The organism is Microbacterium sulfonylureivorans, from assembly GCF_003999995.1.
Taxonomy (GTDB): Bacteria; Actinomycetota; Actinomycetes; order Actinomycetales; family Microbacteriaceae; genus Microbacterium; species Microbacterium sulfonylureivorans.
The window spans coordinates 170,583-227,659 of sequence record NZ_RJAD01000001.1 but is presented as its reverse complement, the minus strand read 5'-3'; the positions used below and the strand labels follow the sequence as shown (position 1 = coordinate 227,659).

General features: G+C 70.2%; 51 protein-coding genes, 1 tRNA gene, 1 pseudogene and 1 riboswitch (2 of these 54 cut by a window edge). Of the genes and pseudogenes, 39 read left to right on the top strand and 14 right to left on the bottom strand.

What is annotated here, in order from left to right; all coding sequences use genetic code 11:
• The 3 genes from EER34_RS01065 to EER34_RS17810 form a co-directional block, all read right to left on the bottom strand.
• Positions 1–605 carry the 5' portion of an arginase family protein gene (locus tag EER34_RS01065; protein ID WP_127472736.1) on the bottom strand. 217 nt of this gene lie to the left of the window's left edge, so 605 of the gene's 822 nt are visible here — the first part of the coding sequence; it begins with the start codon at positions 603–605; its stop codon lies off the left edge, out of view.
• A gap of 112 nt (positions 606–717) precedes the next feature.
• Positions 718–1,479, bottom strand: a complete 762-nt coding sequence (locus EER34_RS01060; RefSeq protein ID WP_127472735.1) for a PspA/IM30 family protein — start codon at positions 1,477–1,479, stop codon at positions 718–720.
• A 77-nt stretch (positions 1,480–1,556) separates the two neighbouring features.
• Positions 1,557–3,560, bottom strand: a complete 2,004-nt coding sequence (locus EER34_RS17810) for a TPM domain-containing protein (RefSeq protein ID WP_127472734.1) — start codon at positions 3,558–3,560, stop codon at positions 1,557–1,559.
• Between the two features lie 166 nt (positions 3,561–3,726).
• Here EER34_RS17810 and EER34_RS01050 point away from each other — a divergent pair, with 166 nt between their 5' ends.
• The 6 genes and pseudogenes from EER34_RS01050 (at position 3,727) to EER34_RS01025 (ending at position 9,755) form a co-directional block, all read left to right on the top strand.
• Complete coding sequence (locus EER34_RS01050) at positions 3,727–4,566, top strand: DUF3097 family protein (RefSeq protein WP_127472733.1); 840 nt, start codon at positions 3,727–3,729, stop codon at positions 4,564–4,566.
• 177 nt (positions 4,567–4,743) lie between these two features.
• Positions 4,744–5,409: a tRNA (guanosine(46)-N7)-methyltransferase TrmB gene (gene trmB / locus EER34_RS01045; protein ID WP_240642218.1), complete on the top strand. Its 666-nt coding sequence runs from the start codon at positions 4,744–4,746 to the stop codon at positions 5,407–5,409.
• Positions 5,410–5,460: 51 nt separating this feature from the next.
• Positions 5,461–6,722: pseudogene (locus EER34_RS01040) on the top strand (MFS transporter); the annotation flags it as partial.
• The gene (locus EER34_RS01035) at positions 6,722–7,612 is read left to right on the top strand and encodes a CPBP family intramembrane glutamic endopeptidase (protein ID WP_127472730.1); all 891 of its coding nucleotides are present in this window, start codon (positions 6,722–6,724) and stop codon (positions 7,610–7,612) included. The pseudogene EER34_RS01040 and the gene EER34_RS01035, both read left to right, overlap by 1 nt.
• Positions 7,613–7,662: 50 nt before the next feature.
• A riboswitch (guanidine-III (ykkC-III) riboswitch) is annotated at positions 7,663–7,727 on the top strand.
• Positions 7,728–7,736: 9 nt separating this feature from the next.
• The gene (locus tag EER34_RS01030; RefSeq protein ID WP_127472729.1) at positions 7,737–8,057 is read left to right on the top strand and encodes a DMT family transporter; all 321 of its coding nucleotides are present in this window, start codon (positions 7,737–7,739) and stop codon (positions 8,055–8,057) included.
• 120 nt (positions 8,058–8,177) lie between these two features.
• Positions 8,178–9,755 (top strand): M20/M25/M40 family metallo-hydrolase, encoded by a 1,578-nt coding sequence (locus EER34_RS01025; RefSeq protein WP_127472728.1) that lies wholly within the window; start codon positions 8,178–8,180, stop codon positions 9,753–9,755.
• A 288-nt stretch (positions 9,756–10,043) separates the two neighbouring features.
• Here the strand turns inward: EER34_RS01025 and EER34_RS01020 are convergent, their stop codons facing one another.
• The 4 genes from EER34_RS01020 to EER34_RS01000 form a co-directional block, all read right to left on the bottom strand.
• On the bottom strand, positions 10,044–11,873 hold the full coding sequence (locus EER34_RS01020) for a glycosyl hydrolase family 18 protein (protein WP_205791303.1): 1,830 nt from the start codon (positions 11,871–11,873) through the stop codon (positions 10,044–10,046).
• 157 nt (positions 11,874–12,030) lie between these two features.
• Entirely contained in the window at positions 12,031–14,637 is a 2,607-nt protein-coding gene (locus EER34_RS01015; RefSeq protein WP_164743411.1) for a glycosyl hydrolase family 18 protein, read from the bottom strand.
• 113 nt (positions 14,638–14,750) lie between these two features.
• On the bottom strand, positions 14,751–17,114 hold the full coding sequence (locus EER34_RS01005) for a helix-turn-helix transcriptional regulator (protein ID WP_127472727.1): 2,364 nt from the start codon (positions 17,112–17,114) through the stop codon (positions 14,751–14,753).
• Positions 17,115–17,247: 133 nt separating this feature from the next.
• Positions 17,248–18,753, bottom strand: a complete 1,506-nt coding sequence (locus EER34_RS01000; RefSeq protein ID WP_127472726.1) for an FAD-dependent monooxygenase — start codon at positions 18,751–18,753, stop codon at positions 17,248–17,250.
• A 75-nt stretch (positions 18,754–18,828) separates the two neighbouring features.
• Here EER34_RS01000 and EER34_RS00995 point away from each other — a divergent pair, with 75 nt between their 5' ends.
• From EER34_RS00995 to EER34_RS00985, 3 genes are all read left to right on the top strand, one after another.
• On the top strand, positions 18,829–19,332 hold the full coding sequence (locus EER34_RS00995; RefSeq protein WP_205791469.1) for a GNAT family N-acetyltransferase: 504 nt from the start codon (positions 18,829–18,831) through the stop codon (positions 19,330–19,332).
• 285 nt (positions 19,333–19,617) lie between these two features.
• Positions 19,618–20,718 carry a calcium:cation antiporter gene (locus EER34_RS00990; protein WP_205791301.1) on the top strand — a complete coding sequence of 367 codons (1,101 nt, stop codon included), beginning with the start codon at positions 19,618–19,620 and terminating at the stop codon, positions 20,716–20,718.
• Positions 20,719–20,795: 77 nt separating this feature from the next.
• Positions 20,796–22,631: an alkyl/aryl-sulfatase gene (locus tag EER34_RS00985; RefSeq protein WP_127472724.1), complete on the top strand. Its 1,836-nt coding sequence runs from the start codon at positions 20,796–20,798 to the stop codon at positions 22,629–22,631.
• Positions 22,632–22,654: 23 nt separating this feature from the next.
• Here EER34_RS00985 and EER34_RS00980 read toward each other — a convergent pair whose 3' ends face one another.
• From EER34_RS00980 to EER34_RS00970, 3 genes are all read right to left on the bottom strand, one after another.
• The gene (locus EER34_RS00980; protein ID WP_127472723.1) at positions 22,655–23,092 is read right to left on the bottom strand and encodes a hypothetical protein; all 438 of its coding nucleotides are present in this window, start codon (positions 23,090–23,092) and stop codon (positions 22,655–22,657) included.
• A 118-nt stretch (positions 23,093–23,210) separates the two neighbouring features.
• Positions 23,211–23,283 (bottom strand) — tRNA-Arg (locus EER34_RS00975).
• A 43-nt stretch (positions 23,284–23,326) separates the two neighbouring features.
• Positions 23,327–24,139 carry an SGNH/GDSL hydrolase family protein gene (locus EER34_RS00970; RefSeq protein WP_127472722.1) on the bottom strand — a complete coding sequence of 271 codons (813 nt, stop codon included), beginning with the start codon at positions 24,137–24,139 and terminating at the stop codon, positions 23,327–23,329.
• A 159-nt stretch (positions 24,140–24,298) separates the two neighbouring features.
• Here EER34_RS00970 and EER34_RS00965 point away from each other — a divergent pair, with 159 nt between their 5' ends.
• The 13 genes from EER34_RS00965 (at position 24,299) to EER34_RS00905 (ending at position 38,425) form a co-directional block, all read left to right on the top strand.
• Positions 24,299–25,168, top strand: a complete 870-nt coding sequence (locus tag EER34_RS00965) for a transglutaminase-like domain-containing protein (RefSeq protein ID WP_127472721.1) — start codon at positions 24,299–24,301, stop codon at positions 25,166–25,168.
• Positions 25,169–25,219: 51 nt separating this feature from the next.
• Positions 25,220–25,546 carry an ArsR/SmtB family transcription factor gene (locus tag EER34_RS00960; RefSeq protein WP_127472720.1) on the top strand — a complete coding sequence of 109 codons (327 nt, stop codon included), beginning with the start codon at positions 25,220–25,222 and terminating at the stop codon, positions 25,544–25,546.
• On the top strand, positions 25,543–26,445 hold the full coding sequence (locus EER34_RS00955; RefSeq protein WP_127472719.1) for an SRPBCC family protein: 903 nt from the start codon (positions 25,543–25,545) through the stop codon (positions 26,443–26,445). The genes EER34_RS00960 and EER34_RS00955 overlap by 4 nt, the downstream gene beginning before the upstream one ends.
• Positions 26,446–26,485: 40 nt before the next feature.
• A complete protein-coding gene (gene argS, locus EER34_RS00950) occupies positions 26,486–28,150 on the top strand; it encodes an arginine--tRNA ligase (RefSeq protein WP_127472718.1) in 1,665 nt (554 codons plus the stop codon).
• A gap of 2 nt (positions 28,151–28,152) precedes the next feature.
• Positions 28,153–28,962, top strand: a complete 810-nt coding sequence (locus EER34_RS00945) for an LmeA family phospholipid-binding protein (RefSeq protein ID WP_127472717.1) — start codon at positions 28,153–28,155, stop codon at positions 28,960–28,962.
• 156 nt (positions 28,963–29,118) lie between these two features.
• Positions 29,119–30,540 (top strand): diaminopimelate decarboxylase, encoded by a 1,422-nt coding sequence (gene lysA, locus EER34_RS00940; protein WP_127472716.1) that lies wholly within the window; start codon positions 29,119–29,121, stop codon positions 30,538–30,540.
• Complete coding sequence (locus EER34_RS00935; RefSeq protein ID WP_127472715.1) at positions 30,537–31,850, top strand: homoserine dehydrogenase; 1,314 nt, start codon at positions 30,537–30,539, stop codon at positions 31,848–31,850. The genes lysA and EER34_RS00935 overlap by 4 nt, the downstream gene beginning before the upstream one ends.
• 1 nt (position 31,851) lies before the next feature.
• Positions 31,852–32,940 (top strand): threonine synthase, encoded by a 1,089-nt coding sequence (gene thrC, locus EER34_RS00930; RefSeq protein ID WP_127472714.1) that lies wholly within the window; start codon positions 31,852–31,854, stop codon positions 32,938–32,940.
• Entirely contained in the window at positions 32,937–33,884 is a 948-nt protein-coding gene (thrB, locus tag EER34_RS00925) for a homoserine kinase (protein WP_127472713.1), read from the top strand. The genes thrC and thrB overlap by 4 nt, the downstream gene beginning before the upstream one ends.
• Positions 33,885–34,080: 196 nt before the next feature.
• Complete coding sequence (gene rho / locus EER34_RS00920) at positions 34,081–36,033, top strand: transcription termination factor Rho (RefSeq protein ID WP_240642057.1); 1,953 nt, start codon at positions 34,081–34,083, stop codon at positions 36,031–36,033.
• A gap of 18 nt (positions 36,034–36,051) precedes the next feature.
• Positions 36,052–37,131: a peptide chain release factor 1 gene (gene prfA, locus EER34_RS00915; protein WP_127472712.1), complete on the top strand. Its 1,080-nt coding sequence runs from the start codon at positions 36,052–36,054 to the stop codon at positions 37,129–37,131.
• Positions 37,132–37,194: 63 nt separating this feature from the next.
• A complete protein-coding gene (locus tag EER34_RS00910) occupies positions 37,195–37,989 on the top strand; it encodes an alpha/beta fold hydrolase (RefSeq protein ID WP_164743410.1) in 795 nt (264 codons plus the stop codon).
• Positions 37,990–38,023: 34 nt separating this feature from the next.
• Positions 38,024–38,425: a phage holin family protein gene (locus EER34_RS00905; protein WP_127472710.1), complete on the top strand. Its 402-nt coding sequence runs from the start codon at positions 38,024–38,026 to the stop codon at positions 38,423–38,425.
• A gap of 1 nt (position 38,426) precedes the next feature.
• On the opposite strand, the gene epsC is transcribed toward EER34_RS00905, so the two are convergent.
• Genes epsC through cysK (EER34_RS00890) form a run of 3 tightly spaced genes read right to left on the bottom strand, consistent with a single transcriptional unit; the run spans position 38,427 to position 40,923 of the window.
• The gene (gene epsC, locus EER34_RS00900) at positions 38,427–38,996 is read right to left on the bottom strand and encodes a serine O-acetyltransferase EpsC (RefSeq protein ID WP_127474219.1); all 570 of its coding nucleotides are present in this window, start codon (positions 38,994–38,996) and stop codon (positions 38,427–38,429) included.
• 8 nt (positions 38,997–39,004) lie between these two features.
• Positions 39,005–39,958 carry a cysteine synthase A gene (gene cysK, locus EER34_RS00895; RefSeq protein ID WP_127472709.1) on the bottom strand — a complete coding sequence of 318 codons (954 nt, stop codon included), beginning with the start codon at positions 39,956–39,958 and terminating at the stop codon, positions 39,005–39,007.
• 26 nt (positions 39,959–39,984) lie between these two features.
• A complete protein-coding gene (gene cysK, locus EER34_RS00890) occupies positions 39,985–40,923 on the bottom strand; it encodes a cysteine synthase A (protein ID WP_127472708.1) in 939 nt (312 codons plus the stop codon).
• A gap of 129 nt (positions 40,924–41,052) precedes the next feature.
• On the opposite strand from cysK (EER34_RS00890), the gene prmC reads away from it, so the two are divergent.
• The 13 genes from prmC (at position 41,053) to EER34_RS00825 (ending at position 52,138) form a co-directional block, all read left to right on the top strand.
• On the top strand, positions 41,053–41,931 hold the full coding sequence (gene prmC, locus EER34_RS00885) for a peptide chain release factor N(5)-glutamine methyltransferase (protein ID WP_127472707.1): 879 nt from the start codon (positions 41,053–41,055) through the stop codon (positions 41,929–41,931).
• A gap of 50 nt (positions 41,932–41,981) precedes the next feature.
• The gene (locus EER34_RS00880; protein WP_127472706.1) at positions 41,982–42,668 is read left to right on the top strand and encodes an L-threonylcarbamoyladenylate synthase; all 687 of its coding nucleotides are present in this window, start codon (positions 41,982–41,984) and stop codon (positions 42,666–42,668) included.
• On the top strand, positions 42,665–43,834 hold the full coding sequence (locus EER34_RS00875) for an MraY family glycosyltransferase (protein ID WP_127472705.1): 1,170 nt from the start codon (positions 42,665–42,667) through the stop codon (positions 43,832–43,834). The genes EER34_RS00880 and EER34_RS00875 overlap by 4 nt, the downstream gene beginning before the upstream one ends.
• Positions 43,831–44,346 carry a Cg1360 family ATP-synthase-associated protein gene (locus tag EER34_RS00870; protein ID WP_127472704.1) on the top strand — a complete coding sequence of 172 codons (516 nt, stop codon included), beginning with the start codon at positions 43,831–43,833 and terminating at the stop codon, positions 44,344–44,346. The genes EER34_RS00875 and EER34_RS00870 overlap by 4 nt, the downstream gene beginning before the upstream one ends.
• Positions 44,347–44,476: 130 nt before the next feature.
• The gene (gene atpB, locus EER34_RS00865; protein WP_205791465.1) at positions 44,477–45,268 is read left to right on the top strand and encodes a F0F1 ATP synthase subunit A; all 792 of its coding nucleotides are present in this window, start codon (positions 44,477–44,479) and stop codon (positions 45,266–45,268) included.
• Positions 45,269–45,329: 61 nt separating this feature from the next.
• Positions 45,330–45,569: an ATP synthase F0 subunit C gene (gene atpE, locus EER34_RS00860; protein ID WP_056121278.1), complete on the top strand. Its 240-nt coding sequence runs from the start codon at positions 45,330–45,332 to the stop codon at positions 45,567–45,569.
• A gap of 28 nt (positions 45,570–45,597) precedes the next feature.
• The gene (locus EER34_RS00855) at positions 45,598–46,161 is read left to right on the top strand and encodes a F0F1 ATP synthase subunit B (protein WP_127472702.1); all 564 of its coding nucleotides are present in this window, start codon (positions 45,598–45,600) and stop codon (positions 46,159–46,161) included.
• Positions 46,161–46,952, top strand: coding sequence for a F0F1 ATP synthase subunit delta (locus tag EER34_RS00850; RefSeq protein ID WP_127472701.1), 792 nt, complete (start codon positions 46,161–46,163; stop codon positions 46,950–46,952). The genes EER34_RS00855 and EER34_RS00850 overlap by 1 nt, the downstream gene beginning before the upstream one ends.
• A 74-nt stretch (positions 46,953–47,026) precedes the next feature.
• Positions 47,027–48,667 carry a F0F1 ATP synthase subunit alpha gene (gene atpA / locus EER34_RS00845; protein WP_127472700.1) on the top strand — a complete coding sequence of 547 codons (1,641 nt, stop codon included), beginning with the start codon at positions 47,027–47,029 and terminating at the stop codon, positions 48,665–48,667.
• 20 nt (positions 48,668–48,687) lie between these two features.
• Positions 48,688–49,584, top strand: a complete 897-nt coding sequence (locus tag EER34_RS00840) for a F0F1 ATP synthase subunit gamma (protein WP_127472699.1) — start codon at positions 48,688–48,690, stop codon at positions 49,582–49,584.
• A 22-nt stretch (positions 49,585–49,606) separates the two neighbouring features.
• Positions 49,607–51,055, top strand: a complete 1,449-nt coding sequence (gene atpD / locus EER34_RS00835) for a F0F1 ATP synthase subunit beta (RefSeq protein WP_127472698.1) — start codon at positions 49,607–49,609, stop codon at positions 51,053–51,055.
• Between the two features lie 2 nt (positions 51,056–51,057).
• On the top strand, positions 51,058–51,318 hold the full coding sequence (locus EER34_RS00830) for a F0F1 ATP synthase subunit epsilon (RefSeq protein WP_127472697.1): 261 nt from the start codon (positions 51,058–51,060) through the stop codon (positions 51,316–51,318).
• A 67-nt stretch (positions 51,319–51,385) separates the two neighbouring features.
• Positions 51,386–52,138: a YaaA family protein gene (locus EER34_RS00825; protein ID WP_127472696.1), complete on the top strand. Its 753-nt coding sequence runs from the start codon at positions 51,386–51,388 to the stop codon at positions 52,136–52,138.
• Positions 52,139–52,144: 6 nt separating this feature from the next.
• On the opposite strand, the gene EER34_RS00820 is transcribed toward EER34_RS00825, so the two are convergent.
• Positions 52,145–52,636 carry a DUF4282 domain-containing protein gene (locus tag EER34_RS00820; RefSeq protein WP_127472695.1) on the bottom strand — a complete coding sequence of 164 codons (492 nt, stop codon included), beginning with the start codon at positions 52,634–52,636 and terminating at the stop codon, positions 52,145–52,147.
• A gap of 179 nt (positions 52,637–52,815) precedes the next feature.
• Between EER34_RS00820 and EER34_RS00815 the strand changes: the two genes are divergently transcribed.
• The 4 genes from EER34_RS00815 to EER34_RS00800 form a co-directional block, all read left to right on the top strand.
• The gene (locus EER34_RS00815; RefSeq protein ID WP_205791299.1) at positions 52,816–53,610 is read left to right on the top strand and encodes a DUF5684 domain-containing protein; all 795 of its coding nucleotides are present in this window, start codon (positions 52,816–52,818) and stop codon (positions 53,608–53,610) included.
• 79 nt (positions 53,611–53,689) lie between these two features.
• A complete protein-coding gene (locus EER34_RS00810) occupies positions 53,690–54,682 on the top strand; it encodes an aldo/keto reductase (RefSeq protein ID WP_127472694.1) in 993 nt (330 codons plus the stop codon).
• 70 nt (positions 54,683–54,752) lie between these two features.
• Positions 54,753–55,367: a TetR/AcrR family transcriptional regulator gene (locus EER34_RS00805; protein WP_240642213.1), complete on the top strand. Its 615-nt coding sequence runs from the start codon at positions 54,753–54,755 to the stop codon at positions 55,365–55,367.
• A gap of 2 nt (positions 55,368–55,369) precedes the next feature.
• On the top strand, positions 55,370–57,077 hold the 5' portion of the coding sequence (locus EER34_RS00800) for an ABC transporter ATP-binding protein (protein WP_127472692.1). It continues 26 nt past the right edge of the window; the window shows 1,708 of its 1,734 coding nt (coding positions 1–1,708); the start codon lies at positions 55,370–55,372; its stop codon lies beyond the right edge, outside the window.

Below are 57,077 nucleotides of genomic sequence, written 5' to 3'. Positions count from 1 at the left end.
TGGATGTAGAGCCCCTCCGCTCCGCTCGCGCGGATCGCCGCCGCCAGTGCACCGGGATCGCGCAGCGCATCGACGGCGAGCGTCGTGATGCCCAGGTCGGCCACGGCGGCGAGCTCGGCCTCGTCGTACGAACGGGCGCCGACGACGAAGGTGCGCTCGGAGGACACGGCGCCCGGGGGGAGCGCGAGGCCGGGAGCGCCGTCGCCGAGGACCGCCCGCAGCACCATTCCCGAGAAGGCTCCGGACGGCGACGAGTCCGGAGTGTTCAGGTCGGGATGGGCGTCCATCCACACCACGGCGAGGGATGGCACCCGGCGCGCGGCATGAGCGATCGGCTCGAGCGCGACGCCGCAGTCGCCCCCGACCGTCAGCACGACGTCGTCGTGCGAGTCGAGGGCCGCTGCGATCTGCTCGCGGATCCGCTGGAGGGCGCTGAGGCGATGGATGCCGGTGCCCAGGGCCTCGCCGGCCTCCATGGGCACATCGAGGATCGTCGTCGACGAGCGCGGCAGATCTCCGGCGATCGCCTGCGCCCCGTCGATGAGCTGCATGGCCCGCGAGGACGGGCTTCCCTGCCACTGCGGCACAACGAGGTAGCGCGTCATCCCCTCATCCTCTCGCAGCACGCGGTGCGTGTGCACGCGCCGGCGAACGCCGTCGGCGAACACGACGAGGGGCGCCGTCCCTGGCGGAACGACGCCCCTCGTTCGCTGCGGACTACGGCGTGTACGGCGCGCTCGGCGCGTCGATGGCCGCCTGCGCCGGGGCGGAGCCCGTCTTCAGCGCGGCGAGGCGCGCCTCGACCTCGGTGAGCTCGCCGACGTCCTCGAGGCTCTCGAACTGTGCGTCGAGGCTGGATGCCGCGAGCTCCTGCTTGCCGGCGGCGAGGGCCTCCTGGCGGCGGACCTTGTCTTCGAACCGGCCGAGCTCGCTCGTCGGGTCGAGCACGTCGATCGACTTGACCGCGTCGTGCACCTTGTTCTGGGCTTCCGCCGTCTTGGCGCGGGCGAGGAGCTCGGAGCGCTTGGACTTCAGCTGCTCCAGCTTCTGCTTCATGCCGTTCAGGCCGTCCTTGAGCTTGGCGACGACCTCGGTCTGCGACGCGATCGTCGGTTCGACCGCCTTGGCCTCGTTCTCCTCGCTGATCTGACGCTGGAGAGCGATCTTGGCGAGGTTGTCGAACTTGTCGGCGTCGGCCGTGCTGCCCGCGGTGCGCAGCTCGTCGGCCTTGCGGCTCGCCGCGAGAGCCTTGCTGCCCCACTCCGCCGCCGCCTGGACGTCTTCCTGGTGGTCGCGCTCGAGGAGGCGCAGGTTGCCGATTGTCTCGGCGACCGCCGCCTCCGCGTCGGCGATGCTGTTGGTGAAGTCGCGCACCAACTGGTCGAGCATCTTCTGCGGGTCCTCGGCAGAGTCGAGGAGTGCGTTGATGTTCGCCTTCATGAGGGTCGAGATACGACCGAAGATGGACTGCTTCGCCATCGGTTTTCCTTCCTATCGGACAGAACTGCGGGAGTGACGTGTGAAGTTCCGGGTCGCCGGGACGGCGCTGCACGGGGTCAGAAGCGACCACCTCCTCGACGAGCGCGTGTGCCGCCCCCGCCGAAGCTGCCGGGGCGCACGCCGCCGGAGGAACCCCCGCCGAACATGCCGCCGAGGCTTCCGCCGCCGGACGATCGGCCGCCGCCACCACCCATCATGGAGTTGATGAGGATGCCGCCGAGCACGGCGCCGAGCACGTTGCCGCCACCGCCGCCCTGCTGCTGACCGCCGCCGAACATGCCGCCGCCCTCGAACGAGCCGACGTCGCCCTGTGCGAGCTGGATCGCCTGGCCGGCGAGCTGGTCGGCGCGCTGGGCGTGCTGCATCGCCTGCTGCGGGTCGTCCGCTTGGAGCTGCTGGGCCCTCACCAGCGCCGCCCCGGCTTCGGCCAGGCGCGTGCGCGCCTCCGCGCCGACCGCTCCGCGCCGGGCCGTGATGTAGTCCTCGGCGGTCGAGACCTGCGCCTGCGCCTGCATGATCAGCTGCCCGACCATCTGCCGCGCGCGCTGCGTCTGGGCCTCGGCATCCCGGATGCCCTGCACGAGCGCATCGATCTGCCGGTTCGCCGCCTCGAGGCTCTGAAGTGTGACGAGCGGCCGCTTGGCCGAGCTCGCCAGGTTGGCCTTCGCGGCGTCGATCTGCTGAGCGGTGGCCGTGATCGCCGCTGCCACACGACCGTCGGGGTCGGGGAGGGCCTGGGCCGTGACGACGTCCTGCTCGAGCTCGGCGACGAGGGCGGCCGCGCTGCGCTCGCCCTCGGCGAGGTCGTCGGCCAGCTTGCCGATCGCGTCTTCGAGCAGCACCGCCTGGCCGACCGCCTCCTCGGCGGCACGGATGCCGACGGCGGCCTCGCCGCCCTTGCCGGCGCCGATCGACGCCTGCGCGGCCGCGAGCTGCTCGTCGGCGAAAGCGAGGCGCTGGCGCGCCTGATCCGGGTTGTCGGCGACGGTCGCGAGCGCCTCGGCGGCATACGACGAGCGGAGGGTCTGCAGGCGGGCGGCGGCGCCGTCGAGGGATGCCGCGGCCCTGGCGTGCTGGTCCTGGATCCGCGCGAGCGCCTCAGGCGCGTTCTGCTCCAGCTTGCGGAGCTCGTCGAACGCCTCGGCCTTCTCATCGAGAAGCGCATTGGCCTGCTCGCACAGCGCGACGATGCGCGTGTTCCAGCCGCGGACGTCCTGGTCCGAATCCGGGGTCGCGTCGTCGAGCTGCTGCTTCAGGGTGAAGGCCTCGTCGAGGTTCGTCTTCGCGGTCGCGAGGGCCTGCTCGAACTCCGTCGTGGCGGCGTCGCCGAACTGGGCCCTGGCGAACCCGAGCTCCTGAGCGCTGGTCTTGATTGCGTCGTCGGTCTGCACGAGGGCGGATGCCGCACGCCGTTCGAGCTCCTCGATCGGCAGCTGCTCGACGGCGGGCACGCCGGCACCGCCCGCGACCTGGCCGGACTTCTTCCTGCGGCTGCGCAGGACGAGCCAGATCACGAGTACGACCACGGCTGCGATGACGATGACCCAGATGATGCCCGTGAACCCGCCCGCGCCCGCTCCGCCGCCCGCGCCGAGGGCGGAGCGCATCGAGTCCGCCGTCGCGGTGATCGCCCCGGCGTAGTCGCCCTCGCGGAGGAACGGCTGTGCGGCGGCCTCGGCCGCCCTGACCTCCTGCTCGCTCAGCGGGCCGTCGGAGTCGGCGGAGAGGTAGTACTGGCGACCTTCGGTGGAGACGGCCAGGAGGTACTGCGACGGGCCGAGGCCGTTCTCCTGGGCGACGATCGTGGCCCACTGCTCACTGTCGGACGGGTCGGTGAACGCGTCGACGAAGACGACGTAGAGGTCGGCTTCGGTGGAGGAGGAGAGGTCGGTCAGCTCCGCCTCGGCGGCGGCGAGCTCGTCGCTCCCGAGCGCCCCTGTCTGGTCGAGGACGTACGCCGAACCCAGCTGCACCGGGTCTGTGGCCCACGCGCCCGCGCCGATCGCCGTCATGGCGACCACGAGAGTGGCCGTGAGCGCCGCCGCCCATCGCGCACGCATCGATTCCCCCTCCGGGACGCGGAATCCAGCCCCCTACGCGAGTCTATGCAGGCTCGGGCATGACGGGCTAGCCCGGGCGCCCGACGGCACGCGGTGTCGGCCGCGGCGCGGGTCGCTCCGCGGCCTGCCGCGCCCTGGGAGGTAGCCTGTGCGACTCGGAGGACACATGGACGATCGCTACGGCACCGACGTGCTGGCCGATGGATGGCGCGCACGCGCCGCGAAGCAGCTGGCGCGGGTCGAGGCATCCCGCGACCTCGTCGTGGAGGTCGCCGCCGACGGATTCTGCGGAGCCGTCGTCGGGGTCGCCTCGGGCATGGTCGAGCTCGAGGATCGCCGCGCACGGCGCCGGCTGTTCCCGCTCGGCCCCGGCTTCCTCGTCGAAGGGGTCGACGTCGTGCTCGTCGCGCCCGTCGTGGCGCCCGCCAAGCCGCAGCATCGGCGCACGGCCTCCGGGTCGTTCGCGGCGGCGGACGCCCGGGCCCGCGTGGCACGGGCGAGCCGCATCTTCGTCGAGGGACGCCACGACGCCGAGCTCGTCGAGAAGGTGTGGGGCGACGATCTGCGCGCCGAAGGCGTGGTCGTCGAGTACCTCCAGGGGATCGATCTGCTCGACGCGGCACTCGGCGAGGAGCCGCCGTCTGCGCAGCGCCGGTACGGCGTGCTCGTGGATCACCTCGTGCCGAACTCGAAGGAGTCCCGCATCGCCCAGGCGATCGAGCGCGGGCCGCACGGAGCGCACATCCGCATCGTCGGTCACCCCTGGATCGACGTCTGGCAGTGCGTGACGCCCCGTGCGATGGGGATCGAGAATTGGCCTGTCGTGCCGCGGGGCATCGAGTTCAAGGTCGGCGTGTGCCGCGCCCTCGGCTGGCCCGCGCGCGACCAGGCCGACATCGCCCGTGCGTGGCAGCGCATCCTCGGCTCTGTGCGCAGCTATCGCGACCTCGAGCCCGCCTTCCTCGGCCGCGTCGAGGAGCTGATCGACTTCGTCACGCAGGACTGACCGGGCCGCCGTCGTCCCCGATGCATCCGGGAGCCCGCCGCTGCCGTACAGCCAGGTCGGTCACGTCGTGACGGCGCTCGCTAGCCTGGAGGGGTGTCCGACTCCGTTCCCCCCGCACAGACCCCGCCCAGTACTTTTCGCGAGCGGCCGGTGTCGTTCGTACGCCGGAGCGGCCGCATGTCGGATGCCCAGGACCGTGCCTGGTCCGAGCTCGCCTCGCAGTACGTGATCGAGTCGCCGCGCGACCTCGCCGCGACGAGCATCCGTCCCGGCTCGGCGATCGACCCCGGCGAGGTGTGGGGGCGCGCGGCGCCGCTCGTGGTCGAGATCGGATCGGGGCAGGGGCACGCGATCGTGCATGCCGCGGCATCCCGCCCCGAGACCGACTTCCTCGCGATCGAGGTGTTCCGTGCCGGCCTCGCCCGCACGATGCTCGATGCCGACAAGGCGGGGGTGCGCAACCTGCGCCTGGTCGAGGCGAACGCTCCCGAGGTGCTCGAGCACCTGCTGCCCGAGGCATCCGTCTCCGAGCTCTGGGTGTTCTTCCCCGACCCGTGGCACAAGAAGAAGCACACCAAGCGCCGCCTGGTCACCTCGTCGTTCGCCGGACTCGCCGCACGTGCGCTGACGGACGACGGGATGCTGCGTCTCGCCACGGACTGGGAGGACTACGCCCTCCAGATGCGCGCCGTGCTCGGCGCCGCGCCCGACTTCGCCCCTGAGTTCGAGGGGGACTGGGCCGAGCGGTTCGACGGGCGCGTACTGACCGCCTTCGAGCGCAAGGGCGCCCGCGTGGGCCGTGATATCCGCGACCTCGCCTACCGGCGGAGGCCGCGCCCGTGACCCAGCCGCACGAGCCGGCGGCGCCGCCCGTCGTCACCGGGCCGCCGGGATCGGACGCCGCGTCCCGCGACCGATGGCGCGTCGTCCGGCCGCTCGGCCACCGCGACTTCCGCGTGCTGTTCGGCGCCGTCGTGCTGTCGATCTTCGCGGCGGGCATGTGGGCCGTCGTGATGGTGTACTCGGTCATAGACGCCGGAGGAGGGCCGCTCGAGCTCTCGCTCGTCGCCGGCGCGAACGCGACGGGGCTGCTGCTCTGCGCGATCCCGGGCGGCATCGTCGCCGACCGCGTGTCGCGACGCACCATCGTGCGTGTCGTCGAATTCGTCAACTTCGTCGCGATCACGTCGGTGGTCGTCGCCGGTGCCGCCGGCGCGGTCTCGATCCCGCACCTGACGATCGTCGCCTTCGTGCTCGGCGCCGGGGCCGGGTTCTTCTTCCCGGCCTACACCGCGATCCTGCCGCGGATCCTGCCGCAGGGGCAGCTGCTCGCGGCCAACGGGCTCGAGGGCGCGATCCGCCCGGCCCTGCAGCAGGCGGCCGGCCCCGCCGCCGCGGGGATGCTTCTGGCCGCCCTGGTCCCGAGCCATGCGGCGGTGGTCATCTCGATCGCGTACGGGCTCGCCTTCGTCGGGCTGCTGTTCCTCCGCACGGAGCCACCGGCTCCCCACGACGAGCCCGAGCGCGCGGCATCCGTCTTCCACGATCTGAAAGAGGCAGTGGTCTTCACCGTCCGCACGCCGTGGCTGTTCGCGACCCTGCTGTTCGCGACCGGCTGGGTGCTCGTGTTCGTCGGGCCGGAGGAGGTGCTGCTGCCGTTCCTCACGCGCGAGCGCATCGGCGAAGACCCGCGCTGGTTCGGCTTCCTCCTCGCCGTCTACGGGCTCGGAGGGGTGGTCGGATCGATCGTGGTGTCGTCGATGAAGCTGCCCCGCCGGTATCTGACGGTCATGAACCTGGTGTGGGGCGTCAGCACGCTGCCGTTCATCGTCGTCGGCATCACCGACCAGTACTGGCTGATGCTGGTGTCGATGTTCATCATCGGGTTCGGGTTCAGCTACGGAAACGTCATCTGGGGAACGCTGCTGCAGCGGCGGGTGCCGCGCCACATGCTCGGACGCATCTCGAGCCTGGACTTCTTCGTCTCACTCGCGCTCATGCCGCTGTCCATGGCGCTCGCCGGCCCGCTGTCGGAGGTCGTGCCGCTGCAGACCATCTTCATCGTCGCGGGCATCCTCCCGCTCGTGTTCGGCCTCATCGCGATCTTCGCGGCGCGCATGCCGCGGGACGAGATCGCCCACCCCTTGGACCGCTGATGCCCGCGTCTCCCGCCGCCGCCCCCGTCGGCACGCTCCCCGCCTGGTCGTGGCGCCTCGCCCCGGCCCTGCTGGTGTGCCTCGCCGCACCGGCGTTCTTCGTTGTCCGCATCCCCTGGATCGGCTGGGCGCTGCTCGCTGCGGGGCTGGTCGTCGCGTTCCTCCTCGAGCGAGCGGATGCCGCGCCTTCCGCCGCCGCGGCCGGCGCGACCGCTGTGGGCACACGGCGGCCGAGCATCGTGCGCGACCTCTCGCTCATCGCCGTCGGACTCTTGATCGTCAGCGCGATCCCGCTCGAGGCCGAACTCGACAACGTGGCATTCGTCCGGTTCGCGGCCGCGCTCGGCGGCGCCGTGGCCGTGCCCTACGCGATATCGCGGTGGGCCTATCGCGACCACGCCATCCGGTTCCCCTGGCGAGGCGGCGGGAGATGGACCGGGTTCCAGTGGTCGTGGCTGGCGATCGTGCTGGTGCTCGGCTGGCTGATCCTGCCCTTCTACTTCATCACCTCGGGCGTCTACCTCAACTGGCCCGTCGTCGACACCCCCGACCTCATCGCGCGCCTGTTCGTGGGCGTCGGGGCGGTGGGCATCTGGGACGAGCTGTTCTTCATCTGCACGTGCTTCGCCCTGCTCCGCCGCCACTTCCCCTTCTGGCAGGCGAACGTCCTTCAGATGCTCGTGTTCGTCTCGTTCCTGTGGGAGCTCGGCTACCGGTCCTGGGGACCGGTGCTGACGATCCCGTTCGCCCTGCTGATGGGGTACATCTTCATGAAGACGCGGTCGCTCGCCTACGTCGTGACGGTGCATCTGCTCTTCGATGCGGTGGTGTTCCTCGTGCTCGTCCACGCGCACAATCCGGGCATGCTCGACTGGCTGTTCCCGCTCTGATCGTCGGCCGCGCTGCCCAGGCCCTGCCCAGTCGCGTCGGGTAGGTTGGATCGCGGATCCCTCCCGGATCCCCGGACGACGGATCAGTACCCGGTGCGCGACAAGACTGGCCAGGAGCACAGTCATGGCGTGGGTCATCCTCATCGTTTCCGGAATCCTCGAGGCCGTCTGGGCGACGGCGCTCGGCCTGTCCGAGGGCTTCACCAGACTCTGGCCGACCGTGATCTTCGGGGTCTCGCTGGCGCTCAGCATGGGCGGGCTCGCGTGGGCGATGCGCGAGATCTCCACCGGTACGGCGTACGGCGTGTGGGTGGGCATCGGCGCGTCGCTGACCGTCGCCTGGGCGATGCTCACCGGCGCGGAGTCCTTCTCCGTCGTCAAGCTCCTCCTCATCCTCGGGCTGGTCGCGTGCGTCGTGGGTCTCAAGCTCGTCGGGCACGAGTGAACGGGCGGCAGATGAGGGAAGGGTGAGTCTCGGGCGCAACCTCTGGAACTCGGTGGCGGGGTGTGCGAGCATGCCCGCAGGCAGCCGACGCCAGAGGGGTCGTCGGCGGAAAGGCACAACATGCCGATCAAGAACAGGCGCGTCTGGGCGGTGGCGACCATCGCCGCGCTGACGGCCGGAGTCGCACTCGCCTCACCGGCGTACGCGGCACCGAACAACAACTCGGTGAAGAAGCTCACCAAGGCGGTCACGCTCGAGGGGGTCATGAGGCATCTGGAGGCGCTTCAGGGCGTCGCGGACGAGTTCGGCGACCGGGCCGCGGGACGCCCGGGGTACGGGGCATCCGTCGACTACGTCGTCGAGCAGCTCGAAGGCGCGGGCTACGATCCCGTCGTGCAGCCGTTCGAGTTCGACTACTTCGAGGAGAACAGCGAGCTGACCCGCACGGTGGGCTCGACGACCACGACGTACGTCAACGAGTCGGACTTCGTCCGCAACCAGTTCGATACGGGCAGCCCCGAGGGCACGGCGACGGGCTCGCTCGTCGTCGTCGACTATCCGTCACCCGACAACACGAGCGGCTGCACCGTGGCCGACTTCGGCACCTTCCCCGCCGACAGCGTGGCGCTCGTGCAGCGCGGCGGCTGCGGCTTCGCGGTGAAGGCGGTCAACGCCCAGGCCGCTGGCGCGGAGGCGGTCATCATCATGAACAACAACGGTGACGAGAGCCTCGTCGGCATGATCGGCGCCGCGCCCGGACTCACCATCCCCGCGGTCTTCGTCCAGAACTCCGTGGGAGTCGACCTGGCGAGCACGCCGGGCGCGACCGTGACGGTCACAGTCGACTACGAGGCCGACGTGCGCACCGCGTACAACGTGCTCGCCGAGACCTCGAACGGCGATGACTCGAACACCGTCATGGCCGGCGCACACCTGGACAGCGTCCAGAACGGCGCGGGCATCAACGACAACGGCTCGGGCAGCGCTGCGCTGCTGGAGACCGCCATCCAGATGAAGAAGGTCAAGCCCAACAACACGGTGCGCTTCGCATGGTGGGGCGCCGAGGAGAGCGGCCTGCTCGGCTCGGAGCACTACGTCGCGAACCTGACCGACGACGAGATCGCCGACATCGCGCTGTACCTGAACTTCGACATGATCGGGTCGCCCAACTACTTCATGGGCGTCTACGACGGCGACAACTCGAGTGGCACGGCACCGGCAGGGTTCATTCCCGAGGGGTCCGCGCAGATCGAGGACGTCTTCGAGGGGTTCTACGAGAGCCGCGGCGAGCCCTACCAGGACACCGAGTTCTCGGGCCGCAGCGACTACGGCCCCTTCATCGCGGTCGGCATCCCGGCCGGCGGCCTGTTCACCGGTGCCGAGGGAGACAAGACCGCGGCGGAGGCCGAGCTGTACGGCGGCGTCGCCGGCGCGGACTACGACCCGTGCTACCACGCACCGTGCGACAACCTCACGGGCGAGGGAAATGACGCGGCGCTGTACGCGCTGCTCGCCGAGGACTACGACCTCGTCGGGAACATCAACACCTACGCCCTCGACGTGAACGCCGACGCCCTCGCGACCGCGGTGGTCACGTTCGCCTTCGACACCTCCACGGTGAACGGGGTGAGCTCGCCGGGCAAGTCGCACGGCAAGGCGAAGAGCCTGGCACCCATGCAGGAGCTCTTCACGAAGTGACTGCTCCGACCGGATTCTCACCCTCAACCTCACGTCGAAATGACTTCCGTGTGAACACTTGACGACGTCGGCGGGCTGAGTAGATTCGGTCCTGCGAAGAGAGAACAGAGACGAAGGAACCCGAAAGGGAACCGGATACAGAGACCGCAGATCGCACTGATGATCGCCCCGAGGCTTCGGCCCCGGGGCGATCTTCGTGTGCGGACGGAGTCTCCGCGGCATCGTGCGCAGGGAGCGCCCCCGGCCCGAGGGTCGAGGGCGCTCCCTGCGTCGATCCGGCGTCGGACGTCAGCCGGTGCAGGCTCCGGCATCCTTCCAGGCGCCCCACTGCTGGCTGCCCGGCGTCTCGCCCTGCGTCCACCACTGCGCCTGCCAGATGCGTCCGCCGTGGGTGGCCTTGTCGCCGGTCAGGTAGATCTTGCTCGCCTGCCAGGCTGCGGGGCACTGGCCGGGCTGCGGCGGGGTTCCCGAGCAGTCGCGCACCTCGACCCAGACGCCGCCCTCGCTCGGGACGTTGTTCTGCGTCCACCACTGGGCCCGGTACTCCTTGCCCTGGTAGCTGACGACGGCGCCGCCGGTGTAGGTCGCCGTCGCGCTCCACACCGCCGCCGCGCACGTTCCGGGGTCCGGCGTCGGTGTCGGCGTCGGAGTCGGTGTGGGCGTCGTCGTCGGATCCGGCGTCGGCGTGGGCGACGGCGTCGGGTTCACCGGATCGTCCGACGGCCCGGTCGGCGCCGCGCGGAACTTGTCGGCCATGAATCCCACGAGCTCGTTGTTCCGATCGCCCGAGAGCTCCCACCACATGCCGCCGCCGAGGCCCTTGTCGACGATGTACTGGGCCTTCTGAGCCGTGGTCTGCGCGTTGTCGTACGACCACCACTGGCTTCCGTCGTAGCGCCACGCGGCGCCGATCGTAGCGTCGTAGTGGTCGGTTCCGCGGGTCTTGAGCTTGTAGTAGTCCTCGTTGCCCGCCTCGTACGTGCCCGGTGCCGCGCCGGTCGCGCTGCCCCACGGAGTCGACGAGGTCGCGCCCTGCCAGCCGCGACCGTATGCCGCCATGCCGACGCCGAGCTGCGCGGGCGAGATGCCGGTGCGGAGGTATTCCTTCACGGCCTTGTCGACGCTGAACCTCTGCGTCGCCGGTCGCGGGTCGCGGGGGTCGTCGTACAGGTTGCCCTGGTGTCCGGTCAGGGTCGGATCCCACGCGCCCCAGAGGTCGTAGCCCTGGATGTTGCCGTAGTCGAGGTCCTGGAAGATCGCGGGGTCGTTCCAGCCGCCCGCCGCGATGTCGACAGGGTTCGCGGGAAGGAACGCGCTCAGCTGGTAGGCCTTGCCGCTCGTCTGCGAGTACGCGTCCAGCTGCACGCGGAACTCGCGGATGAGCGCCTTGAAGTTCGCCTTGTCGTTGACGGTGTCGACATAGTTGCCTTCGAGGCCGTTGGGCGAGCCGGGCCACTCCCAGTCGAGGTCGAATCCGTCGAAGACGCCGGCTGCGCTGCCGGGGCCGCCGCGCCCGTCGATCACCGGCAGGTTGCCCTTGATGAACATGTCGACACAGCTCGAGACGAACTTCTTGCGCGAGGCATCCGTCGCCGCCGCCTTGCTGAAGTTCTTCGACCAGGTCCAGCCGCCGATCGACATCATGACCTTGAGGTTCGGGTTCTTCGCCTTGAGCTGCTTGAGCTGGTTGAACGATCCCGCGAGCGGCTGGTCCCACGTGTCCGCGACGCCGGCGACCGAGTTCGCCGCGGTGTAGCCCATGCCGAAGTCGGCCCATGCGTCGCCGGCGCCGTCGGAGCCGTTCGGACCCGTGCCCTGGGCCTTGTTCGCCTCGAAGCACGTCAGGGTCTGGTGATGGATGTTCGCGAACGAATAGTTGATGTGGGTCAGGTCGGCGGCGGCGCCGGAGTCCTGCAGCTGCTTGAGCTTGAAATCGCGGCCGTACACGCCCCACTGGGCGAAGTAGCCCACGTTGCGGTAGCCGTTGATGCCGGGAGCGTCGGCGGCGGACGCGGCGCTCGTCGCAACGGCGACGAGCCCGCCGACGGCGAGGGCGCCGGCGGCGACGGCGGCGATCAGTTTGGTCAGACCGGGGCGTGGTCTCGGTTGTGCGGGCATGGGTGTCCTTCCTGGGGGAGGGGCGGCAGGGGATGCCGTGACGTCAGGCTAGGAACGCGCGCATTTGTTCAGCGTCCGTACATTCCACATTCCTCCCGACGCAGGCGGGCCCGCGTACGTGTTTCCCCGTACGCGGGCCCGCCGCCAGAGGCGCTGTTCAGCCGCAGGTCACCCCCGTTCCCCACGGTCCCCACTCGCCGGCGCCCGGGACATCGCCGGTCGTCCACCACTTCGCCGTCCACTCCCGGCCGGAGTGGCTCACGACGGCGCCCTGGGTGTACACACCGGTCGCGCTCCACGCCGGGGCGTCGCAATCGCCGGTCCCGCCGCCGGTGCCGCCCCCGCCGCTGCCGGGCGATACGACGGCGACCCCGCGGGGGAGGTCGTAGAGCGTGGAGTACGTCTCGGCGCCGATCGTCACGCGCAGGTTCGAGATCTGGCTGATCGGCAGCGACCACGACAGCTTCGTCGAAGCGCTGCCGCCTGCGGGGATGCCGCCGGCGGGCACGGTGATGCGCGCGGTGTGGAAGTCGCCGTCGAGACCGCCGACGTTGTCGCCGGTGTGGCCGGACGAGACCTTCACGATGCCCCAGCCGTTCTGCTCCTTGAGCTCGCCGGTGTCGCTCGTCGCGTAGTCGAAGGTGATCGTCGCCCCCGCTGGGATCGCGGCAGGGGAGCCGTTGCGGAACGTCACCTTCGGATTGATCGGATAGTTGCTGTCGCCCAGCGCGAACTCGGTGAACTCGACGTCCAGCGCGAGCGCTTCGGAAGGCATCGCCGCATCTGCCTTGGTCGCCCCGTACGGGTCGGAGTCGCTCAGGGTCGCGTGGATCCGGTCGACGAGGCTCGACCCGATTCCGTACTGGCCCTTCTGGGCGTCCCAGGCGTAGTCGCCTGCGAGTTCCCAGATCATGACTCCGCCCAGCCCCTTGTCGGACACATAGTCGGCCTTGGCCTGGATCGCCTGGTCGGAGTCGCCCGACAGGAACGTCCGGGTGGTCGAATTCCACCACCACTCGGTCTTCGACACCGTGTCGAAGTGATGCGTGTACGTGCCGGCGAGGGGTCCTGTCGGTGCGCCGTACGCGGCGGCGTAATCGCCGACGATGCCCTGCTGCAGGTTCAGCGCGTGCCAGATCGGGTTGACACCGGAGGGCACCTGGTTGCCGTTGCCGTCGAGGTCATGCCACAGGTTGTCGACGCCGACGGCGCCGTTGCCGCACTTCGAGGTGCCCCCGATCGTCGGTCCCGTCCCGGCCGGGCACGCGGCCTGGTTCGGAAGCGCTGCGCTGCCGCCCAGCCCGTTCACGCCGCCGGTCACGCCGGTCCAGCCCCGTGTGTAGAACGGGACGCCGAGATTGATGCGCCCGGCCGGCATCGAGCCGCGGTAGTAGTGATACGCCCAGTCGGAGTTGAGATAGCCGATGCCCTTGTACGCCGAGTAGACGCCGCCGGCGGCGAGTTCGGGATCCTTGCCGTCGTCGAACAGCGGGGCGTTCCCGGCGACATGGTCGTTCCAGGCGCCGTGCAGGTCGTAGCTCATCATGTTGAGGTAGTCGAGGTACTTCACGACCTGGTGCACCTCCTGCCCGCGCAGCAGCCAGCCCGATGCCGGGGCCGCGACGGTGAGCATGTAGTACTCGCCGTCGGCGGCGGACGCGGCATCCAGCTTCTCGCGCAGCGTCTTCATGAGCGCGTCGTAGTTCCGCCACAGCGTGGCTCGCCGCGCGTCTGAGAACGCGAAGTCGTCGGGGTTGCCGGCCTTGCCGTTGCTCGTCGCGTACTCGTAGTCGATGTCGACGCCGTCGAAGCCGTACTGGCGGATGAAGGCGACCGCCGAGTCGGCGAACCTCTCGCGTCCGGCCGCGGTCTCGGCCATCGTGTAGAAGCCGCCGCTCGCGACGCGGTCTCCGTCGGCGTCGAAGTAGCCGCCGGTTTCGGCCCAGCCTCCGACGGAGACGAGCGTCTTTACGCCGGGATGCTGCTTCTTGAACTTCTCGAGCAGGTTGAAGTGGCCCTGGTAGGGGAGCGACGGGTCCATCTCGGCTCCCGCGACGCCCGGCCAGGTGAGCTCGGTCGCCGCGTCGCCGGCCGCCTCGGCGTTCACCGAGACCTTGCCCGCGCCGTCGATGTGGGCGAAGGCGTAGTTGATGTGGCTGATGCGGTTCCACGGGATGTCGCTCGCGATGTAGCGCGGAGCGCCGTTGTAGCCGGTTCGCCAGCTCGTGAAGTAGCCGATGACGCGGTGCTCGAGGCCGTTGGGGAGCACCTCGCGTCCGTCGTCGTCGTAGATGTCGCAGTACGGGACGTCGATGCCGGGCGTCTGGTAGAGACCGTCGGGACGGCACTTCTCATCGGGGTTCGCCGTCCACGGCGTGCCCGGCTCCGGGGTCGGCGTGGGCGTGGGGGTCGGCGTGGGCGTGGGGGTCGGCGTGGGTGTCGGTGTCGGTGTCGGTGTCGGTGTCGGTGTCGGTGTGGGGGTGGGCTGCGAGCCGTCGCCGCACGCGCCCTGCGACTCCCACGGTCCCCATTGCTCGGTGCCCGGGACGTTGTTCTGAGTCCACCACTTCGCGCGGTAGTTGACATTCAGATGCGACACGGACGCGCCGGCGGTGTACACGTCGGAGGACGACCACGGCGTCGAGCAGACAGCGGCCGCCGTGGCCGGATTGATCGGAGCGACAGCCAGGGTCGCGACCACGGCCAGTCCGGCGAGGATCGCTGTGATCGGTGCGCCTCGTCGGCGCGCAGGGGGGAGTTTCATGGGGCTCCTCAGGGGGGAAGGCGGCGCGGGCGCGCCGTGCCTCGCACGCTAGAGCGGGAGGATGCCGCGCGGCATCCGCGGGAACCCTGATACGTGGTTCCCCCTATGCCCCGTCAGCCCGCGACGGGCTGACGGTCGCGGGCGATCCGATGCGCCTGCACCGTGAGGGCCACCCGGGACGGCACCGCGAGCTTCGAGAAGACGCGGCCGAGGTGCACCTCGACGGTCCGCACCGAGACGAACAGCCGAGCGGCGACCTCGCGATTGGAGTGCCCCTGCGCGACGAGCAGTGCGACATCCTGCTCCCGCTCGGTGAGTATCTCGCTCCAGGCGTCGCGGCACGCTCGTTCGACCTCGTCGTCGAGGTCATCCCCCGGCGCGGCGCCGGGGGTGCGGGCGAGCGGGGTCGCGGCGGCGGGGCCGCTCACCGGGATCGGGCGCGTCAGCACCGAGACAGGTGCTTCGGCCGGCAGCAGATCGAGGTCCGCGTCGCATGCTGCGCGCCAGACGGATGCTCCCGCCGCATCGAAGAGGCCGGATGCCGCGAGCAGGTGCGCCCGCGCTGCCTCGAGGTCGCCCTGCGCCGCCCGCGCGCGACCGACGACCATCTCCGTGCGTGCGCGCTCGTACGGCGAGGCGAGCAACCGGCACGCGTCGGCCGCCGCCCGGGTCGCAGCGACGACGTCGGCGGGGGTTGCGACCATGACCCGGGCCCGCGCGATCACGGCCCGGCGCTGGAGGGACGACATCCCCGCGACGCTCTGCTCCAGCCTTTCGGCGGCGACCCTCGCCTCTTCGATGCGGCCGGTCGCCGCCCACACGGTCGACTCGTCGAGACCGGGCAGGCGCAGCCCGGCGGCCCCGCGCGAAGCGCCGTCCGCAGCGAGGGAGAGGAGCGTCGCCGCCTCGGTCATCCGGCCCTCGAGGTAGGCGGTGATCGCGCGATCGACGAGCAGCCCTCCGCGCAGCGCCCGCGCGTGGGGAGTGGGGTGGGTGTCCTCGAGCGCGAGCGAGGTGGCGAGCGAGGTGCCGTCGGTGCAGACGTCGAGCCGGCGCGCGAGCGCGACGGCGAGACCCGAGTACGGCAGTCCGACCGGCACGACGAGCGAGGCATCCGCCAGCTCCGCCCGGGCCCGTGCGAGATCTCCCGACCAGAACTCGACCAGGGCGATGGCGACGCGGCGGTGCGCCTCGGCGAGCGGAGCCGCTCGCGTCTGACCGAGGTCCACCGTCCACGGCGATGCGCCGCCCATGGTCGCGCCGGCGCCCCCCTGAAGCGCTCCCAGCGCGTGCTCGCAGCGATCGGAGCCAGCCAGCTCGATCGCGTGCGCGATGCGTCCGTAAGATCCCGCGGTGCCGTCGTCACGGTCGTCGTCCCCCGGCTCGTGCACGGGTCGGGGTGACGGCGCGGTGTCGCGGAACAGGTCGCACCACGCGTGCGCCCACGACGGACGCTCCGTGCTGTCCGCACGGTCCGCTAGCCCCCCGGCGAGCGCGAGCAGGTCCGCGGCGTCGGCATCGTGGCCGCGCTCGGCGTGGAGGCACGCCGCCAGGGCCAGAGCCCGCGAGACGTGGTCCGCCGAGTCGGACGCCGAAGGTGGAGTGTCCCGCAGACGCGCCACGTGGCGGCCGATGTCGCCGTCGGGGACATTGCCCTCGCTGAGCGTCACGGCGTGGACGAACGCGGGGAGCGCGCGGGCGGCGATGTCGTCGGGGCCGACCACGGGTCCGCGCAGCCATTCCACGGCATCGTCCACGAGGCCGGCGTCCAGCGCGGCCTCTCCCGCAGCGATGTGGGCGAAGAGCCGCTCGTCGCCCGAGGCATGGCTCGCCGCCTCCCGTGCGACGGAGTGGGCCCATTCCGCCGCGCCGCACCGGCGTGCGACGTCGGCCAGGTCGAGCAGCGGCGCGACCAGCGACGCATCTCCCTCGAGTGTGCTGAGGGACTCGTGCCACACGGCCAGGCGGGCGTCGCCGGCGGCGCGGTACGCCTGGGCGAGCGCGGCGTGCACGTCGGTGCGCTCGGCGAGGGTGGCGGCGGCATGCACGTGGATGCGGGCGCGGGGGTCGGCGAACGCCACGCGGCCGGCGGCCACCTCGACGTGCGGGGCCGCCCCGCCGGCGAGAGCGTCGGCCATGGTGAGGCCCGCTGCCGCGAGCACCACGTCGACGCGGCCGTCGACGCTCACCGAGACCGCCTGCAGGAGACGCCGCTCCGCGTCGGCGAGCCGGTCGAGATGGGAGAAGACGGCGGTGACCGCGGGCACCGGGGGGAGCGGGTCGGGAAGGGCGGACAGACCCGCGCGCTGCGCCGGCGTGAGAAGCGACGTCACCTGCGCGATGGCTTCCTGGTCGTCCGCGAGTGCCGTGCACAGGCGCATCGCGACGTGCGGGGCGACGGGACGGGCGGTGCGTCGCAGCATGCTCAGGACCGAGACCGCTGCCGCAGCGGGAGTGCTCGCACTCGTCACCGTCATCACCGCATCGCACCTCCGTGAGGGTCTGCGTCGACCCCGGCGCCGATTATGTTACCAACCCTTACAAAGTAGTCCACCACGGCGTTGTTGCGGTTGTGTATCGACCGCGGCACGGCTCCGTGACGGGTGCGCATCACTCGCGATCTCGGGTCGTCGCCACCAGGATGTCGTGAAGGGCGGCGACGGCGATCCCCGGCGCCGCGACGCCCGCGACGAAGCCGTCCGGCCGTACGAGGTACAGTCGGTCGGCGGCGAGGCGGCCGAACGGGTCGCGCGCATGTGACTGGGGGGCGATCCCGAGCGCCTGCGCCGCGCGCTCGACGATCGGTCGGTCCACGCCGTACCCGTGAAGCTGCCAGGTGAACGCGCGCAGCGAGTCGAAGTTGTCGCCCGTCCAGGGCAGTCGACGACCGAGCACGGCGTCGCGCCGGCGGGCGCCGGGCATCCGGTAGCGGATCCGCGTCTGCGACAGGTAGCCGTACAGACGTTCGCCGCGCGCGGCGCGGGGGAGGAGGCGCACGGCGGGCGGTCCGACGAGCGGCACCACCCGCGTGCGGACGAAGTGGGCGATCGCTCCGCGCGAGGTGATCCGGGAGAACAGGGCATCGGTCGTGCGGACGAGGCGCGCCGCCACGGGCCGGCGTTCGTGCTCGTACTCGTCGAGCATCGACTCGGGCGCCTCGCCGGAGATCACCTGCGCGAGCTTGCATGCGAGGTTGTGGGCGTCCTGGAGACCGGTGTTCATGCCCTGGGCGCCGACCGGGGAGTGCACGTGCGCCGCGTCCCCCACAAGGAAGACCACCCCGTCGCGGAAGCGCGCGGCGAGTCGGTGGTGCGTGCGGTACCTCGAGAACCACGCCGATCGCGCGTAGTGGACGCCGAACCTTGCCGCGAGCATCCGCTTCACGCGCTCCTCGACCGCCGCGTCGGTGGCGTCGTCGGAGTCGTCCGCGATCCCGAGGAGTCGGTGGTGACCCTTCTCGCCCATCGGGAAGGCCAGCAGGAGGTCGTCGCCCTCGATCCGCAGGTTGACGCCTTCCTCGACGAGCCCACTCGCATCGAGGGCGTCGGCGACGAAGTACGACAGCGGGCTGGTCGTGCCCTCGAAGGGGATGCCTCGGATCCTCCGCACCGTCGATGAGGTGCCGTCCGCACCGATCAGCCAGTCGGCCTCCACGACGGTCCTGCCCTCCGGACCCGCGACCTTCGCGGCGATCGGTGCCCGGCCGGGCGGGTCGAGCGACACGAGCTGGTGCTCCCACAGGATCGTGCCGCCGAACGAGAGGAACGCGTCGCGGAGGATGCGCTCGTTGCGGCTCTGCTCGAGCACGAAGACGCCGGGAAAGGGCGTGACGGTGCGCCCCAGGTCGGACAGGGGCACCGATCCGAACACGCGTCGCCCGTACCCCGGGCGGATCGCCGGTGCCGGGGTCGCCTCGTCGAGGACGCGCGGCGCCAGTCCGAGCTGGTCGTACAGTTCGAGTGACCGCGCCTGCAGTGCCAGGGCGCGCGATTCGCGCGTCGGTCCTTCCTTGCCGTCGATCACGACGACCCGCGCGCCGAGGCGGGCGAGGCAGGTCGCCGCCATGAGCCCGCTCGGACCTGCGCCCACGACGATCACGTCGGCGGAGGCATCCATTCCCCCACTCTGGCACCGTCCGGCGTGAACCGTCAGCCGTGCATGGGCCCCTGTCGCCCCTAGGCTCGAACGGTGATGACCGTGACCCTGCACGACGACGCGGTGCTGCGCGAGGCGCGCCCCGGCGACGAGGTCGGCATTCTGCGCCTCATCCACGCCCTCGCCGTCTACGAGCGAGAGCCGGACGCCGTCGAGAACACCGTCGAAGCCCTGACGGAGAGCCTGTTCGGAGCGGATCCGCGGGTGTTCACCCACGTGGTGGAGCGCCACGGGACGATCGTCGGCATCGCCATGTGGTTTCTGACCTATTCGACGTGGACCGGTCGTCATGGGATCTGGCTGGAGGACCTCATCGTCGACGCGGAGCAGCGGGGCCGAGGGTACGGGCGGGCGCTCATCGCGTCGCTCGCGGCTGTCTGCGTGGAGCGCGGATACTCGCGCCTCGAGTGGACGGTGCTGGACTGGAACGCGCCGTCGATCGCGTTCTATCGATCACTCGGCGCTGTTCCGATGGACGAGTGGACGACCCAGCGGCTGGCGGGCGACGACCTCGCCGCGCTCGCAGGGTCTGCGGGCTGATCGAAAGGCGCTCGCCGTGTCGGTGAGCCCGTGCCGGCCCGACCTCCTCGGCAGCCGGGGCTTGTGGCGCGACGGGTCGCTCGGGATGATCTGAGTCGTGACCACCCCGCAGAGCGACGGGCCGGATGCCGCGTCCCCGGCGAAGGTGCCGCCGCGATGGTTCCTCCGCTCGGCGCGGTCGGCCGACGGACGCGAGGCATCGTGAGGGCGGCCCGCGACCGGTCTTCCCGACGCACGGCGTCTACGCGGCCCAGCCGCGGGCGACACCTGTTCTCACGCTCGACGGTGATCACGCTGGCGATCGCGTGGAGCACGACGATCGTGTTCCTCACCGTCGGGCACGAATGGGTGACCCACCCGGCGAACGCTGCCGTCGCCGTCGCCTGCTTCGTGATGATCCTCGGCGCGATCATGGTCGCCGCGTTCGGCGTCGTCCGTCACGCGGAGCACCTGGCGGAGACGGTCGGAGAGCCGTTCGGCACGCTGATCCTCACGCTGACCGTCGTCGTGATCGAGGTCGTGCTGATCGCCTCGATCATGCTCGGCCCCGGGGGATCGGCCACGATCGGCCGGGACTCCCTGTTCGCGGTCATGATGATCATCGTCAACGGCGTGCTCGGCCTCACCATCCTCCTGGGGGCGCTGAGGTTCGGCCCGCAGCGCTACAACATGGAGGGCGCGTCGATCTACCTGGCGATGATCGCGGCGCTGTCGCTGTGCACGCTCGTACTGCCCAGCTTCCTCAGCTCCACGGATGACGGCAGCCTCGTTCCGCTGCAGTCGATCGGCCTCGCGCTGCTGTCGGCCGCGCTGTACGCCTTCTTCCTCTTCATGCAGACCGGCACCGACCGGGCGCTCTACCTTCAGCCCCTTCCCGAGCCTTCCGTCGACCGGACGCCGCCAGGACCGGCGGAGCGGGAGAAGGCCTCCGCCGGCGAGCTCACGGCGCGCACGGTGCTGCTCGTCGCCACGGTGCTGCCGATCGTCCTGCTCGCCCACGACCTCGGGATCCTGGTGGACCGCGGCATCGAGATCACCGGAGCCCCCGTCGCTCTCGGCGGCGTGATCATCGCGATCATCGTGTTCACGCCCGAGGCGATCACCGCCGTCCGCGCAGCGCTGGCCGACGAGAATCAGCGGGCGCTCAACCTCGGTCTCGGCGCGTTCGTCTCGACCGTGGGGCTGACCATTCCCGCGATCCTCGTGATCGGGCTGGTCACCGGTCAGCCCGTCATACTCGGAGAGTCGCCCGCCAACATGGTGCTCATCTGCATCACCCTCGTGATGACCCTGATCACCTACTTCGCACCGCGGACCACGGCGGTCCACGGCGCGGTGCACCTCATGCTCTTCGGCGTCTACGGAATCCTCCTGTTCGCGCCCTGAGTCTCCTGCGGGCCGGAGCGACGATCGTCGCTGCGCACCCTGGTGACGGCTCCGACCGCGAAGCTAGGGTCGAGATCATGACCGATGCCGACGCCTCGCTCCCGTTCTCCGACACCCGCGACTTCGATGACGCCTCGCGCGGCTTCATCGGCCGCCTCGATCCGAACGTCGTTCGCAACGCGGAAGGCCGAGTCGTCTGGGACAACGACTCCTTCGCATTCCTGAAGGGCGACGCTCCGCCCACCGTGCATCCCAGCCTGTGGCGCCAGTCGCAGCTGGTCGCGATGGACGGGCTCTTCCAGGTCACCGACGGCATCTATCAGGTGCGCGGCCTCGACCTCTCCAACATCTCGTTCATCGAGGGCGACACCGGCGTGATCGTGATTGACCCGCTCATCTCCGTGGAGACCGCGGCCGCGGCCATCGGCCTGTATCGCAGCCACCGTGGCGATCGTCCGGTGTCGGCGGTCATCTACACCCACAGTCACGTGGACCACTTCGGCGGGGTGAAGGGGGTCGTCAGTCAGGAGGAGGTGGATGCCGGCATCCCGGTCATCGCTCCCGAAGGCTTTCTCGAGCACGCCATCGCGGAGAACGTCTACGCCGGCACGGCGATGGCGCGCCGCGCCGGCTACATGTACGGCGCCGTCCTCCCACGGGGTCCGGAGGGCAGCGTGGGCGCCGGACTCGGCCAGAGCCCGTCGCAGGGAACCGTCTCGCTCATCGCGCCGACCGACTACGTCTCGAAAACGGGGGAGGAGCGCACGCTCGACGGCGTGCGCATCGTCTTCCAGATGGCGCCCGGCACCGAGGCGCCCTCCGAGATGCACTTCTACTTCCCCGACCGCAAGGCCCTGTGCATGGCCGAGAACGCCACCCACACCCTGCACAACCTGCTCACCCTCCGTGGCGCGCTCGTCCGGGACCCCCACATCTGGGCGCAGTACCTCAGCGAGGCGATCGAGACGTGGGGCGACGAGGCCGAGGTCGTGTTCGCCTCCCACCACTGGCCCACGTGGGGGCGCGACGACATCCTGGAGTTCCTCGGACTGCAGCGCGACCTGTACGCGTATCTGCACGACCAGACCCTCCGGCTGATCAACAAGGGCCTGACGGGTTCCGAGATCGCGGAGGAGTTCCGGATGCCTCCGGCCCTCGAAGCCGCCTGGCACACGCACGGCTACTACGGCTCGGTCAGCCACAACGTGAAGGCGATCTATCAGCGCTACATGGGCTGGTACGACGGCAACCCGGCGCGGCTCTGGCAGCACACGCCCGAGGCCGCGGCGACCCGCTACGTCGAGTTCATGGGCGGTGCGGATGCCGTCGTCGAGAAGGCGCGCGCGTCGTTCGAGTCCGGCGACCTCCGCTGGACTGCCCAGGTGCTCGACCATGTCGTGTTCGCCGAGCCCGACCACGTCGGGGCCAAGGCGCTGCTCGCCGAGGCGCTCACCCGACTCGGGTTCGGTTCGGAGAACGGCACCTGGCGCGCCGCGTTCCTCGCCGGAGCGCAGGAGCTCACGACGGGCAACTTCGGCACCCCGACCGCGACCAGCTCCGCCGACATCCTCGGGGCGCTCCCGCCGGAACTGCTCCTCGACGCCATCGCGATCCAGATCGACGGACCGAAGGCCTGGGACCTCGACATCGCGACGCGGTGGCACTTCCCCGACACCGGTCAGACCTTCCGCGTCACGTTGCGAAACGGCGTCTTCGTCGTCGTCGAGAACGGCAAGGGCGACGTGACGTTGACGCTCACCGCGCCACAGTCGTCGATCGCCGGGATCGCGTCGGGCGACGTCGCGGCGGCGCTGGCTGCGGGCCTCACCCTCGACGGCGATGCGTCGGTGCTGCAGACGGTTCTCGGTGTCCTCGACCCGGGCGATCCCGCGTTCGACATCGTCCTGCCCTGACGGATCCCGTCAGACCATCCGGACTAGGGCGTGATGACGTCGCCCGAGTCTCGCCGGTACACCAGCCGCAGTTCGACACCGTCCTCGGTGGGCCTGCTGTACACCCAGACGGGTCGCCAGTCCAGTGGGGTCGGACCGAGCTGAGTCGGCTGTTCGGACAGCCCCATCTGCTCGACGAGTTGATGAGCCTTCTGACCTTCGGCCGGACGAATCGTCACGTACGTCGTGACCCTGTCGTTCGAGCGTTCGATCCGAGGTTCTCCCACGATCGCTGCGCCTGCCGGCGCCGTGATCAGCCACGACGGCGGCACGGCGTCCTTCGTGGTCCAAAGTCCGAGGACCTGGCAGATGACGTAGCCGCCGACGATGATCAGGGCGATCGTCCACGCGATGATGCGTCGGTCCTTCGTGTCCAGGGGCCGCGGCGCGCCCTCGGCGTCGGTGTGGTCGTGTGCCGTCAACAGGGTCTCCCTCGCTCCCGCCCCTCCATGCGTCGCTGCGCGCCGCTCGGAGGCTCCGGCGGGTGGGGGCCGGCACGATGCGAAACGGCCGCCCCTTCGGGACGGCCGTTTCGTCTTGTGCCCCCGACAGGAATCGAACCTGCGACCTTTGGTACCGGAAACCAACGCTCTATCCCCTGAGCTACGGAGGCGTGCCGATCGAGATTACCACCCGGAGAGGGCGTCGCCGTGCCGTCAAGGGGCGACGAGGTCCTCGTCGAGCGGGGCGTCGGCGATGACATCCGTCGCGTCGATCATGCCGTCGAGCGCCTGCGCGACCCGCTCGGCGAGGTAGGCATGGCCGTCCGTGGACGGATGGTCGCGTCCGGTCGGACCCGTGTCGATCACGTCGAGGTAGTTCGCCTCGGTGATCCAGCCCTCGGCGAGGGGGGAGATGTACCACCAGCCGCGCGCATCGGCGAGCTCGGCGAGGTCGCGGTCGATCCGCGCGGTGGCGGGCTCGACGGGGAGCACCTGCGGCGACGGGCCGAGGATGACGATGGCCGCCTCGGGATAGAGCGACTGGAGTGCGTTCCATACGCCGGTCACGGCATCCCGATACCCCTCCGCCGGCAGTCGGCGGTCGTTGATCGAGCCCTCGACGATGATCAGATCGGGGTCGAGGGCGGGGTCGAGGGCGGCGACGCGCTCTGAGTACGAGCCGCCGTCGAGTCCGGGCTTGAGGTAGCCGCTGCCGCGGACGCCGTCGACGATGGTCTCCCACCCCAGGTCGTCGCCGAGGCGGTAGGCGAAGCCGAGCGTCGGGACGATCGCGGCGGAGCCGTAGACCCACGAGTCGCCGAACACGAGCAGACGCGGCTCGTCGGGCAGTTCGAGCGCCGCCGGCACGACCACCGCGGCCGACTCCTCTTCTGCGGCGACGGGAGCCGAGGGCGTCACGCCCCACGGTCGCCACACCCCGAGCGCGCACACGGCGGCGACGGCGAGCGCGGCGCCGACGAGCGGCAGCCACGGACGCCGTGCGCGGGGGCGTCCGGGCGCGTGCATGGAGAGAGGGTACGTCACGAATCCCCGCCTCCTCGCAATCGCGTGGAAACGTGTGGAAACGCCGAGCGAATCCTGAGCGATCGGCGCGATCGCGGGGCCTCTGCGGGCCTCTGTGCACACGCGCAGGAAGCGGCCTCTCCGGCATGCGAGGATACTTCGGTGCAACGCGTCGTGACCGCCGAACTGGACCTCGATCTGGGGTCGTCCGTCGACCTCATCTTCCAGATCTCGGCGGCCCAGGCGGTGCCCCTGGTCAGTGAGCAGCTGACGTTCACGCAGGGCGAGCGCGTGTACACGCCGACGGAGATCGTCGACCAGTCGGGCAGCCGTCTGCATCGCCTGATGGGCGAGTCCGGCCGGCTCGAAGTGCGCTACGAGGCGACCGTCGAGGGTCAGGCCGCCACGAGCCGCACGAGCGACCTCGAAGCCATCACCTACCTGCGCCCGAGCCGGTACTGCCAGTCCGACGAGGTCTTCCAGCAGGCCCGTCGTCAGTTCAAGGGGCTGCAGGGGCACGACCTCATCGCGGCGGTGTCCGAGTTCGTTGCGACGAGCACCACGTACACGCCCGGTCTCAGTCAGGGCACCGACAGCGCGGTGACGACCCTGATGACGGGGCAGGGCGTCTGCCGCGACTACGCGCACGTCGTGATCGCGCTGCTGCGCGCCATGGACATGCCGGCGCGATACGCCGCGTGCTTCGCTCCCGGCCTCCAGCCGATGGACTTCCACGCCGTCGCCGAGGCGTATCTCGACGGCGCCTGGTACGTCATCGACGGCACGCGCCTGGCGAATCGCCGCTCGCTCGTGCGCATCGCGACGGGGCGGGATGCCGCGGACTGCGCCTTCCTCAGCTACCACGGCGGCTACGTCGGGCTCCAGCGGATGCGCGTCGACGCGTGGGTGGTTCCGGACGACCTGGAGGGGGCAGGCGGGCTCGGCGCGACGACGCTGGACGGGCTCGAGACGCCGGCCGCGGCATCCGATCCCTCCGCGGACGACTTCCTCGAGCTCGTGCAGCTCGCCTGAGCAGTAGTATCAGTTCTTGTTTATATCAGTGAAGGCTGATATAAATGGGCTGTGCACGCCCTCGACATCCTCGGCGATCCCGTCCGCAGACGTCTGATCGAACTGCTCGCCCACGGCGATCAGTCGTCCGGAGCGCTCACCGACGTCGTCCGCGCCGAGTTCGGGATCAGCCAGCCGGCCGTCTCGAACCACCTCCGCGTGCTGCGCGACGCGGGGTTCGCGCGCAGCGTCCCCGCGGGGTCGCGGCGAATCTACTCGCTGTCCGGCGACCGCATGACCGAGGCGCAGGCCTGGGTCGACGAGCAGCTGGGCTTCTGGACCAATCGCCTCGACGCGCTCGACACCGAGCTGCTGCGGGGCCGCAAGGAGGAACGATGAACGCCGCAGACCCCTTCGTGCGCGCTCTGACAGGCGACGGATCCGCCCAGGCGATCACGCTGATCCGCACCTTTCGGGCGCCGGTCGCCGAGGTGTGGGACGCGATCACGGCTCCCGAGCGCATCGCCCGGTGGTACGGCACGATAACCGGGCCGACGCCGTCGCGTCCGGGTGACTCCTTCATGGTCGACCTCGGGGGAGGGATGCTCCGCCGTGCCGTGCTGGAGAGCTGCGACGCGCCGCAAGGGCTGACGTACACCTGGTGGTCCGGCGACGACGACCCCGGCCTCGTGCGCATCCGCCTCGATCCCGACGGCGCCGGAACGCGGCTCACCGTGCAGCACGACCGGCTGCGCCCGCATCGGATGCTCCAGTACGGCGAGGGGTGGGAGCAGAACCTCGTCGCCCTCGCGGAGGTCGTCGGCGCACAGGTCGAGGACGCCGGTGGACGGGCCCCCCGGCGATGGGAGCTGCTGCGCGCGCACCCGCTGGTGCTCGAGCGCGTGATCGAGGCACCCGTGCGCGCCGTGTGGGATGCCTGGGCGGGCGCCGACGGCCTCTCCGCCTGGTGGTGGAATCACTGGGACGACGTGGCGATCGTGGCGGACGTCCGCCCCGGGGGGCGCTACCGGATCGAGGCATCCCGCCACGGGATCGCGGTCTCGGGCGAGTACCTCGCCGTCGAGCCCGAACGGCGGCTCGCCTTCACGTGGGTATGGAGCGACGCCGACGGCGACTCCCGCGACGAAGCGGTCGACGTGGCGTTCGAGGCGACCGGCGACGGCGCCACCGCAGTGACGGTGCGTCACACCGGACCGTGGGACGACGACGCGCCGGCGGACTCGTACCGCCAGGGGTGGGACTTCGTGCTGGCCGAGCTCGCCGGGCGCCTCGGCTGACGGAAGGCGCCCCCGCCACGCGAACTAGACTGGTGCGGTTATGAATCCCGAAGCCCTCTCCGCCGCTCTGCTCGCCGTCGTCGCCCCTCTCGCCGAGGCGCGACGCCCCGGTGCGGGCGATGGCCTGACGGCTGCCGACCTGCCGCTCGACCGACCGAAGAACCGCGATCACGGCGACTGGGCGTCCAACGCCGCCCTCAAGCTCGCCAAGGTGGTCGGTGCGAACCCGCGCGAGTTCGCCGGCGAGATCGCCGCCGGTCTCGAGTCCATCGACGGCGTTGCGAGCGTGGAGGTCGCCGGTCCCGGCTTCATCAACATCCGGCTCGATGCCGCCGCCGCCGGCGCACTCGCGAAGACGATCGTCGACGCCGGCGTCGCGTTCGGCACCAACGACACCCGAAGCGACGAGATCATCAACCTCGAGTTCGTCTCGGCGAACCCGACCGGACCGATCCATCTCGGCGGCACCCGGTGGGCCGCCGTGGGTGACTCGCTCGCCCGCATCCTCTCGGCGCAGGGCGCGCAGGTCACGCGCGAGTACTACTTCAACGACCACGGCGCCCAGATCGACCGGTTCGCGCGCAGCCTCGTCGCCGCGCACGCGGGTGAGCCGACGCCCGAGGACGGCTACGGCGGCGGCTACATCGTCGACATCGCACGACGGGTCGCGCTCGCCTACGACGGCGACATCGACGCCCTCGACGCCGACGCCAAGCAGGAGGCGTTCCGCTCGCTCGGCGTGGGCTTCATGTTCGACGAGATCAAGAAGAGCCTCCACGACTTCGGCGTCGACTTCGACGTCTACTTCCACGAGAACGACCTGCACGAGTCGGGCGCCGTCGCGCGGGCCGTCGATCGCCTCCGCGAGCAGGGTCACATCTTCGAGGACGAGGGCGCGGTGTGGCTGCGCTCGACGACATTCGGCGACGATCGCGATCGCGTGGTCATCCGATCGAACGGCACGCCGGCGTACATCTCGGGCGACCTCGCGTACTACCTCGACAAGCGCGAGCGCGGCTTCAATCGCTGCATCATCATGCTCGGCGCCGACCACCACGGCTACGTGCAGCGCATGATGGCGATGTGCGCCGCGTTCGGCGACGAGCCGGGCGTCAACCTGCAGATCCTCATCGGGCAGATGGTGAACCTCGTGAAGGACGGCCAGCCGATGCGCATGTCCAAGCGCGCCGGGACCGTCGTCACGCTCGAGGATCTCGTCGAGATCGTCGGCGTCGATGCCGCTCGCTACGCGCTCGTGCGCAGTTCCGCGGACTCGAACCTCGACGTCGATCTCGACGTCCTGCAGAAGCGCACCAACGACAACCCGGTCTTCTACGTGCAGTACGCGCACGCCCGCACGCACAACGTCGGGCGAAACGCCGCGGCATCCGGTGTCGACCGCTCCGAGTTCGCGCCCGAGCTCCTCGTGCACGAGACCGAGTCGGCGCTCCTCGGGGCGCTGCAGGAGTTCCCGCGAACGGTCGCGTTCGCCGCCGAGGTGCGCGAGCCCCACCGCGTCGCCCGGTACCTCGAGGAGCTCGCGGGCCTTTACCACCGCTGGTACGACAATTGCCGGGTGATCCCGCTCGGCGACGAGCCCGTCGAGGCGGTGCACCGCACCCGCCTGTGGCTGAACGACGCCACCGGTCAAGTGCTGCGCAACGGGCTCGACCTGCTGGGCGTGAGCGCGCCGGAGCGGATGTAGCCGTGAGTGCTGACGACCAGGCCACACAGCAGCTGCCCGACTGGGAGCACACCCAGGCGCCCAAGCGCCGGTGGTGGCCGTGGCTGGTCGCCTTCGCCATCGTCGTGGTCCTGGCGATCGTCGCCTGGTTCGCCGCCGAGGCCATCGCCCGCGACCTCGTCTCGCGCACGATCGAGGGCGAGGTCAGCGAGCGGCTGTCGCTGCCGGCCGACCACGAGGTCGACGTCGAGGTTGCGGGGATGATGATCCCGCAGCTCATCGGCGGGAGCCTGACCGAGGTGACCGTGTCGTCCGACGACGTGCCCGTCGGTGCGTTCGAGGGAGACGTGACGATCACGGCGACCGATGTGCCGATCCGCGAAGGCGCCGACATGGGCGGTGCCACCGCGACGGTCACGCTCGACGAGGCCCAGCTCCAGGGGCTCCTTTCGACGATCGACGGATTCCCCGCCGAGTCGGTCGGCCTCGCCGAGCCCGACGTCACGATGGCGACCGAGCTTCAGGTCTTCGGCGTGGGGTTCCCCGTCGGGGTCTCCATGACTCCATCGGTGACGGACGGCGATATCGTGCTCACGCCGACGTCGTTCGAGCTCGCGGGCGCCCAGATCGACGCCGGGCAGCTCTCGCAGCAGTTCGGCGCGCTCGCCGACGTGGTGGTGCGCGACTGGACCGTGTGCCTCGCGCAGTACATCCCCGCCGGCGTGACGATGACGGATGTGCGCGTGGACGGCGACGTGCTGGTCGCGGATGCCGACGTGGACGGCGCGATCGTGAACGACCCCGCGCTCCAGGCGAACGGCACCTGCGGCTGACGCATTTCGCCCGCCGTCACACATCACGGAGGCGGCATGGGCTGTGCCCTAGACTGCAAGGACCGCCCGGCGCGTGAACTCTCCGGCCGCGGCATTCGCGCCGATCCGGTCGTCCGGGCGGCCCAGCGCCGAAGCTCGAACCGATTGGTCCTCCCCGTGTCCGCCCCTTCGCAGTCCCGCACCCTGGCACCGGCATGGCTCGTCGAGCCGGACGACGCCAACGCGCTCGCTCCGCTCGTGTGGCCGGCCAACGCGGTGCGCGACGACGACGGCGCGCTCCGCCTCGGCGGCATCGCCGCGACCGATCTCGCCGACCGCTTCGGCACGCCGCTGTGGGTCCTCGACGAAGACGAGGTGCGCGCCACGGCGCGGCGCACGCTCGACGCCTTCCGTGCCGCGGCCGCGCTCCACGGCGTGCAGGCGCGCGTCTACTACGCGGGCAAGGCGTTCCTCAGCTCCGAGGTGGTCCGCTGGGTGACCGACGAGGGTCTCGCCGTCGACGTCTGCACCGGCGGCGAGCTCGCTCTCGCGCTGGCGGCCGGCGCCGACCCCGCGCGGCTCGGCTTCCACGGCAACAACAAGAGCGTCGCCGAGCTCGAGGCCGCAGTCTCGGCCGGCGTCGGCTCGATCGTCATCGACAGCCTCATCGAGATCGAGCGCCTCGCCGCGATCGTCGGCCGTCGTGGTGTGCGCCAGTCCGTTCTGCTGCGGGTGAACAGCGGAGTCCATGCCGAGACGCACGACTTCCTCGCGACGGCGCACGAAGACCAGAAGTTCGGCTTCACGCTCACGGATGCCCCGGCCGCCGTCGCTCGTATCCGCGAGCTCGACGGCCTCGAGTTCGTGGGCCTCCATTGCCACATCGGCTCGCAGATCTTCGGCACCGCCGGGTTCGAGGAGTCGGCGTCGCGCATCGTCGAGCTCCACGCCGAGCTTCGCGAGGGAGGGGAGATGCCCGTCCTCAACCTCGGGGGCGGTTTCGGCATCGCCTATACCTCTGTCGACGATCCGACGCCGATCGAGCAGCTCGCCGTCGGCATCGCCGAGGCCGTCGCCCGCCAGTGCTCCGTGCGCGGCATCCCGATGCCGAACCTGGCGTTCGAGCCCGGCCGGGCCATCGTCGGCCGTGCCGGGGTGACACTGTACGAGGTCGGCACGACCAAGCCGGTCGAGGTCGACGGCGGCGCGCAGCGCCTGTACGTCAGCGTCGACGGCGGCATGAGCGACAACGCGCGTCCCGCGCTCTACGGCGCCGAGTTCTCGGCGCGGATCGCGTCCCGCGCGAGCACGGCGGCGCCGGCGCTCGTCCGGGTGGTCGGAAAGCACTGCGAGTCCGGCGACGTGGTCGTCGACGCCGAGTACCTCCCCGGCGACGTCGCGCCCGGCGACCTGCTGGCCGTGCCCGCGACCGGGGCGTACTGCTTCTCGCTCGCGAGCAACTACAACTACGTCCCCCGCCCGCCGGTCGTGGCGCTGCGCGGGGGAGAGGCGCGGATCATCGTGCGCGGCGAGTCGATCGACGACCTGCTCGTGCGCGACGCCGGCCTCACCCGAACCACCACGGAAGGGATCGCATGACCGACTACCGCCGCCTCCGCGTCGCGCTTCTCGGCGCCGGCGCCGTCGGCTCCCAGGTCGCCGCACTGCTCCGGCAGCACGCGGACGAACTCGCCGACCGCGCAGGAGCGCGCCTCGAGCTCGTCGGGATCGCCGTGCGCGACCTCGACGCGCCCCGCGACGTCGAGCTCCCTCGCGAGCTGCTGACGACCGACGCCGAGTCGCTCATCGTGGGCGCCGACATCGTCATCGAGCTCATGGGCGGCATCGAGCCGGCGCGCAGCTATCTGCTGCAGGCGATCAACTCGGGCGCGGACGTCGTCACGGCGAACAAGGCGCTGCTGGCGACGTACGGCCCCGAGATCTTCGACGCAGCCGATCAGGTCGGCGCCGAGGTGTACTACGAGGCAGCCGCGGCCGGGGCGATCCCGATCATCCGGCCGCTGCGCGATTCGCTCGCCGGCGACCGCGTGCAGCGCATCATGGGGATCGTCAACGGGACGACGAACTACATCCTCGACCGCATGGACACCGAGGGCGCCGAGTTCCTCGACGTGCTCGGCGACGCCCAGCGGCTCGGCTACGCCGAGGCCGACCCCACCGCCGACGTCGAGGGCTACGACGCCGCGCAGAAGGCGGCGATCCTCGCGAGCCTCGCCTTCCACACGACGGTCCCCCTCGAGTCCGTCCACCGCGAGGGCATCACCGCGATCGACAAGTCGATGATGGATGCCGCGCGCCACGCCGGCTACGTCATCAAGCTCCTCGCCGTGTGCGAGCGGCTGAACGACGAGTCCGGCGAGGCGATCTCGGTCCGTGTCTACCCGGCCCTGATCGACCGGTCCCACCCTCTGGCGAGCGTGCACGGGGCCAACAACGCCGTCTTCGTGCAGGCCGAGGCCGCGGGCAACCTCATGTTCTACGGCGCGGGCGCCGGCGGCGTGCAGACCGCCTCCGCCGTGCTGGGCGACGTCGTCTCGGCGGCGCGCCGTCACATCGCGGGTGGCGTCGGCGTGGGCGAGTCCACGTTGGCCAACCTGCCGATCGTCCCGGTCGGACGCGTCACGACGCGCTACCAGATCACGCTCGAGGTCGACGATCAGCCGGGCGTGCTGGCGACGGTCGCGGGCACGCTGAGCGAGGGCCGCGTGTCGATCGCGACCGTCGAGCAGACCGTCGTTCAGGAGTCGAACGGCGCGCCCGGCGTCGCGCGGCTCGTGATCGGCACTCACAAGGCTTTGGAGCAGGACCTCAGCGAGACGGTCGACCGTCTCGCCGCGAGCGGCGTCGTCGAGCGCGTCGTCTCGGTTCTGCGTGTGGAAGGAGACTGAGATGGCACATGTCTGGCAGGGAGTCCTGCGCGAGTACGCGGATCGTCTGGGCGTCACGGATGCCTCGACCGTCGTCACCCTCGGCGAGGGCGGCACGCCGCTGCTGCCGGCCCCGTCGCTGTCGCGACGCACCGGTGCCGACGTCTGGGTGAAGTACGAGGGAATGAACCCGACCGGGTCGTTCAAGGACCGCGGCATGACCGTCGCCGTATCGCGTGCGATCGAGCACGGCGCGAAGGCCGTCATCTGCGCATCCACCGGCAACACGTCGGCCTCGGCGGCCGCGTATGCGGCGCATGCCGGGATCACCGCGGCCGTGCTCGTCCCCGAGGGCAAGATCGCGATGGGCAAGCTCAGCCAGGCGGTGGCGCACAACGGGCAGCTCATCCAGATCCGCGGCAATTTCGACGACTGCCTCGAGATCGCCCGCGAGCTCGCGGACAACTACCCCGTGCACCTCGTGAACTCGGTGAACCCCGATCGAATCGACGGTCAGAAGACCGCCGCGTACGAGGTCGTCGAGACGCTCGGCGACGGCCCCGACTTCCACTTCATCCCGGTCGGCAACGCCGGCAACTACACGGCCTACTCCCGCGGCTACCGCGAGGAGGTCGAGCGCGGCGTCTCCACGCGAGTCCCGCGCATGTTCGGCTTCCAGGCCGAGGGCTCGGCTCCGCTCGTGCGGGGCGAGGTCGTGAAGAACCCCGAGACGGTCGCCAGTGCCATCCGGATCGGCAACCCCGCGTCGTGGGATCTCGCGCTCGAGGCGCGGGACGCCACCGACGGCTACTTCGGCGCCATCGACGACACGCGCATCCTCGCAGCGCAGAAGCTGCTGGCCGCCGAGGTCGGCATCTTCGTCGAGCCCGCGTCGGCGATCAGCGTCGCCGGGCTCCTCGACCGCGTCGAGGCCGGCGTCGTGACCCCCGGTTCGCGCGTCGTGCTGACGGTCACCGGTCACGGCCTGAAGGACCCGCAGTGGGCCCTCCGCAACGCCGACGGCAGCCAGGTCGAGCCGACCGTGGTCGACGCGACGACGTCGGAAGTGGCATCCGTCCTGCATCTCGCCCGCGTGGAGACGCCCGCGTGAATGCAGGCGTCGCCCCGGCCCCGGGGCGTCGTGTCGTTGTCCGAGTGCCCGCGACGAGCGCGAACCTCGGTCCCGGCTTCGACACGCTCGGCCTCGCGCTGAGCGTGTACGACGAGCTCGACGTCACCGCCCTCCCCGAGGGCGAGCTCGAGATCGTCGTGTCGGGGCAGGGCGCGGCCGACGTGCCGCGCGACGCGTCGCACCTCGTCGTCCGCGCGATCGCGTACGCATACGAGTCGGTCGGGCGGCGTATGCCGGGGCTCCGGCTGCACGCGCACAACGTGATCCCGCACGGCCGTGGCCTGGGCTCGTCCGGCGCGGCGGTCGTGTCGGGCATCCTCGCGGCCAAGGGGCTTCTCGAGGGCGATGTCGAGTTCGGCCACGACACCCTGCTGCGCCTTGCGACCGAGCTCGAAGGACACCCCGACAACGTCGCGCCGGCCCTGTTCGGCGGCCTCACCATCGCGTGGGTCGATGAGCAGGGACCGCAGCACAAGAAGCTGCTCGTGCACCGCGGCGTCTCGCCGCTGGTGTTCGTGCCGGAGTTCACCATGTCGACCGAGGTCGCCCGCAGCCTGCAGCCCCTGCAGGTGCCCCGCGAGGACGCCGTGTTCAACGTGTCGCGCTCTGCTCTCCTCATCGCCGCGCTCACTCAGAGCCCTGAGCTGCTGCAGGCGGCGACCGAGGACAAGCTGCATCAGAACTACCGCGCGAGCGCCATGCCCGAGACCGACCGACTCGTCCGCGCGCTGCGCGGCGAGGGGTTCGCCGCGGTCGTGTCGGGCGCGGGACCGAGCGTGCTCGTGCTCGCCGACGGGCCCGGTCGCCGGCTCGAGGCCGCGGCCCTGGCGGGTTCGGTGACCGACACCCCGTGGGAGGCTCTCATGCTCGCCGTCGACTTCAAGGGTGGTACAGTGAGGGAGTACGCGGAGGGTTCCACGTAAGTCGTGAATCTGGCCTCCGTTCGCAATCTGCGAAACCCCGCACGACCCCCCATTTCCTGCTGACGGGCTTTGAGCGCCATCGCGGTTCTCGAGCCCATCGAAGGTCCTTGAGTTCGTCGAAGGGTCGGGCAGACGCCTGCTGAGCAGCGCGTCCCGTGCGGTCGTGCAATTCCATTCGTTTGACAAGGGAGAACTCGTGGAGTCCATCTCCGAGATCCAGACCGACGCATCGGCCGACGAGCGCGCGGAAGCGCCCGAGGTCGTCGAGAGCGTCGAGACCACCGCCACGGCTGACGCCCCGGTCGAGGCCCCGGCCGCGTCCGAGGCTCCGGCCGCCGAGCCGGAAGCCGCCGCCGAGGCACCGGTCGAAGAGCCCGCCGCGCCGGTCAAGGCGCCGCGCAAGCGCGCGCCGCGCCGTGCCAAGACGGCCGACGCCGTCACGCCCGAGCCCGTCGTCGAGGCGCCCGCCGAGCAGTCCGAGCCCGCCGCCGAGGCGAGCGAGCCCGCCGAGGCCACCGAGCCCGCCGCCGAGGCGACCGAGGTCGCTGCGGAGACGGCCGAGCCCGCCGAGGCGACCGCGCCGGCCGCCGACGAGACGCCCGCCGACGACGCGCAGGCCGCCGCCGCCGACAGCGAGACCGCAGCGCCCGAGGGTGAGGCCGGCGATGCCGCCGAGCAGAGCGGCGACGAGACCCCGTCGCGCAGCCGCAGCCGCAGCCGCAGCCGCAGCCGCAACCGCAATCAGGGCGGCCAGAACGGCCAGGGCGGCCAGAACGGCCAGGGCGGCCAGAACGGCCAGAGCGGCCAGGCGCAGAACGCCCAGGCGCAGAGCGCCCCGAAGGACAACGCCCCCGCCTCCGATTCGGACGACGACCAGGGCCAGGGTGCGGGTCGCGGCCGCCAGCGCAACAAGCGTCGCGGCGCCACCCAGACCGGCGACGAGTTCGACACCGAGATCGGCGAGGACGACGTCCTCATCCCGATCGCCGGCATCCTCGACGTGCTCGACAACTACGCCTTCGTCCGCACCTCGGGCTACCTGCCCGGCACGAGCGACGTCTACGTCTCGCTCGGCCAGGTCAAGAAGTACAACCTGCGCAAGGGCGACGCCGTGGTCGGCTCGATCAAGCAGCCCCGCGAGGGAGAGCAGTCGAGCCGCCAGAAGTACAACGCGCTCGTCAAGGTCGACGCGATCAACGGCCTGTCGGTCGAGGATGCCGCGACCCGCGTCGAGTTCGGCAAGCTGACGCCGCTCTACCCGCAGGAGCGTCTGCGCCTGGAGACGGCGCCCGAGAAGCTGACCCAGCGGATCATCGACCTCGTCGCCCCGATCGGCAAGGGCCAGCGCGGCCTCATCGTCGCGCCGCCCAAGGCCGGCAAGACGATCGTGCTGCAGCAGATCGCCAACGCCATCGCGACGAACAACCCCGAGGTCCACCTCATGGTCGTGCTCGTCGACGAGCGCCCCGAAGAGGTCACCGACATGCAGCGCACGGTGAAGGGCGAGGTCATCGCCTCGACCTTCGACCGTCCCGCCGAAGACCACACCACCGTCGCCGAGCTCGCCATCGAGCGCGCCAAGCGCCTGGTGGAGCTCGGCCGCGACGTCGTCGTGCTGCTCGACTCGATCACCCGTCTCGGCCGCGCCTACAACATCTCGGCGCCCACCTCGGGCCGCGTGCTCACCGGTGGCGTCGATGCTTCGGCGCTGTACCCGCCGAAGCGCTTCTTCGGTGCCGCGCGCAACATCGAGAACGGCGGATCGCTCACGATCCTCGCGACCGCGCTCGTCGAGACCGGCTCCAAGATGGACGAGGTCATCTTCGAGGAGTTCAAGGGCACCGGCAACAGCGAGCTGCGTCTGTCGCGCCAGCTCGCCGACAAGCGCATCTTCCCGGCCGTCGACGTCAACGCGTCGAGCACGCGTCGCGAAGAGATGCTGCTCTCGACCGACGAGGTCAAGATCACCTGGAAGCTCCGTCGCGCGCTCGCGGGTCTCGACCCGCAGCAGGCCCTCGAGGTCGTGCTCGGCAAGCTCAAGGAGACGCAGTCCAACGTCGAGTTCCTCGTGCAGATGCAGAAGTCGATCCCGGCTCCCACGACCGGTCACGGCGGACGCAGCCACGCGGACGACAACAGCATCCGCTGAGCCTCGGAAGGAACCTGCGTGTTCGATTCCGTCAAGGCGCTGATCGAGGAGCACCGAGCGGTCCAGGAGGAGCTCTCCGACCCCGCCGTGCATGCCGATGCGGGACGCGCCAAGCGGGTCAACCGTCGCTACGCCGAGCTCTCGCGCATCGTCAAGGCGCACGAGGACTGGGTCGCGGCATCCGATGATCTGGAAGCGGCGCGCGAGCTCGCCCGCGAGGACGACGCCATCGCGGCGGAAGTCCCCGCGATGGAGGACGAGCTCGCCGCCGCCCAGGAGCGGCTGCGGCGTCTGCTGATCCCTCGGGATCCGGATGACGCGCGCGACGTGATCATGGAGATCAAGCAGGGCGAGGGCGGCGCCGAGAGCGCCCTCTTCGCCGCGGACCTCCTGCGGATGTACCTGCAGTACGCGGCGTCGAAGGGCTGGAAGACCGAGCTCCTCGAGCGCAACGAGTCCGATCTCGGCGGCTACAAGGACGTCCAGGTCGCGATCAAGGGCTCCAGCACCGACCCCGCGCAGGGCGTGTGGGCGCACCTGAAGTACGAGGGCGGGGTGCACCGCGTGCAGCGGGTGCCGGCGACCGAGTCGCAAGGGCGCATCCACACCTCGACGACGGGCGTGCTCGTCTTCCCGGAGGTCGACGAGCCCGACGAGGTCGAGATCAGCCAGAACGACCTGAAGATCGACGTGTTCCGCTCCTCGGGACCGGGCGGCCAGTCGGTGAACACCACGGACTCGGCGGTGCGCATCACCCACCTGCCGACGGGCATCGTGGTGTCGATGCAGAACGAGAAGTCGCAGCTGCAGAACCGCGAGGCCGGCATGCGCGTCCTGCGCGCGCGCCTCCTCGCGCGCCAGCAGGAGGAGCGCGATGCCGCGGCATCCGATGCCCGCAAGTCGCAGATCCGCGGCATGGACCGCTCCGAGCGCATCCGCACCTACAACTTCCCCGAGAACCGCATCGCCGATCATCGCACCGGTTACAAGGCTTACAACCTCGACCAGGTGATGGACGGCGCGCTCGAGCCGATCGTCGCTTCCGCCATCGAGGCCGACGAAGAGGCGCAGCTGGCCGCACTCGGCTCCGAGGACTGACCCGGACCGGGTCTGGCGCCGCCGCGCGACATCCTCTACCGTCGTCGGGTCGGAAGGATGCCTGTGGCCTCGTACGTCTTCACCGCCGCCGACGGCGCCGCGCTGCACGTCGGCCGCGAAGGGGAAGGGATGCCGCTCCTCGCGCTGCACGGCGGCTACTCGTCCCGCGGCGAGATCGAGGCGATCCTCGAGCTGGTGCTCCCCGACGCGCCGGCGTTCGAACGATGGACACCCGACCTGCCCGGCATGGGCGAGAGCATCGGGACGTCCGTCGAGTCTGCCGAGCAGGTCGTCGACCTGCTGTGCGAGCTCGTCGACGCGGAGTTCGGCGGACGCCCGTTCGTGCTGCTCGGGCACTCTCTCGGGGGATTCCTCGCGCGCGCCGTCGCGGCGCGCCGGGCGTCGCAGGTGAGCGCGGTCGCGCTCCTCTGCCCGCTGCCTGCCGAGCCGATCGCCGAGCCCGGGGGAGTCGTGGCGGTCGAGGCGGGCGCCATCGACGCGTTGGACCCGCGCCGGCGCGCCGAGTTCGAGGGCTACTTCGTCTGGCACACCGCGGAGACGGTTCGTCGGTTCCGCAGCGGTGTCGCGCCGTCGCTGGATGTCTATGACGGCGACATCGTCGGACGGATCATGGAGTCCGCGGACTTCGGGATCCCCGACGCGGCCGACGGCGTCCCCACGCTGGTCGTGCTCGGGCGCCGCGACAGCCTCATCGGGTACCGGGCCCAGGTGGCCGAGGCCGAATCGTGGCCGCGCGCCACGGTGGTGGTCGTCGACGACGCCGGCCACGCGCTCCCGCATGAGAAGCCGGAACTCGTGAAGGCGCTGCTCGCCGACCTCCTCGCGCGCGCGGCGTGAGCGAGGCGGAATCCCTCGGCGCTAGGCTCTGCTCGTGCTCACGTTCCTCATCCGCGCGGCGATCTTCGTCGTCTCCGCAGCGCTCGGCCTCATCGTCGCCGACCTGATCCTGCCGGGGTTCTCCCTCCACTGGGACGACTGGTGGGGCATCGTGCTCGCCGTCGTGATCTTCGCCGTCCTGCAGAGCGTGCTCGCGCCGTGGCTCCTCAAGGTGACCGCCCGGCACGCCAATGCGCTCATCGGAGGCATCGGCCTGCTGTCGACGTTCGTCGCCCTGCTGATCGCCGTGCTCATCCCTGCGGCCGGAATCGGGATCGACGGCCCTGTGGCGTGGATCATCGGCACGCTCATCGTGTGGCTCGTGACCGCGCTGGCGAGCTGGCTGCTGCCCCCGATCTTCATCAAGAGGAAGGTCGACGACCGCCGCGGGCGATGACTCAGATGTGGTACTCGGGCGTCGTCAGGATCGACCGGGTGTCCTCGCCCTGACGGCGCTGACGCGGCTTGGCCGGCACCCCGACGAGGACGCTGTCGGCCGGGGCATCCTTCGTCACCACGGCGTTCGCGCCGACGACGGAGCCCGCGCCGATCGTGACCGGTCCGAGGATCTTGGCGCCGGCCCCGACCGCGACACCGTCTTCGAGGGTGGGATGCCGCTTCCCGCCCTCGCGCTGACGACCGCCGAGGGTCACCCCGTGGTACAGCATGACGTCGTCTCCGACCTCGGCGGTCTCGCCGATCACGACGCCCATGCCGTGGTCGATGAAGAACCGGCGGCCGATGGTGGCGCCGGGGTGGATCTCGATCCCGGTGAGCCAGCGCGTGATCTGAGAGCCCGCGCGGGCGACGAAGCGCACCCTCCGCACCCAGAGGGCGTGCCACACGCGGTGGGCCCAGATCGCGTGCAGACCGGGATACAGGAGCGCGATCTCGGCGCCGCTGCGCGCGGCGGGGTCACGCAGCCGCGCGGCCGTGACGTCTTCGCGCACGCGCGCCACGAACCCGATCCGCTCGCTCACGAGGCCGCCTTCTCGGGCTCGCGCAGGTGCTCGTACAGGGCCGTCGACAGGTATCGCTCGCCGGAGTCGGGGATGATCACGACGATCCGCTTGCCCGCGGCCTCGGGGCGTGCCGCGATCTCGAGAGCCGCCCACACCGCCGCGCCCGCCGACATCCCGCCGAGGATCCCCTCGCGGGTGGCGAGGTCGCGCGCGACCCGGATCGCGTCGTCGAACTCGACGTCGAAGATCTCGTCGATCACCGACCGGTCGAGCACGTCGGGCACGAAGTTCGGCCCGATGCCCTGGATGCGGTGCCCGCCGGCACGGCCCTCCGAGAGCAGGGGGGAGTCCTTGGGCTCGACGATCGCGATCTTCACGTCGGGATTGCGCTGCTTGAGCACCTGGCCGACGCCGGTGATGGTGCCGCCGGTGCCCGAGCCCGCGACGAAGTAGTCGACCCGGCCGTCCGTGTCGCGCCAGATCTCCTCGGCCGTGGTGCGGCGGTGGATCTCGGCGTTGGCCTCGTGCTCGAACTGCCGTGCGAGCACGGCGCCCGGGGTCTCGGCGACGATCCGCTGCGCCGCGTCGACGGCCTCCGTCATCCCCTTGTAGGGATCGGTGAGCACGAGTTCGGCGCCGTAGGCCTTCAGGAGCGTCCGTCGCTCCTTCGACATCGACGCCGGCATCGTGAGGATCACCTTGTAGCCGCGTGCGGCGCCGATGAGGGCGAGGGCGATGCCGGTGTTGCCGCTCGTCGACTCGACGATCGTGCCGCCCGGCTTCAGCTCTCCCGATGCCTCCGCCGCGTTCACGAGGGCGTAGCCCAGCCGGTCCTTGACGCTGGAGCCCGGGTTGTAGAACTCGAGCTTGGCGAGCACCTCACCGCCGAGGCCGTCGGTGAGGGCGTTGAGCCTCACCAGCGGAGTCTCGCCGAATGCGGTCGTGATGTCGGAGTGGATCCCTGGCACGGGTCGCCTTTCTGGAGCGGTCTGGCTCAATCCTCTCGCAGGTTCTCGTACAGCGCCGTCGAGAGGTACCGCTCGCCGAACGAGGGGATGATCACGACGATGTTCTTGCCCTCGGCTTCGGGCCGCGCGGCGATCTGCAGCGCCGCCCAGATCGCGGCGCCCGACGAGATTCCGACGAGGATGCCGTCCTTCACGCCCACGGCGCGGGCGGTGTCGATCGCGTCGGAGAACTCGACGTCGAAGACCTCGTCGATGACACCCTGGTCGAGGATCGCGGGGACGAAGTTCGGGCCGATGCCCTGGATCTTGTGAGGGCCGGGCGTGCCCTTGGTGAGGAGGGGCGAGTCGGCCGGCTCGACGGCGACGACCTTCGCGCCGGGGACGCGCTCCTTGAGCACCTGGCCGACGCCGGTGATGGTGCCGCCGGTGCCGATGCCGGCCACGAAGTAGTCGACGGCGCCGTCGGTGTCGCGGAGGATCTCCTCGGCGGTGGTCTTGCGGTGGATCGCCGGGTTGGCCTCGTTCTCGAACTGCTTCGCGAGCACGGCGCCGGGGATCTCGGCGACGAGCTCCTCGGCCTTGGCCACAGCGCCCTTCATCCCGCCGGCGGGATCGGTGAGCACCAGTTCGGCGCCGTAGCCCTTGAGCAGCAGCCGGCGCTCGATCGACATCGACGAGGGCATCGCCAGCACGACGCGGTAGCCGCGTGCCGCGCCGACCATGGCGAGGGCGATGCCGGTGTTGCCGCTCGTGGCCTCGACGATCGTGCCGCCGGGCTGGAGCTGGCCGGATGCCTCGGCCGCGTCGACGATGGCGATGCCGAGGCGGTCCTTGACGCTCGAGGCCGGGTTGTAGAACTCGAGCTTCGCGAGCACATTCCCGCCGAGGCCCTCCGCGATGCGGTTGAGGCGCACCAGCGGGGTGTTCCCGAAGGCGGAGGTGATGTCGGGGTGGATGCCGGTCATTTCGGGCCTTTCAGCGGAGGTCTGGCGGGTGGGCACCAGCCTAGGGGGGCGAAATGGACGTGAGTCCTTGTATGACGAGGGCCCCGCCACGGGCCGGTAACCTAAGCCGGGCTTAGGCTGGACGAGCCCATGGCTTCACCCGAACATCCCCCCACCGTCGCCGCCGTCCTGCGGCATGCCGTCGCGCGCCTCGCCGAGGCCGGCGTGCCCGATCCCGACGTCGACGCCGAGCTTCTGGCCGCCTTCGTGCTCGGCACCGGGCGCGGGGGAGTGCAGGCGGCCGCGGTGCGCGGCGACGCCGTCGACCCGGCATCCGCGGCCCGTCTCGATGCGCTGGTCGCACGTCGTGCGACGCGCGAGCCGCTGCAGCACATCACCGGCTCCGCCCCGTTCCGCCACCTCGAGCTTCGCGTCGGACCGGGGGTGTTCGTGCCCAGGCCCGAGACCGAGATGGTCGCGCAGCTGGCGATCGATGCGCTCGCGGCCGCGGCATCCCCGTCCCCGATCGCTGTGGACCTCGGCACCGGAAGCGGCGCGATCGCGCTGGCGATGGCGACCGAGGTTCCGCACGCTCGGGTGTTCGCCGCGGAGAACTCCGTCGACGCGTTCGTGTGGACGAAGGAGAACTTCGCGCGGATCGGCGCCGACAACGCCCGGCTCGCGTTCATCGACCTCGAGCACGCCTTCCCCGAGCTCGACGGCACCGTGTCGGTCGTCGCCTCCAACCCGCCGTACGTTCCGGATGCCGCGATCCCGCGCGATCCCGAAGTGCGACTGTTCGATCCTCCCGCCGCGCTGTACGGGGGAGAGGACGGCCTCAACGTCGTCCGCGTCCTGAGCGGCGTCGGGCTGCGACTGGCCCATCCGGGCGGCACGATCGTCATCGAGCACGGCGAGTGGCAGGGGGAGGCGATCCGCGCGATCCTGGCCGCCGACGGCTGGCGTGCGGCATCCACCCACCCGGATCTCACGATGCGCGACCGCGCCACCACCGCGCTGCGTCCCTGACCGCCGTTCGGAGCGTCCGTCCAAGAGCGCGCAACTAGACTGTGCGCGACATGTCCCCCATCTTCGATTGCCGCGATGAGGCGCAGCTGCTCTCCGGCATGCGTCAGGCGCGCCAGGCCATCGGCCGCGGCGAGCTGGTCGTCCTCCCCACCGACACCGTCTACGGCGTCGCCGCCGACGCGTTCAGCGCGAACGCGGTCCAGCGACTCCTCGACGCCAAGGGCCGCACCCGCCAGATGCCGCCGCCGGTGCTCGTCGCGGGGATCGCGACGCTGCGCGCCCTCGTCGCCGAGGTGCCCGAGCCGGTCGAGCGCCTCGTCGAGGCGTTCTGGCCCGGCGGCCTCACCATCGTGCTCCCCTCGCAGCCCTCGCTGTCGTGGGACCTCGGCGACACCCAGGGAACGGTCGCCGTGCGCATGCCGGCGCACCGGATCGCCCTCGAGTTGCTGGAGGAGACCGGACCCCTCGCGGTGTCCAGCGCCAACCTCACCGGCCGGTCCGCGGCCGTCACGCCGGAGGACGCCGAGGGGATGCTGGGCGACAGCGTCGCCGTCTACCTCGGCGACGGCCCGTCCTCGACGGGCGTCGCGTCGACCATCGTCGACGCGACGAGCCTCGTCGGGGGCCAGGAGGCGCTCGTGCGGGTGCTGCGCGAGGGCGCGGTCAGCCGCGAGCAGCTCCGCGAGGTGCTCGGCGACCTGCTCGAGCCCGAGCCCGACCACCCGGCGAGCCCGTGAAGCAGTACGTCTTCACGATCCTCTTCACGGCGGCGATCACGTTCGCGCTCTCGTGGACGGTCTGGCGGCTGAGTCTCAAGTACAAGCTGTACCCCGGCATCCGCGAGCGCGACGTCCACAAGACGCCGACTCCGCGCCTCGGCGGCATCGCCATGTTCCTCGGCGTGGCCGCCGCATTCGTGGTGTCGTCGCAGCATCCGTTCTTCGCGACGATCTGGAACAATCCCGCCCAGGTGTGGGCGATCCTCGGCGCGACGTTCCTCATCGTCCTGATCGGCGTCGCCGACGACATCTGGGATCTCGACTGGATGATCAAGCTGGGCGCCCAGTTCCTCGCCGCGGGGATCATCGCGTGGTTCGGCGAGCTCCAGATCTATTCGCTCCCCATCGGCGGCATCGCGATCGGGTCGAGCTGGATGAGCTTCACCCTCACGGTCTTCTCGATCGTCATCGTGATGAACGCCGTGAACTTCATCGACGGGCTCGACGGGCTCGTCGCGGGCGTGTGCCTCATCGCCAACGCGGTGTTCTTCGCCTACTCGTACATGCTGGTGCGCGATCTCGGCGCGAGCACCTTCTTCAACCTCGCGTCGTTCATCGCGGCCGTGCTCATCGGCACCTGCATCGGCTTCCTCCCGCTCAACTGGAGTCCCGCCAAGCTGTTCATGGGCGACTCCGGGGCTCTCATGCTCGGCCTCCTGATGGCGTGCTCGGCGATCGCGATCACCGGCAACATCACCCCGGCGATGGTCGGCGACAACGACGAGTTCGGGCGCTCCCAGCTGCTCGGCGCGTTCATCCCGATCCTGCTGCCGGTCGTGGTCGTGCTGCTGCCGCTGCTCGACTTCGGCCTCGCGGTCGTGCGACGCATGAGCAAGGGCAAGTCGCCGTTCTCTCCCGATCGCAAGCACCTGCACCATCGGATGCTCGACATGGGCCACTCCGACCGCGACGCGGTCATCATCTTCTACGCCTGGACGGCGATCGTGAGCCTCGCCGTCCTCCTCATGTACATCGGCACGTCCGAAGGCTGGCCCGGGGACTATCTCCTCGGTGTCGCGTTCGGCGTCGTCGGCGCCGCCGCGTGCCTCGTGGTGACGCTTCTGCCGTCGCGGCGGCACACCCCCGCATCCGCCCCCGAGCCCGTCCTGGAGGACGCCGCATGACCCCCAACCCCGTTTCGAGCACCCCCATCCTCCGCACCGTGCTGGTGTGGGCGGGCATCGTCACCGCGGTCCTCGCCGTCGTGGGCGGACTGGTCGGATTCCTCGTCGCCGGCACGACCGGCCTCTGGAGCGCACTGCTCGGCGTGCTGGTCGCGGCCGCATTCCTCGGGATCACGGTGATCAGCATCCTCATCGCCAACCGCTGGTACGGCGATCCGCTGTACGTGCCGGTCTTCTTCGCGATCGTGCTCGGCGGCTGGATCCTGAAGTTCATCGTGTTCTTCGTGATCCTGATCGTGCTGCGGGGCCAGCCGTGGCTCGATCCCGCGGTCTTCTTCGTCGCCGTCGTCGCCAGCATCCTCGCGTCGCTTGCGGTCGACGTCGTGGTCCTGCTGCGCATGCGCGTGCCCCATGTGAGCGACATCGCGCTGCCGACCGATCCCGACGCGGGGGATCGCACCGACGATCGGCCCGGCGCGCCTGAAGCGGAATCGGGAGCCCCGCGAGTTTGATAGGCTCTCTATGCGCCCGCCCGCTCGCCCAGCGAGCACTCGCGGAGTGACGCTCATCGACCATCGTCGCAACGGTTCCTGACCGGTTGCCCCGAAGCTGGAGCCAGCGCTGTTTACTCATGCTGCGACCCTGATCGCCCCCATTGCCGCGGACGCTCCGCCGGAGTTCCACGGACCTTCGATCGATGAGTTCTTCCCGGAGATCCTCTTCAATCTCGCAGGTGTTCCGGTCACCCGGATCCACCTGATCCAGTTCCTCGCGACGGTCGCCGTCGTGGTGATCTTCTGGCTCGGCACCCGGCGCATGCGCGTCGTTCCCGGCCGCTTCCAGAGCCTCGTCGAGATGGGCCTGGACTTCGTCCGGGTGAACATCGGCGAGGACCTGCTCGGCAAGAAGGACGCCCAGCGCTTCCTTCCGATCCTCACGACGATGTTCTTCATGATCCTGTTCATGAACATCACGGGCATCATCCCGTTCCTGAACATCGCCGGCACGAGCACCATCGCGGTGCCGCTGACGCTCGCGATCGTCAGCTACGTGACGTTCATCTACGCCGGCATCAAGAAGAGCCCGAAGAACTTCTTCAAGAACTCGCTGTTCCCGTCGGGTGTGCCGTGGCCCATCTACGTCATCGTCACGCCGATCGAGCTCATCTCGACGTTCATCATCCGGCCCGTCACGCTGACGCTGCGACTCCTGATGAACATGATGGTCGGCCACCTCCTCCTGGTGCTGTTCTTCGCCGCCACGCAGTTCTTCATCTTCGAGATGGGCGGCTGGTGGTCGATCCTCGGCGCCGGCAGCCTCGCGTTCGGCTTCATCTTCACCCTGTTCGAGATCCTGGTGGCTGTCCTCCAGGCCTACGTCTTCGCCCTTCTGACCGCGGTCTACATCCAGCTCGCGGTCGCCGAAGAGCACTGATACGGGACGTCCCTGCACCTGAACAACGCAGGGCCGCCCACAACCGAAAGGAAAAACCCCCGTGGACGCAACTACGGTTCTCGCCGAGGTCACCGGTTCCATCGCCACCGTCGGCTACGGCCTCGCCGCGATCGGCCCCGCCATCGGTGTGGGCATCGTCGTCGGCAAGACGATCGAGGGTGTGGCTCGCCAGCCCGAGCTCGCCGGTCGTCTGCAGGTGCTCATGTGGATCGGTATCGCCTTCACCGAGGCGCTCGCCTTCATCGGCATCGCGACCGGCTTCATCTTCGGCTACGCGTGATCCAACCGACCTCTACTAAGGAGACAGGATGCTGAACGCTCTTGTCGCGTACGCCGCGGAAGAGGGTGCGGAGGCGCACAACCCTCTCATCCCCGCGTGGTACGACATCATCTGGTCGTCGGTGTGCTTCATCGTCATCCTCTTCATCTTCTGGAAGGTCGCCCTTCCTCGGATGAAGAAGCTGCTCGACGAGCGCTCTGCGGCGATCGAGGGGAACATCGCGAAGGCCGACGAGGCCCAGCGCAAGGCCGAGGCGGCGCTCGAGGAGTACACCGCGCAGCTCGCCGACGCCCGCAAGGAAGCCGGTGAGATCCGCGACGCCGCCCGTGAGGACGGCAAGAAGATCGTCGCAGAGGCGAAGGACTCCGCCACGGCAGAGGCCGCCCGTCTGACCGCGACGGCTCACTCCCAGATCGAGGCCGAGCGCCAGACCGCGCTCGTGTCGCTGCGCAGCGAGGTGGGCACGCTCGCCCTCGACCTCGCCGGCGGCGTGATCGGCGAGGCGCTGTCCGACGACAAGAAGGCTCAGGCCGTCGTCGACCGCTTCCTGGCCGAGCTCGAGGCATCCGAGGCAGAGAAGGCGTCGAAGTAATGGGCAGCGCGACCACTCAGGCACTGGCGGCGACGACGAAGGCGCTCGACGCCGCGTCGGGCGTCGACCTCGACGTGGCCGGCGAGCTCTTCGCCGCGGCGCGCGCCGTGGGCGACTCGTCGCAGCTGAGCGGCGCGCTCGCCGACTCCGCAGCGCCCGTCGATGCTCGCCGCCAGGTCGTCACCGCCGTCTTCGGTCCGTCGTTCGCGCCGGCGACGGTCTCGCTGCTGACGACCGCGGTCGAGCAGCGCTGGTCGCGGGCATCCGACCTCGTCGACGGCATCGAAGAGCTCGCCGTCCGCGCGGCCGCCGTGGCCGAGCCGACCGCCGACGTCGAGGAGGAGCTGTTCCGCTTCTCCCGCACGGTGGCCGAGAACTCCGAGCTCGAGCTCGCCCTGGGCAGCCGGCTCGGAGACGCGTCGGCCAAGGCGACGCTCGTGCACACGCTGCTCGACGGCCGCGCGAGCGCCGCGACGGCCCTGATCGCGGCATCGCTCGCGCAGCAGCCGCGTGAGCGTCGCATCCGTCAGCTGCTGTCGCGGGCGACCCGCCTCGTCGCCGATCAGCGCGGCCGCACCGTCGCCACGGTCTTCGCCGCGGCGCCGCTGAGCACCGCGCAGGTCGACCGCCTGGCGACGTCGCTCTCGCAGCGCTACGGCAAGAAGGTGTCGCTCAACACCGTCGTCGACCCGACCGTGGTCGGCGGACTGCGTGTGCAGATCGCCGACGACGTGATCGACGCGAGCGTGTCGGCACGGCTCGCCGACCTCCGTCAGCGCCTGGCCGGCTGACACAGACTTCCCGCCACCGGCGGAGATCTCGGGGCCACGCCCCACAACAAGAACTTTGAAACAAAGGGAAGACAATGGCAGAACTGTCAATCAGCCCCGACGTCATCCGTGACGCGCTGAAGGATTTCGTCGCCGCGTACGAGCCCACCGGGGCAGCGGCGACCGAGGTCGGCACCGTCATCGACGCCGCCGACGGCATCGCCCACGTCGAGGGCCTGCCGGGCGTCATGGCCAACGAGCTGGTGACGTTCGAGGACGGCACGCTCGGCCTCGCGCAGAACCTCGACGAGCACGAGATCGGTGTCGTCGTCCTTGGCGAGTTCTCCGGCGTCGAGGCCGGCCAGCCCGTCACGCGCACCGGCGAGGTCCTGTCGGTCCAGGTGGGCGAGGGCTACCTCGGCCGCGTCGTGGACCCGCTCGGCAACCCGATCGACGGGCTCGGCGAGATCACCGGCGTCGAGGGCCGTCGCGCCCTCGAGCTGCAGGCCCCGGGCGTCATGCAGCGCAAGTCGGTGCACGAGCCGCTCCAGACCGGCATCAAGGCGATCGACGCGATGATCCCCGTCGGCCGCGGCCAGCGTCAGCTGATCATCGGCGACCGCCAGACCGGCAAGACGGCGATCGCGATCGACACGATCATCAACCAGAAGGCCAACTGGGAGTCGGGCGACGTCAACAAGCAGGTGCGCTGCATCTACGTCGCCATCGGCCAGAAGGGCTCGACGATCGCCGCCGTCAAGGGCGCGCTCGAAGACGCCGGCGCCATGGAGTACACGACGATCGTCGCGGCCCCGGCTTCCGACCCGGCCGGCTTCAAGTACCTTGCCCCGTACACCGGCTCGGCCATCGGCCAGCACTGGATGTACGACGGCAAGCACGTCCTGATCATCTTCGACGACCTGACCAAGCAGGCCGAGGCCTACCGCGCCGTGTCGCTGCTGCTCCGCCGCCCGCCGGGCCGCGAGGCGTACCCCGGTGACGTCTTCTACCTGCACTCGCGTCTGCTCGAGCGCTGCGCGAAGCTCTCGGACGAGCTCGGGGCCGGTTCGATGACGGGTCTGCCGATCATCGAGACCAAGGCCAACGACGTCTCGGCCTACATCCCGACCAACGTGATCTCGATCACCGACGGCCAGATCTTCCTCCAGTCCGACCTCTTCAACGCCAACCAGCGTCCCGCGGTCGACGTCGGAATCTCGGTCTCGCGAGTCGGCGGTGACGCGCAGGTCAAGTCGATCAAGAAGGTCTCCGGGACGCTCAAGCTCGAGCTCGCCCAGTACCGCTCGCTCGAGGCGTTCGCGATGTTCGCGAGCGACCTGGATGCGGCATCCCGTCGTCAGCTGGCACGCGGCGCGCGCCTGACCGAGCTGCTCAAGCAGCCGCAGTACTCGCCGTACCCGGTGGAGGAGCAGGTCGTCTCGATCTGGGCCGGCACCAACGGCAAGCTCGACTCGATCGAGGTCGAGGACGTGCTGTCGTTCGAGCGCGAGCTGCTCGACTACCTGCGTCGCAACACGACGGTGCTCGACACGCTCCGCGAGACCAACGTCCTCGACGACGACACCGTCGCCGAGCTCACCAAGAAGACCGACGATTTCATCCTCGAGTTCCGGGCCGGCAAGGGCCAGACGATCTCCAAGCCCGGCCACGAAGAGGTCGCGGCGGCAGAGGCCGACGACGTGAACCAGGAGAAGATCGTCAAGGGTCGCCGCTAAGGCGGCGCCGGACTACGACAATGGGCGCACAACTCCGGGTCTACAAGCAGAAGATCAGCACTGCTCAGACGACCAAGAAGATCACGAAGGCGATGGAGCTCATCGCGGCTTCGCGCATCCAGAAGGCGATGGCGCGAGTGCGCGCGTCCTCGCCCTTCGCGCGTGCCGTGACGCGAGCCGTCTCCGCCGTGTCGACGCACTCGAACGTGGAGCACCCGCTCACGAAGGAGCGCGAGGTCATCAGCCGTTCGGCTGTCGTGATCTTCGCGTCCGACCGCGGTCTCGCGGGCGCGTTCAACTCGCAGATCCTCCGCGAGGGTCTCGAGCTGGCCGAGCTGCTGCGGCAGCAGGGCAAGGAGCCGGTCTTCTACCTCATCGGCCGCAAGGCCGTCGGGTACTTCCAGTTCCGTCGCATGGCTGCCGCCGCCGAGTGGACGGGTGACACCGACACCCCTCACTTCACCACGGCCGAGGAGATCGCGGCGACGCTGCTCGACGCGTACGACCGCAGCGGCGAGGATGGCGGCGTCGACGAGATCAACCTCGTCTACAACCGCTTCGTCAGCATGATGACCCAGACGCCCGAGACCGTGCGGCTTCTGCCGCTCGAGGTCGTCGAGGCCGAGGAGTCGGCCACCGCGCAGGTGTACCCGCTCTACGAGTTCGAGCCGGACGCCGAGACGGTGCTCGACGCGCTCCTGCCGGTGTACATCCAGAGCCGCGTCTTCAACGCACTCCTGCAGTCGTCGGCCGCGAAGCACGCCGCGACGCAGAAGGCGATGAAGTCCGCCAGCGACAACGCCGACAAGCTCATCACCGACTACACCCGCCTGCGCAACAACGCACGCCAGGCCGAGATCACGCAGCAGATCGCCGAGATCGTCGGCGGCGCCGACGCTCTGGCGTCGGGCAAATAGACCACACGAAAGAGAAGAAGCCATGAGCCTCACCGCAGAGAAGACCGAGACCGCGGTCGTCGGCCGCGTCGCGCGCGTGACCGGTCCCGTCGTGGACATCGAGTTCCCGCACGACTCGATCCCCGACATCTACAACGCTCTCAAGACCACCATCGTGATCGACGGCGAGTCGAACGAGATCACGCTCGAGGTCGCGCAGCACCTGGGCGACGACCTCGTCCGCGCCATCGCGCTCAAGCCCACCGACGGCGTCGTCCGCGGCCAGGAGGTGCGCGACACCGGGGAGCAGATCACCGTCCCCGTCGGCGACGTCACCAAGGGCAAGGTCTTCAACGTCATCGGCGAGGTCCTCAACGCCGAGCCCGGCGAGAAGATCGAGGTCACCGAGCGCTGGCCGATCCACCGCAAGGCGCCGAACTTCGACCAGCTCGAGTCGAAGACGCAGATGTTCGAGACCGGCATCAAGGTCATCGACCTGCTGACGCCGTACGTGCTCGGCGGAAAGATCGGCCTCTTCGGCGGCGCCGGCGTCGGCAAGACGGTCCTCATCCAGGAGATGATCCAGCGCGTCGCGCAGGACCACGGTGGTGTGTCGGTGTTCGCCGGTGTCGGCGAGCGCACCCGTGAGGGCAACGACCTCATCCATGAGATGGAGGAGGCGGGCGTCTTCGACAAGACCGCCCTCGTGTTCGGCCAGATGGACGAGCCGCCGGGGACGCGTCTTCGTGTCGCCCTCTCGGCGCTGACCATGGCGGAGTACTTCCGCGACGTCCAGAAGCAGGACGTGCTCCTCTTCATCGACAACATCTTCCGCTTCACGCAGGCGGGCTCCGAAGTCTCGACGCTGCTCGGCCGCATGCCGTCCGCGGTGGGCTACCAGCCGAACCTCGCCGACGAGATGGGCGTGCTCCAGGAGCGCATCACCTCGACGCGCGGTCACTCGATCACCTCGCTCCAGGCGATCTACGTCCCCGCCGACGACTACACCGACCCGGCTCCGGCGACGACCTTCGCCCACCTCGACGCCACGACCGAGCTCTCGCGCGAGATCGCGTCGAAGGGTCTCTACCCGGCCGTCGACCCGCTGACGTCGACGAGCCGCATCCTCGACCCGCGCTACATCGGCGACGACCACTACCGCGTGGCCACGGCTGTCAAGCAGATCCTCCAGAAGAACAAGGAGCTCCAGGAGATCATCGCGATCCTCGGTGTCGACGAGCTCTCCGAAGAGGACAAGATCGTCGTGTCGCGTGCACGCCGCATCCAGCAGTTCCTCTCGCAGAACACCTACATGGCAAAGAAGTTCACCGGTGTCGAGGGTTCGACGGTCCCGATCAAGGAGACCATCGAGTCGTTCGACGCGATCGTGAAGGGCGACTTCGACCACGTGGCCGAGCAGGCGTTCTTCAACGTCGGCGGCATCGCCGACGTCGAGGAGAACTGGGCGCGCATCCAGAAGGAGAACGGCTGATCATGCCGCTCAAAGTGAGTCTCGTCTCCGCCGATGCGGAGGTCTGGTCGGGAGAGGCGTCGCTCGTCGTCGCCAAGACCGTCGAGGGCGAGATCGGCTTCATGTCCGGGCACGAGCCCGTGCTGGCGATCCTCGCCGAGGGCCAGGTGCGGATCACCCAGACCTCGGGCACGAAGATCATCGCCAACGCACAGGACGGATTCCTCTCCATGGAGGGGGACGATCTCACGATCGTCGCCGGCAACGCGGCGCTCATCTCCTGACGCGAACACATCAGACCTCGGCCGGCTCCCTCGCGGGGCCGGCCGAGTCGTCTTCCGGGGAGCGCCCATGCTGATCCTTCTCCCGCCGTCCGAGACCAAGAGGCCGGGCGGTCGCCGGCGACCGCTGGACGCGGCATCCCTCGCCCTTCCGTCGCTGACCCCGCAGCGCGACGCCGTCGTCGACGCGCTCGTCGCGCTGTCGGCGGATGAGGCGGAGGCGGCCCGCGTGCTCAGACTGGGCGAGACCCAGCTCCGCGAGATCGCCGTGAACGCCGCACTCCGGGAAGCCCCGACGATGCCCGCGATCGACCGCTACACCGGCGTGCTGTTCGACGCGCTGGACGCGGCATCCCTCCCCACCGTCTCCCGGCGCTGGATCGGTGCGCACGTGCGCGTCCACTCCGCCCCCTTCGGCCCGGTGGGCGCCCTCGACGCGATTCCGGCGTACCGGCTCGGCGCATCGGCGTCCCTCCCCGGGCTGCCGAGTCTCAAGCGGCTGTGGGCGGACGCCGTCACCGCCGCGCTTGCGGGCGAGCAGCCGCGCTTCGTGCTCGATCTGCGCTCGGAGGCCTACGTCGCGCTCGGGCCCGTGCCCGAAGGCGTCGCCTCCGTCTACGTGCGCGTGGTCTCTGAGGGCGAGGGCGGCGCCGTGCGGGCGCTCAACCACTTCAACAAGCACGCGAAGGGCGCGCTCGTCCGTCGCCTCGCCGTCGAACGCCCGCGGGTGTCGTCGCGCGCCGGGTTCCTGCGGTGGGCGGATGCTGCGGGCCTGCGGGTGCGCGACGGCGCGGCGGCCGGCGAGATCGAGCTCTTCGCCTGACCGGGATCAGCGCCGGGTGTGCTGGGCCGTCCGCTCGGTGTTCTCGGCGATCGCGATGAGCGCGACGACGGCCTCGATGATGAACCGCAGGCCGATGATCGCGATGAACGAGATCAGCGGCACGAGGATGAGGGTCGCGATGATCGCGGTGATCCCTGCGCCGGCGTTGATCCACAGGAGGGAGGCGCCGCCGACGATGCCGTTCACGAGATACACGATGAACCCGATCGCGATCACGATCAGCCCGACCAGGTAGAACACGCTCGCGAGGCGCCGCGTGATGAACGTGCGGAAGCTCAGGTCGAACAGGGCGGAGAAGAACCCCCGGCCGACCGCGGCGGCGTCGTCGTGGAGCGACGTCGGCACACCGGTGTCGTCCGGGTCGCTCGCCGGGTCGTAGGCGGGGGCGGATGCCTCGGCCGGCGTGCCGGCCGAGCGGGCCGCCTCGGCGGCGGGCTGGTCGGGGAGCGGCGGTACGGGGGGAGTGGGGTCGGTCATGGTGGTCCTTCCGCTGACGGTTGCTGTCAGGCTACCCACCCGTGACGACGGCGGTCAGCCCCCGAATCCCGCCGTGCCTGCTGACATGCCCGCTCGGGCATCGCTAGCATGTGTCCCGCGGGGCGTGGCGCTCCGCTCGATGTGCTCGCACATCGATGATCGTTCCGGAGAGGACGTTCATGTACGACGACGATTACGGAGTCGGAGGGCTCGTCGCCCTCTGGCTGGTGCTGCTGCCCTTCCTGTTCATCCTCGCGATCGCGGCTTACGTGATCACCTCGTGGTTCTATATGAAGATCTTCGAGAAGGCCGGCGTGCAGGGGAAGTGGCGCGCGTGGGTCCCCGTCTACAACACGCTGATCTTCGTCAAGCTGGGTGACCTCAACCCCTGGTGGCTGCTGATCCTCTGGGGAGCCACTGCCTTCCTCAGCTGGGTGCCTGTCATCGGCCAGCTCTTCGGCCTCGTCGCCTTCATCTACACGCTGCTCGCCGCCTGGCGCGTCGGCCTCAAGCTGCAGAAGGAAGCCGTCTGGCTCATCCTGTACTTCTTCCTGTCGATCGTGTGGCTGGGCATCAACGCCTTCGACAGGTCGCGCTGGAACACCGCCATCCCCGCAGCGCCGTGGGCCGGCAACTTCCTCGCCGACAACACGACGTGGTCGGGCATCCCGAGTCAGGTTCCGGCGGGCGGCTACCCGGCCAACCCTGCCACCGCGGCGCCCGCCGGCTACGCGCCCCCGCCGGCCGGCTACCAGCCCCCGGCCGGGTACGGCGCCCCGCCGGCTCCGCCTGCCGCGCCGCCGGCGCCGCCTGCCGCGCCGTACACGCCGCCGGCCGCCGAGCCGCCGGCGACGCCTCCGGCGGCCGCGCCCGAGCCCCCTGCCGCGCCGCCTGCCGCGCCTGAGCCGCCGGCACCGCCCGCCTCGACCGAGCCGCCGACGGCACCCGACGCCCCCGAGGCGCCGAAGCCGTAAGCCCCACGCGACGACCCCTCGCCTTCAGGGCGGGGGGTCGTCGCGTTCCCGCCGGACGCGTGCGGGCTAACGTGGAGGCATGACCTCTGCCGTACCCCCGCGCCGCGTCGGCGCCTCCGGACTCCTCGTCCCCGCCGTCGGCCTCGGCTGCAACAACTTCGGCCGGGCAGGCACGCGCACCGAGACCCTCGACGGGACTCGCGAGGTGCTCGACGCCGCGATCGACGCCGGAGTGACCTTCCTCGACACGGCGGACATGTACGGCAAGGACCCTGGACTGTCGGAGACCCTCATGGGCGAGGCGCTCCGCGGCCGTCGTGACCGCGTGGTGCTGGCGACGAAGTTCGGGCATTTCGGGCGCGACATGGGGTATCCGGTGACCGGGTCGAAGGCGTCCCGCGCGTACGTGCGACGCGCGGTCGAGGCATCCCTCACCCGTCTGCAGACGGAGTGGATCGACCTCTACCAGCTGCACACGCCCGATCCGGCGACCCCCATCGAAGAGACCCTCGACGTGCTCGGCGACCTCGTCCGCGAAGGGAAGGTGCGCTACATCGGGCACTCCAACCTGGCGGGCTGGCAGATCGCGGAAGCGCACTACGTCGCCGCCGAGCGTGCGGGCGTGCCGTTCGTGTCGGCGCAGAACCACTACAGCCTGCTGGCGCGCGCCGCAGAGCGCGAGGTGCTGCCCGCCGCGGAGCGGTTCGGGCTGGGGTTCCTGCCGTACTTCCCGCTCCACAACGGCCTGCTCACCGGCAAGTTCACGCGCGACCACGCGCCCGAGGACTCGCGGATCATGCGCCAGCGACAGCACGTGTGGCAGGAGGCGCCCTGGGACGCGCTCGAGGCGTTCCAGGCGTTCTGCGACGAGCGGGGCATCACGATGCTCGAGGCGACGTTCGGATGGCTCCTGGCCAAGCCCGCCCTGGCGAGCGTCATCGCGGGAGCGACGAGCCCGGAGCAGGTGCGCGCCAACGCCGCCGCAGCCACCGCGTGGGCCCCCACCGTCGACGACCTCGCCGCGATCGACGAGCTCTTCCCGCTCCCGGAGGACCCCGGCGCGAAGGTCTGACGCCGTTCGCGGAGGGCGAACCGCCGGCCACGCATGAGTGAGTGCTCACTCATTTAGACTGGCCGGCGTGATGCAGGCCATCGACCTCGGCACGGATGCCCCGGCTCGCCAGCGCGCGCAGCCCATGGCACCAGCGGATCGGCGCGCGATGATCGCCGAACAGGCGATTCCGCTGTTCATCGAGCACGGGTCGTCGCTGACCACCCGGCAGCTCGCCGATCATCTCGGCATCGCCGAGGGGACGATCTTCCGAGCCTTCGGCGACAAGGAGACCCTCACGCGCGCCGCCGTGCGCGCCTTCTTCGACCGCGCCGAGGTCACTCTGGCGTCGGCGAGCCTCGTGGACGCGTCGCTGCCGCTCGAGGAGAAGGTCGCACGCCTCGTCCGCGGGGCGCGCGAGCACGCCCGCGGAGTTTTCGCGATGCTGTCCCTCCTCGAGCCGGTCGAGGCGGGGGAGTACATCGCACGAGCGCGCACGGGTGCGTTCGAGGACGCCATCACCGCGGCATTCGCGCCGGATGCCGCATCCCTCGGCGTCGCCCCCGATCGCGTCGCGCCGCTCCTGCGCGTCGCGGTCATCGCGGCATCCGCGCCGTCGCCGCACCAGCACTCCCTCCCCGACGACGACGAGCTGATCGCCTTCGTCCTGTACGGCATCGCGGGTCGCCCCCGCGGAAAGGACTGATCGTGCTCGGAAAGCTCCTCGCGCGCTATCTGCGCCCGGCATGGCTGCTCATCGTGGCCGTCGTCGTCTTCCAGCTGGCGCAGTCGATCGCCTCGCTGCTTCTGCCGACGCTGAACGCCGCCATCATCGACAACGGCGTCGTCGACGGCGACATCGACTACATCGTGCAGACCGGCGGGGTGATGCTCGCGATCACCCTGGTGCAGGTCGTCTGCGCCATCGTCGCCGTGTACTTCGGCTCCCGGCTGGCGATGGGGATGGGGCGCGACCTGCGGGGCGACCTCTTCCACCGGGTCGTCGCCTTCTCGCAGCGAGAGGTGGGTCAGTTCGGCGCACCGTCGCTCATCACGCGCAACACGAACGACGTGCAGCAGGTCCAGATGCTGGTGCAGGTGTCTGCGACGCTGATGATCTCCGCACCGATGCTCGCCATCGGCGGTGTGATCATGGCCGTCCGCCAGGATGCCGGGCTGTCGTGGCTCATGGCCGTCGCGATCCCGGTGCTGCTGATCATCGTCGGGCTCATCGTCTGGCGGATGGTGCCGGCGTTCACCAAGATGCAGAAGCGCATCGACCGCGTGAATCAGATCATGCGCGAGCAGCTCACCGGCATCCGAGTGGTGCGCGCGTTCGTGCGCGAGCCCGAGGAGCGCGCGAGGTTCGCGAAGGCCAGCGACGACGTGCAGGAGACCGCGCTGCGCGCCGGCAACCTCATGGCGCTCATGTTCCCGGCGGTCATGCTGGTCATGAATCTCTCGAGCGTCGCGGTCATCTGGTTCGGCGCGTTCCAGGTGCAGGAGAACGGCGTCGAGATCGGCACCCTGTTCGCGTTCCTGCAGTACCTCATGCAGATCCTCATGGGCGTGATGATGGCCACGTTCATGTTCGTCATGATTCCGCGCGCGGCCGTGTGCGCGAATCGCATCGGCGACGTTCTCGAGACGGACCCGTCCGTCGCGGCGCCGTCGACTCCCGCCGCCACACCCGCCCCGGCGGGTCGCGTCGAGTTCGATCACGTCGACTTCGCGTACCCGGGTGCCGAGGAGGCCGTCCTGCACGACCTCACCTTCACGGTCGAGCCCGGCACCACGACGGCCGTCATCGGCTCGACGGGCGCCGGCAAGACGACCCTCATCGGCCTCGTGGCGCGCCTGTTCGACGTCACGGCCGGACAGGTCCGGGTCGACGGCGTCGACGTCCGCGAGTACGACCCCGACGAGCTCTGGCAGCGGATCGGCCTGGTCCAGCAGCGCGCGTTCCTGTTCTCCGGCTCGATCGCGTCAAATCTCCGCTACGGCAACGGCGAGGCCACCGACGAGGAGCTGTGGGAGGCGCTCGACCTCGCACAGGCGAAGGGGTTCGTCGAGAGCCTCCCGGAAGGCCTCGAGGCCCCGATCGCGCAGGGCGGCACCAATCTGTCGGGCGGACAGCGGCAGCGGCTCGCCATCGCGAGAGCCCTCGTGAAACGGCCGGAGGTGTACATCTTCGACGACTCGTTCTCCGCACTGGATCTGAGGACGGATGCCGAGCTCCGGCGTGCGCTCGACACACATCTGCCCCACGCGACGAGGCTGGTGGTCGCGCAACGGGTGTCCACCATCCGCCACGCCGATCAGATCCTCGTGCTCGACCACGGCCGCATGGTCGGGATCGGCACCCACGACGAGCTCGTGGAGACGTGCGAGACGTACCTCGAGATCGTGGAATCCC

Bases quoted from the DNA above. Each gene is read 5' to 3' on its own strand.
- EER34_RS01060 (WP_127472735.1), bottom strand. From the start codon at position 1,479: ATGGCGAAGCAGTCCATCTTCGGTCGTATCTCGACCCTCATGAAGGCG.
- EER34_RS17810 (WP_127472734.1), bottom strand. From the start codon at position 3,560: ATGCGTGCGCGATGGGCGGCGGCGCTCACGGCCACTCTCGTGGTCGCC.
- EER34_RS01050 (WP_127472733.1), top strand. From the start codon at position 3,727: ATGGACGATCGCTACGGCACCGACGTGCTGGCCGATGGATGGCGCGCA.
- trmB (WP_240642218.1), top strand. From the start codon at position 4,744: ATGTCGGATGCCCAGGACCGTGCCTGGTCCGAGCTCGCCTCGCAGTAC.
- EER34_RS01035 (WP_127472730.1), top strand. From the start codon at position 6,722: ATGCCCGCGTCTCCCGCCGCCGCCCCCGTCGGCACGCTCCCCGCCTGG.
- EER34_RS01030 (WP_127472729.1), top strand. From the start codon at position 7,737: ATGGCGTGGGTCATCCTCATCGTTTCCGGAATCCTCGAGGCCGTCTGG.
- EER34_RS01025 (WP_127472728.1), top strand. From the start codon at position 8,178: ATGCCGATCAAGAACAGGCGCGTCTGGGCGGTGGCGACCATCGCCGCG.
- EER34_RS01020 (WP_205791303.1), bottom strand. From the start codon at position 11,873: ATGCCCGCACAACCGAGACCACGCCCCGGTCTGACCAAACTGATCGCC.
- EER34_RS01015 (WP_164743411.1), bottom strand. From the start codon at position 14,637: ATGAAACTCCCCCCTGCGCGCCGACGAGGCGCACCGATCACAGCGATC.
- EER34_RS01005 (WP_127472727.1), bottom strand. From the start codon at position 17,114: ATGACGGTGACGAGTGCGAGCACTCCCGCTGCGGCAGCGGTCTCGGTC.
- EER34_RS01000 (WP_127472726.1), bottom strand. From the start codon at position 18,753: ATGGATGCCTCCGCCGACGTGATCGTCGTGGGCGCAGGTCCGAGCGGG.
- EER34_RS00995 (WP_205791469.1), top strand. From the start codon at position 18,829: ATGACCGTGACCCTGCACGACGACGCGGTGCTGCGCGAGGCGCGCCCC.
- EER34_RS00985 (WP_127472724.1), top strand. From the start codon at position 20,796: ATGACCGATGCCGACGCCTCGCTCCCGTTCTCCGACACCCGCGACTTC.
- EER34_RS00970 (WP_127472722.1), bottom strand. From the start codon at position 24,139: ATGCACGCGCCCGGACGCCCCCGCGCACGGCGTCCGTGGCTGCCGCTC.
- EER34_RS00955 (WP_127472719.1), top strand. From the start codon at position 25,543: ATGAACGCCGCAGACCCCTTCGTGCGCGCTCTGACAGGCGACGGATCC.
- argS (WP_127472718.1), top strand. From the start codon at position 26,486: ATGAATCCCGAAGCCCTCTCCGCCGCTCTGCTCGCCGTCGTCGCCCCT.
- EER34_RS00935 (WP_127472715.1), top strand. From the start codon at position 30,537: ATGACCGACTACCGCCGCCTCCGCGTCGCGCTTCTCGGCGCCGGCGCC.
- thrC (WP_127472714.1), top strand. From the start codon at position 31,852: ATGGCACATGTCTGGCAGGGAGTCCTGCGCGAGTACGCGGATCGTCTG.
- cysK (WP_127472708.1), bottom strand. From the start codon at position 40,923: ATGACCGGCATCCACCCCGACATCACCTCCGCCTTCGGGAACACCCCG.
- prmC (WP_127472707.1), top strand. From the start codon at position 41,053: ATGGCTTCACCCGAACATCCCCCCACCGTCGCCGCCGTCCTGCGGCAT.
- EER34_RS00880 (WP_127472706.1), top strand. From the start codon at position 41,982: ATGTCCCCCATCTTCGATTGCCGCGATGAGGCGCAGCTGCTCTCCGGC.
- EER34_RS00870 (WP_127472704.1), top strand. From the start codon at position 43,831: ATGACCCCCAACCCCGTTTCGAGCACCCCCATCCTCCGCACCGTGCTG.
- EER34_RS00855 (WP_127472702.1), top strand. From the start codon at position 45,598: ATGCTGAACGCTCTTGTCGCGTACGCCGCGGAAGAGGGTGCGGAGGCG.
- EER34_RS00850 (WP_127472701.1), top strand. From the start codon at position 46,161: ATGGGCAGCGCGACCACTCAGGCACTGGCGGCGACGACGAAGGCGCTC.
- atpA (WP_127472700.1), top strand. From the start codon at position 47,027: ATGGCAGAACTGTCAATCAGCCCCGACGTCATCCGTGACGCGCTGAAG.
- EER34_RS00840 (WP_127472699.1), top strand. From the start codon at position 48,688: ATGGGCGCACAACTCCGGGTCTACAAGCAGAAGATCAGCACTGCTCAG.
- atpD (WP_127472698.1), top strand. From the start codon at position 49,607: ATGAGCCTCACCGCAGAGAAGACCGAGACCGCGGTCGTCGGCCGCGTC.
- EER34_RS00830 (WP_127472697.1), top strand. From the start codon at position 51,058: ATGCCGCTCAAAGTGAGTCTCGTCTCCGCCGATGCGGAGGTCTGGTCG.
- EER34_RS00825 (WP_127472696.1), top strand. From the start codon at position 51,386: ATGCTGATCCTTCTCCCGCCGTCCGAGACCAAGAGGCCGGGCGGTCGC.
- EER34_RS00820 (WP_127472695.1), bottom strand. From the start codon at position 52,636: ATGACCGACCCCACTCCCCCCGTACCGCCGCTCCCCGACCAGCCCGCC.
- EER34_RS00815 (WP_205791299.1), top strand. From the start codon at position 52,816: ATGTACGACGACGATTACGGAGTCGGAGGGCTCGTCGCCCTCTGGCTG.
- EER34_RS00810 (WP_127472694.1), top strand. From the start codon at position 53,690: ATGACCTCTGCCGTACCCCCGCGCCGCGTCGGCGCCTCCGGACTCCTC.
- EER34_RS00805 (WP_240642213.1), top strand. From the start codon at position 54,753: ATGCAGGCCATCGACCTCGGCACGGATGCCCCGGCTCGCCAGCGCGCG.